General features: G+C 40.2%; 67 protein-coding genes and 5 tRNA genes (1 of these 72 cut by a window edge). 62 read left to right on the forward strand and 10 right to left on the reverse strand.

Features of this window, described 5'->3' with window-relative positions:
* Positions 1-145: 145 nt before the first annotated feature.
* The 52 genes from GX437_04995 to recG all read left to right on the forward strand — a co-directional run bounded on the left by GX437_04995 (position 146) and on the right by recG (position 34606).
* Positions 146-340: a 30S ribosomal protein S21 gene (locus GX437_04995; protein NLJ07010.1), complete on the forward strand. Its 195-nt coding sequence runs from the start codon at positions 146-148 to the stop codon at positions 338-340.
* A gap of 13 nt (positions 341-353) precedes the next feature.
* On the forward strand, positions 354-1232 hold the full coding sequence (locus GX437_05000) for a tyrosine recombinase (protein NLJ07011.1): 879 nt from the start codon (positions 354-356) through the stop codon (positions 1230-1232).
* Between the two features lie 11 nt (positions 1233-1243).
* Entirely contained in the window at positions 1244-1528 is a 285-nt protein-coding gene (gene raiA / locus GX437_05005; protein ID NLJ07012.1) for a ribosome-associated translation inhibitor RaiA, read from the forward strand.
* 112 nt (positions 1529-1640) lie between these two features.
* A tRNA-Thr gene (locus tag GX437_05010) sits at positions 1641-1713 on the forward strand.
* 10 nt (positions 1714-1723) lie between these two features.
* Positions 1724-1806 (forward strand) — tRNA-Tyr (locus GX437_05015).
* A gap of 90 nt (positions 1807-1896) precedes the next feature.
* Positions 1897-1969 (forward strand) — tRNA-Gly (locus tag GX437_05020).
* 34 nt (positions 1970-2003) lie between these two features.
* A tRNA-Thr gene (locus GX437_05025) sits at positions 2004-2076 on the forward strand.
* A gap of 40 nt (positions 2077-2116) precedes the next feature.
* Positions 2117-3304 (forward strand): elongation factor Tu, encoded by a 1188-nt coding sequence (gene tuf / locus GX437_05030; protein ID NLJ07013.1) that lies wholly within the window; start codon positions 2117-2119, stop codon positions 3302-3304.
* A gap of 19 nt (positions 3305-3323) precedes the next feature.
* Positions 3324-3396, forward strand: a tRNA-Trp gene (locus GX437_05035).
* A gap of 18 nt (positions 3397-3414) precedes the next feature.
* Entirely contained in the window at positions 3415-3609 is a 195-nt protein-coding gene (gene secE, locus GX437_05040) for a preprotein translocase subunit SecE (GenBank protein ID NLJ07014.1), read from the forward strand.
* Positions 3610-3616: 7 nt separating this feature from the next.
* On the forward strand, positions 3617-4159 hold the full coding sequence (gene nusG, locus GX437_05045; GenBank protein ID NLJ07015.1) for a transcription termination/antitermination factor NusG: 543 nt from the start codon (positions 3617-3619) through the stop codon (positions 4157-4159).
* Between the two features lie 5 nt (positions 4160-4164).
* Complete coding sequence (gene rplK, locus GX437_05050; protein ID NLJ07016.1) at positions 4165-4608, forward strand: 50S ribosomal protein L11; 444 nt, start codon at positions 4165-4167, stop codon at positions 4606-4608.
* Between the two features lie 12 nt (positions 4609-4620).
* Positions 4621-5319, forward strand: coding sequence for a 50S ribosomal protein L1 (locus GX437_05055; protein ID NLJ07017.1), 699 nt, complete (start codon positions 4621-4623; stop codon positions 5317-5319).
* A 10-nt stretch (positions 5320-5329) separates the two neighbouring features.
* Complete coding sequence (locus GX437_05060; GenBank protein ID NLJ07018.1) at positions 5330-5845, forward strand: 50S ribosomal protein L10; 516 nt, start codon at positions 5330-5332, stop codon at positions 5843-5845.
* A 41-nt stretch (positions 5846-5886) separates the two neighbouring features.
* Positions 5887-6270: a 50S ribosomal protein L7/L12 gene (rplL, locus tag GX437_05065; GenBank protein ID NLJ07019.1), complete on the forward strand. Its 384-nt coding sequence runs from the start codon at positions 5887-5889 to the stop codon at positions 6268-6270.
* A 123-nt stretch (positions 6271-6393) separates the two neighbouring features.
* Positions 6394-10200: a DNA-directed RNA polymerase subunit beta gene (gene rpoB, locus GX437_05070; GenBank protein NLJ07020.1), complete on the forward strand. Its 3807-nt coding sequence runs from the start codon at positions 6394-6396 to the stop codon at positions 10198-10200.
* Positions 10201-10221: 21 nt separating this feature from the next.
* Positions 10222-14499, forward strand: a complete 4278-nt coding sequence (gene rpoC, locus GX437_05075) for a DNA-directed RNA polymerase subunit beta' (GenBank protein ID NLJ07021.1) — start codon at positions 10222-10224, stop codon at positions 14497-14499.
* 9 nt (positions 14500-14508) lie between these two features.
* Positions 14509-14826, forward strand: coding sequence for a DUF3467 domain-containing protein (locus tag GX437_05080; protein ID NLJ07022.1), 318 nt, complete (start codon positions 14509-14511; stop codon positions 14824-14826).
* Positions 14827-14911: 85 nt separating this feature from the next.
* Positions 14912-15292: a 30S ribosomal protein S12 gene (locus GX437_05085; protein ID NLJ07023.1), complete on the forward strand. Its 381-nt coding sequence runs from the start codon at positions 14912-14914 to the stop codon at positions 15290-15292.
* A gap of 6 nt (positions 15293-15298) precedes the next feature.
* Complete coding sequence (rpsG, locus tag GX437_05090) at positions 15299-15769, forward strand: 30S ribosomal protein S7 (protein NLJ07024.1); 471 nt, start codon at positions 15299-15301, stop codon at positions 15767-15769.
* Between the two features lie 14 nt (positions 15770-15783).
* A complete protein-coding gene (fusA, locus tag GX437_05095) occupies positions 15784-17892 on the forward strand; it encodes an elongation factor G (protein NLJ07025.1) in 2109 nt (702 codons plus the stop codon).
* Between the two features lie 9 nt (positions 17893-17901).
* Positions 17902-18210, forward strand: a complete 309-nt coding sequence (rpsJ, locus tag GX437_05100; protein NLJ07026.1) for a 30S ribosomal protein S10 — start codon at positions 17902-17904, stop codon at positions 18208-18210.
* 2 nt (positions 18211-18212) lie between these two features.
* Positions 18213-18845 (forward strand): 50S ribosomal protein L3, encoded by a 633-nt coding sequence (gene rplC / locus GX437_05105; GenBank protein NLJ07027.1) that lies wholly within the window; start codon positions 18213-18215, stop codon positions 18843-18845.
* Positions 18846-18851: 6 nt separating this feature from the next.
* Positions 18852-19481 carry a 50S ribosomal protein L4 gene (rplD, locus tag GX437_05110; protein NLJ07028.1) on the forward strand — a complete coding sequence of 210 codons (630 nt, stop codon included), beginning with the start codon at positions 18852-18854 and terminating at the stop codon, positions 19479-19481.
* 5 nt (positions 19482-19486) lie between these two features.
* The gene (gene rplW, locus GX437_05115) at positions 19487-19777 is read left to right on the forward strand and encodes a 50S ribosomal protein L23 (protein NLJ07029.1); all 291 of its coding nucleotides are present in this window, start codon (positions 19487-19489) and stop codon (positions 19775-19777) included.
* Positions 19778-19782: 5 nt separating this feature from the next.
* Entirely contained in the window at positions 19783-20604 is an 822-nt protein-coding gene (rplB, locus tag GX437_05120; protein ID NLJ07030.1) for a 50S ribosomal protein L2, read from the forward strand.
* Positions 20605-20607: 3 nt separating this feature from the next.
* Positions 20608-20871 (forward strand): 30S ribosomal protein S19, encoded by a 264-nt coding sequence (gene rpsS / locus GX437_05125; protein NLJ07031.1) that lies wholly within the window; start codon positions 20608-20610, stop codon positions 20869-20871.
* 3 nt (positions 20872-20874) lie between these two features.
* Positions 20875-21291 (forward strand): 50S ribosomal protein L22, encoded by a 417-nt coding sequence (gene rplV, locus GX437_05130; protein ID NLJ07032.1) that lies wholly within the window; start codon positions 20875-20877, stop codon positions 21289-21291.
* A 3-nt stretch (positions 21292-21294) separates the two neighbouring features.
* Positions 21295-22005: a 30S ribosomal protein S3 gene (gene rpsC / locus GX437_05135; GenBank protein NLJ07033.1), complete on the forward strand. Its 711-nt coding sequence runs from the start codon at positions 21295-21297 to the stop codon at positions 22003-22005.
* Between the two features lie 22 nt (positions 22006-22027).
* Positions 22028-22456, forward strand: coding sequence for a 50S ribosomal protein L16 (gene rplP / locus GX437_05140; protein ID NLJ07034.1), 429 nt, complete (start codon positions 22028-22030; stop codon positions 22454-22456).
* Positions 22457-22469: 13 nt separating this feature from the next.
* Positions 22470-22670: a 50S ribosomal protein L29 gene (rpmC, locus tag GX437_05145; GenBank protein ID NLJ07035.1), complete on the forward strand. Its 201-nt coding sequence runs from the start codon at positions 22470-22472 to the stop codon at positions 22668-22670.
* A gap of 3 nt (positions 22671-22673) precedes the next feature.
* A complete protein-coding gene (gene rpsQ / locus GX437_05150; GenBank protein ID NLJ07036.1) occupies positions 22674-22943 on the forward strand; it encodes a 30S ribosomal protein S17 in 270 nt (89 codons plus the stop codon).
* Position 22944: 1 nt separating this feature from the next.
* Complete coding sequence (gene rplN, locus GX437_05155; protein NLJ07037.1) at positions 22945-23313, forward strand: 50S ribosomal protein L14; 369 nt, start codon at positions 22945-22947, stop codon at positions 23311-23313.
* A 3-nt stretch (positions 23314-23316) separates the two neighbouring features.
* A complete protein-coding gene (gene rplX, locus GX437_05160) occupies positions 23317-23658 on the forward strand; it encodes a 50S ribosomal protein L24 (GenBank protein ID NLJ07038.1) in 342 nt (113 codons plus the stop codon).
* A complete protein-coding gene (gene rplE, locus GX437_05165; GenBank protein NLJ07039.1) occupies positions 23655-24215 on the forward strand; it encodes a 50S ribosomal protein L5 in 561 nt (186 codons plus the stop codon). Before rplX ends, rplE begins: the two co-directional genes overlap by 4 nt.
* Positions 24216-24485, forward strand: a complete 270-nt coding sequence (gene rpsN / locus GX437_05170; GenBank protein ID NLJ07040.1) for a 30S ribosomal protein S14 — start codon at positions 24216-24218, stop codon at positions 24483-24485. It abuts the gene before it with no gap.
* Between the two features lie 13 nt (positions 24486-24498).
* Positions 24499-24894, forward strand: a complete 396-nt coding sequence (gene rpsH, locus GX437_05175; protein ID NLJ07041.1) for a 30S ribosomal protein S8 — start codon at positions 24499-24501, stop codon at positions 24892-24894.
* A 12-nt stretch (positions 24895-24906) separates the two neighbouring features.
* On the forward strand, positions 24907-25461 hold the full coding sequence (gene rplF / locus GX437_05180) for a 50S ribosomal protein L6 (GenBank protein ID NLJ07042.1): 555 nt from the start codon (positions 24907-24909) through the stop codon (positions 25459-25461).
* Between the two features lie 11 nt (positions 25462-25472).
* Positions 25473-25835, forward strand: coding sequence for a 50S ribosomal protein L18 (locus GX437_05185; GenBank protein ID NLJ07043.1), 363 nt, complete (start codon positions 25473-25475; stop codon positions 25833-25835).
* A 19-nt stretch (positions 25836-25854) separates the two neighbouring features.
* Positions 25855-26370 (forward strand): 30S ribosomal protein S5, encoded by a 516-nt coding sequence (rpsE, locus tag GX437_05190; GenBank protein ID NLJ07044.1) that lies wholly within the window; start codon positions 25855-25857, stop codon positions 26368-26370.
* 2 nt (positions 26371-26372) lie between these two features.
* Positions 26373-26552: a 50S ribosomal protein L30 gene (gene rpmD, locus GX437_05195; GenBank protein NLJ07045.1), complete on the forward strand. Its 180-nt coding sequence runs from the start codon at positions 26373-26375 to the stop codon at positions 26550-26552.
* A 5-nt stretch (positions 26553-26557) separates the two neighbouring features.
* Positions 26558-27010 (forward strand): 50S ribosomal protein L15, encoded by a 453-nt coding sequence (gene rplO / locus GX437_05200; GenBank protein ID NLJ07046.1) that lies wholly within the window; start codon positions 26558-26560, stop codon positions 27008-27010.
* The gene (gene secY / locus GX437_05205) at positions 27011-28372 is read left to right on the forward strand and encodes a preprotein translocase subunit SecY (protein ID NLJ07047.1); all 1362 of its coding nucleotides are present in this window, start codon (positions 27011-27013) and stop codon (positions 28370-28372) included.
* 6 nt (positions 28373-28378) lie between these two features.
* Positions 28379-28600: a translation initiation factor IF-1 gene (infA, locus tag GX437_05210; GenBank protein ID NLJ07048.1), complete on the forward strand. Its 222-nt coding sequence runs from the start codon at positions 28379-28381 to the stop codon at positions 28598-28600.
* Between the two features lie 5 nt (positions 28601-28605).
* Positions 28606-28722 carry a 50S ribosomal protein L36 gene (gene rpmJ, locus GX437_05215; protein NLJ07049.1) on the forward strand — a complete coding sequence of 39 codons (117 nt, stop codon included), beginning with the start codon at positions 28606-28608 and terminating at the stop codon, positions 28720-28722.
* A 3-nt stretch (positions 28723-28725) separates the two neighbouring features.
* Entirely contained in the window at positions 28726-29106 is a 381-nt protein-coding gene (rpsM, locus tag GX437_05220) for a 30S ribosomal protein S13 (protein NLJ07050.1), read from the forward strand.
* Positions 29107-29110: 4 nt separating this feature from the next.
* Positions 29111-29506 (forward strand): 30S ribosomal protein S11, encoded by a 396-nt coding sequence (gene rpsK / locus GX437_05225; GenBank protein ID NLJ07051.1) that lies wholly within the window; start codon positions 29111-29113, stop codon positions 29504-29506.
* Positions 29507-29531: 25 nt separating this feature from the next.
* Positions 29532-30125: a 30S ribosomal protein S4 gene (rpsD, locus tag GX437_05230; GenBank protein ID NLJ07052.1), complete on the forward strand. Its 594-nt coding sequence runs from the start codon at positions 29532-29534 to the stop codon at positions 30123-30125.
* A gap of 14 nt (positions 30126-30139) precedes the next feature.
* On the forward strand, positions 30140-31135 hold the full coding sequence (locus tag GX437_05235) for a DNA-directed RNA polymerase subunit alpha (GenBank protein NLJ07053.1): 996 nt from the start codon (positions 30140-30142) through the stop codon (positions 31133-31135).
* 4 nt (positions 31136-31139) lie between these two features.
* On the forward strand, positions 31140-31721 hold the full coding sequence (rplQ, locus tag GX437_05240; GenBank protein NLJ07054.1) for a 50S ribosomal protein L17: 582 nt from the start codon (positions 31140-31142) through the stop codon (positions 31719-31721).
* A gap of 169 nt (positions 31722-31890) precedes the next feature.
* Positions 31891-32490 carry a gliding motility lipoprotein GldD gene (locus GX437_05245; protein ID NLJ07055.1) on the forward strand — a complete coding sequence of 200 codons (600 nt, stop codon included), beginning with the start codon at positions 31891-31893 and terminating at the stop codon, positions 32488-32490.
* 10 nt (positions 32491-32500) lie between these two features.
* Positions 32501-34606, forward strand: a complete 2106-nt coding sequence (gene recG / locus GX437_05250) for an ATP-dependent DNA helicase RecG (GenBank protein ID NLJ07056.1) — start codon at positions 32501-32503, stop codon at positions 34604-34606.
* On the opposite strand, the gene GX437_05255 is transcribed toward recG, so the two are convergent.
* Complete coding sequence (locus tag GX437_05255) at positions 34607-35413, reverse strand: hypothetical protein (protein NLJ07057.1); 807 nt, start codon at positions 35411-35413, stop codon at positions 34607-34609.
* Positions 35414-35533: 120 nt separating this feature from the next.
* Positions 35534-37510, reverse strand: coding sequence for a T9SS type A sorting domain-containing protein (locus GX437_05260; protein NLJ07058.1), 1977 nt, complete (start codon positions 37508-37510; stop codon positions 35534-35536).
* A 178-nt stretch (positions 37511-37688) separates the two neighbouring features.
* Between GX437_05260 and GX437_05265 the strand changes: the two genes are divergently transcribed.
* The 4 genes from GX437_05265 to GX437_05280 all read left to right on the forward strand — a co-directional run bounded on the left by GX437_05265 (position 37689) and on the right by GX437_05280 (position 42190).
* Positions 37689-38966, forward strand: coding sequence for an imidazolonepropionase (locus tag GX437_05265; protein NLJ07059.1), 1278 nt, complete (start codon positions 37689-37691; stop codon positions 38964-38966).
* A gap of 8 nt (positions 38967-38974) precedes the next feature.
* Positions 38975-40645, forward strand: a complete 1671-nt coding sequence (gene ftcD / locus GX437_05270; GenBank protein ID NLJ07060.1) for a glutamate formimidoyltransferase — start codon at positions 38975-38977, stop codon at positions 40643-40645.
* A gap of 86 nt (positions 40646-40731) precedes the next feature.
* Positions 40732-41088 carry a hypothetical protein gene (locus GX437_05275; protein NLJ07061.1) on the forward strand — a complete coding sequence of 119 codons (357 nt, stop codon included), beginning with the start codon at positions 40732-40734 and terminating at the stop codon, positions 41086-41088.
* Positions 41089-41194: 106 nt separating this feature from the next.
* Complete coding sequence (locus GX437_05280) at positions 41195-42190, forward strand: glycosyltransferase family 9 protein (protein NLJ07062.1); 996 nt, start codon at positions 41195-41197, stop codon at positions 42188-42190.
* On the opposite strand, the gene floA is transcribed toward GX437_05280, so the two are convergent.
* Positions 42187-43206, reverse strand: a complete 1020-nt coding sequence (floA, locus tag GX437_05285) for a flotillin-like protein FloA (GenBank protein NLJ07063.1) — start codon at positions 43204-43206, stop codon at positions 42187-42189. The two genes, GX437_05280 and floA, sit on opposite strands and share 4 nt — an antisense overlap.
* Before the next feature lie 175 nt (positions 43207-43381).
* On the opposite strand from floA, the gene GX437_05290 reads away from it, so the two are divergent.
* Positions 43382-43843: a hypothetical protein gene (locus tag GX437_05290; GenBank protein NLJ07064.1), complete on the forward strand. Its 462-nt coding sequence runs from the start codon at positions 43382-43384 to the stop codon at positions 43841-43843.
* 37 nt (positions 43844-43880) lie between these two features.
* Here the strand turns inward: GX437_05290 and rmuC are convergent, their stop codons facing one another.
* The gene (rmuC, locus tag GX437_05295; protein NLJ07065.1) at positions 43881-45293 is read right to left on the reverse strand and encodes a DNA recombination protein RmuC; all 1413 of its coding nucleotides are present in this window, start codon (positions 45291-45293) and stop codon (positions 43881-43883) included.
* Between the two features lie 221 nt (positions 45294-45514).
* On the opposite strand from rmuC, the gene GX437_05300 reads away from it, so the two are divergent.
* The 3 genes from GX437_05300 to GX437_05310 all read left to right on the forward strand — a co-directional run bounded on the left by GX437_05300 (position 45515) and on the right by GX437_05310 (position 48933).
* A complete protein-coding gene (locus GX437_05300) occupies positions 45515-46831 on the forward strand; it encodes a GTPase (GenBank protein NLJ07066.1) in 1317 nt (438 codons plus the stop codon).
* An 88-nt stretch (positions 46832-46919) separates the two neighbouring features.
* A complete protein-coding gene (gene arcC / locus GX437_05305) occupies positions 46920-47864 on the forward strand; it encodes a carbamate kinase (GenBank protein ID NLJ07067.1) in 945 nt (314 codons plus the stop codon).
* A 70-nt stretch (positions 47865-47934) separates the two neighbouring features.
* A complete protein-coding gene (locus tag GX437_05310; protein NLJ07068.1) occupies positions 47935-48933 on the forward strand; it encodes an ornithine carbamoyltransferase in 999 nt (332 codons plus the stop codon).
* A gap of 108 nt (positions 48934-49041) precedes the next feature.
* Here GX437_05310 and GX437_05315 read toward each other — a convergent pair whose 3' ends face one another.
* From GX437_05315 to GX437_05335, 5 genes are all read right to left on the reverse strand, one after another.
* Positions 49042-49965 (reverse strand): molybdenum cofactor synthesis protein, encoded by a 924-nt coding sequence (locus GX437_05315; GenBank protein ID NLJ07069.1) that lies wholly within the window; start codon positions 49963-49965, stop codon positions 49042-49044.
* Positions 49966-49988: 23 nt separating this feature from the next.
* Complete coding sequence (locus GX437_05320) at positions 49989-50525, reverse strand: hypothetical protein (protein NLJ07070.1); 537 nt, start codon at positions 50523-50525, stop codon at positions 49989-49991.
* A 75-nt stretch (positions 50526-50600) separates the two neighbouring features.
* Positions 50601-51062, reverse strand: a complete 462-nt coding sequence (gene moaC, locus GX437_05325; protein ID NLJ07071.1) for a cyclic pyranopterin monophosphate synthase MoaC — start codon at positions 51060-51062, stop codon at positions 50601-50603.
* A 3-nt stretch (positions 51063-51065) separates the two neighbouring features.
* Positions 51066-51866, reverse strand: coding sequence for a GTP 3',8-cyclase MoaA (locus GX437_05330; protein ID NLJ07072.1), 801 nt, complete (start codon positions 51864-51866; stop codon positions 51066-51068).
* Positions 51850-53025: a molybdopterin molybdotransferase MoeA gene (locus tag GX437_05335; protein NLJ07073.1), complete on the reverse strand. Its 1176-nt coding sequence runs from the start codon at positions 53023-53025 to the stop codon at positions 51850-51852. Before GX437_05335 ends, GX437_05330 begins: the two co-directional genes overlap by 17 nt.
* A gap of 355 nt (positions 53026-53380) precedes the next feature.
* Here GX437_05335 and GX437_05340 point away from each other — a divergent pair, with 355 nt between their 5' ends.
* A complete protein-coding gene (locus GX437_05340; protein ID NLJ07074.1) occupies positions 53381-53839 on the forward strand; it encodes a helix-turn-helix domain containing protein in 459 nt (152 codons plus the stop codon).
* A gap of 48 nt (positions 53840-53887) precedes the next feature.
* On the opposite strand, the gene GX437_05345 is transcribed toward GX437_05340, so the two are convergent.
* Entirely contained in the window at positions 53888-54160 is a 273-nt protein-coding gene (locus tag GX437_05345; GenBank protein NLJ07075.1) for an HU family DNA-binding protein, read from the reverse strand.
* A gap of 209 nt (positions 54161-54369) precedes the next feature.
* Between GX437_05345 and GX437_05350 the strand changes: the two genes are divergently transcribed.
* On the forward strand, positions 54370-55939 hold the 5' portion of the coding sequence (locus tag GX437_05350; GenBank protein NLJ07076.1) for a S46 family peptidase. It continues 587 nt past the right edge of the window; 1570 of the gene's 2157 nt are visible here — the first part of the coding sequence; its start codon is at positions 54370-54372; its stop codon lies beyond the right edge, outside the window.

Here is a 55939-nt window from a genome sequence, read left to right on the forward strand (position 1 = left end):
AAAAAAACTCACCACGTAGCACACACAGCAATGTGGAGAAGAGAGTAAAAAACCTTATCGGGAAAAATAAAATTAATTTTGTTGATAATTTGAAAGTATATACTTTTGCAGTCCGTAAAAAAATCAAATAACACGTAAAAAAGAGATGATAACAGTACAGGTTAGTGACAATGAATCAATTGATAAGGCATTAAAACGTTTTAAAAAGAAACTTGAAAAAAGTGGGGTTTTAAAGGAATACAGAAACCGCAGGTTTTTTACAAAAAAGTCAATTGAAAGAAGAAACGAAATCGGCAGAGCTGCATTCCGTCAGCGTCTTGCCAGCATGGAAAACAAATAGTTAGTACCGGGTTATGATCCGGGAATTTCTACATTGGTTAAAGTATGAAAAACGCTTTTCTGAACATACAGTAAATTCATATAAGTCTGATTTAGAGCAATTTGAGGATTTTTTAAAAAACATTGACAAAGACCTGAAATTGGAAACTGCAACTACTCCGGCTATTAAATCATGGATTGTTAACTTAATGGAGAACGGCTATCATCCATCCTCAGCAGGCAGAAAACTGGTGGCTCTTAACACTTATTTCAAGTATCTCATACGGGAAAATATACGTGAAGACAATCCGGCCAGCGGAGTAAGAACTCCTAAAAAACCCACCAGGCTTGTCAAGTATCTGGAAGAAAATGAAATTTTAAAAGTCCTTGAAAGCTGTACGTATGAAGAAAGTTTTGAAGGTTTACGCGACAATTTAATACTTGAATTACTGTATGGGACAGGCATTCGCCTTTCGGAGCTTATCAATCTGAAAATGAATGATTTTGATAAGTCCAGCGGGACGATTAAGGTGTTGGGGAAAAGGAACAAGGAAAGGATCATTCCGGTCAATTCCACTTTGAGGAAAAAGATGGAGGAATATTTTCTGCTCAGAAAATCAGAGATTTCGACAGATCAGCCGTTTTTGTTATTGACAGCCAAAGGGAAAAAACTATATCCCATGATGGTTTACCGGACGGTAAAAAAATATGTTGAGCAGATAGTGGAACGAACGACAATCAGTCCGCATGTATTAAGGCACAGCTTTGCAACTCATCTGTTGAACAGAGGTGCCGATATCAATGCAATAAAGGAACTTTTAGGTCATGCCAACCTTGCTGCAACGCAGATTTACACGCATCAAAGCATAGAAAAATTAAAAAAAGTACATAAACAAAGTCATCCAAGAGGTTAAATTTTGAAGTTATGAAAATAGATATTCATGCTAAAAATGTCGAGTTGAATGATTCACTCAGGCAATTAATTAATAATAAGGTAAGTAAGCTCAATACCTTCCATAACCAAATTATCAATACGGATGTATATCTGAGAAATGAAGGAGAGAGTCTGCATTCCAACGAAATTCAGATAAAACTGAGCGTCAGGAATCAGACACTGGTGGCCAAGGAAACCAATGAAAGTTTTGAAAAAGCGCTGGATTTGGCGGTTGACAGCATGAAAAGGCAATTGAAAAAAATCAAGGAAAAATAATTAAAAATTAATTTTCAGTATTCAGAAAAAATATTTCTATCTTTGCACTCCGTTTTTTTTATCGAATAGAGAGCATTCGATTTTGTTCTTTAGCATTTTGAGGAAAAAAGATGCCGATGTAGCTCAGTTGGTAGAGCAGCTGATTTGTAATCAGCGGGTCGGGGGTTCAAGTCCCTTCATCGGCTCAAAAAAGTAGGGGAGGTTCCAGAGCGGTCAAATGGGGCAGACTGTAAATCTGTTGGCGCACGCCTTCGGTGGTTCGAATCCGCCCCTCCCCACTTAAAGACATTGATTTCAAAATCAGAGTTTTGGAAAAGGTAAAAAGTTATTGCCACCAATCCGGAACGAAAAGCTTTGGGATCAAAAATGCGGGAGTAGCTCAGTTGGCAGAGCGACAGCCTTCCAAGCTGTAGGTCGCGGGTTCGAACCTCGTCTCCCGCTCAAAATCAGGCATTTAAGCCGATGCTTAGTGCTTGCCGATGTAGCTCAGCTGGTAGAGCACGTCCTTGGTAAGGACGGGGTCACGGGTTCAAGTCCCGTCATTGGCTCGAATTTATTAATTTTGAACACAAATACAGGAATTTAATTATGGCAAAAGAAAAATTTGAACGTGGTAAACCTCACGTAAACATTGGAACAATTGGTCATATTGACCATGGTAAGACTACCTTGACTGCTGCTATCACCCTGATCCTTTCAAAATCAGGTTTGGCTGAGTTCAGGTCTTTTGATTCAATTGACAATGCTCCTGAAGAAAAGGAAAGAGGTATTACAATCAACACAGCTCATGTGGAGTACCAGACTGCAAACAGGCATTATGCACACGTTGACTGTCCCGGACATGCCGACTATATCAAAAATATGGTTACCGGTGCTGCTCAGATGGACGGTGCTATTCTGGTCGTTGCTGCAACTGACGGACCTATGCCTCAGACAAGGGAACATATCCTTTTGGCTTATCAGGTTGGCGTTCCAAGAATGGTTGTTTTCATGAACAAGGTTGATATGGTTGACGATCCTGAACTCCTCGATCTGGTAGAAATGGAAGTCAGAGACCTTTTGACTTTCTACGGCTATGACGGAGACAATGCTCCCGTAATCCGTGGTTCTGCCTTAGGTGCACTCAATGGAGAAGAAAAATGGGTGAATACCGTTATGGAACTGATGGAAGCTGTTGATGAATACATTCCGTTACCAGTGCGTGCTATCGACAAACCATTCCTGATGCCTATCGAAGACGTGTTTTCAATCACCGGTCGTGGTACAGTTGCCACAGGTAGAATTGAAAGAGGTGTGATTAAAGTCGGAGAAAAGGTACAGATTGTTGGTTTCATGGAAAAACCACTTGAAACAACCGTAACCGGAGTCGAAATGTTCCGTAAGCTTCTGGATCAGGGAGAAGCTGGCGACAATGCAGGTCTGCTGCTTCGCGGTATTGATAAAAACGAAATCAGAAGAGGAATGGTTATCGCAGCTCCTAACTCTATCACCCCTCATACCAAATTCAAAGGTCAGGTTTACGTTTTGAAAAAGGAAGAAGGTGGACGTCATACCCCATTCTTTACCAATTACCGTCCTCAGTTCTATCTCCGTACAACTGACGTAACAGGAATCTGTAACTTACCCGAAGGTGTTGAAATGGTGATGCCTGGCGATAATGTAACCATTACCGTTGAGCTGATTACCCCTGTTGCTATAGAAAAAGGTTTGCGTTTTGCAATCCGTGAAGGTGGAAGAACCATCGGAGCAGGTCAGGTTACCGAAATTATTGAATAAGATATTTTTAAATAGGAACACGGGTGTAGCTCAATTGGCAGAGCAGCGGTCTCCAAAACCGCAGGCTGGGAGTTCGACTCTCTCCACCCGTGCCTAAATTACTGATGAGCATGAAGAAAATTAAGGAATTGCTGAAAGTTACCTGGGATGAGCTGATTCATAAGGTAACATGGCCGACATGGGATGAGCTTCAATCGAGCGCTGTCATCACACTGGTTGCTTCACTCATCATTGCGGTACTGGTCTTCATTATGGATGCTGTATTTGAAAATGTGTTTAAATTATTTTATCAGATATTTTCATAGTTAATCAATGCAGGCTCCTGATTTTAAATGGTATGTTGTCCGTGTCATCAGTGGCAGGGAAGAAAAAATCAAAGAGCATATTCTTTTTGAGATTGAAAAAGCCAATCTGAAAGATTATGTTCGCCAGGCCATTGTTCCCGTTGAAAAAGTCATCCAGCTCCGCAATGGCAAAAAAATCACCAAGGATAAAAACTTTTATCCCGGCTATGTCATTATCGAGGCTTCCCTGACACCTGAGGTAAAGTTTACCATTAAAAACACAACAGGGGTATTTGATTTTTTAGGAACCAAAGATACCCCCATACCTTTACGTCAGGCAGAAATTAACCGGATACTTGGAAAAATAGAGCAGGCATCTGAAGTCGGTGAGCAGCTTGAAGTACCATTCCTGATCGGAGAGCCTGTGAAAATTACAGATGGCCCGTTTAACGGATTTAACGGTGTCATCGAAGAAATTAATGAAGAGAAGAAGAAACTTAAAGTCATTGTAAAGATATTCGGAAGGAGAACTCCTGTAGAACTGAATTACATGCAGGTAGAAAAAAGTTAATTGTTATGGCTAAAGAAATTGCAACATTTATTAAACTTCAGATAAAAGGTGGAGCTGCAAATCCATCACCGCCAATAGGCCCCGCTTTGGGTTCCAAAGGTGTGAACATCATGGAGTTTTGTAAACAGTTTAATGCAAGAACGCAGAATATGGCAGGCAAAACAGTGCCTGTTGTGATAACTGTTTACACCGACAAATCCTTTTCATTTGAAATAAAGACATCTCCGGCTGCTGTGCAGTTACTGGAAGCTGCCAAAATTCAGAAAGGTTCTGCTGAACCCAACAGAAATAAGTCAGGATCAGTAACATGGGCACAAATTGAAGAAATTGCCAAAGATAAAATGCCCGACCTGAATACGACCAAACTCGAATCAGCGATGAAAATGATAGCCGGTACGGCTCGTAGTATGGGTATTACAGTTACCGGAGTAGCTCCTTGGGAAAATTAAAAAAATTGAGAAGTGACAACTTTAACAAAAAATAGAAAAGCCGCCCTGTCGAAGATTGAAAAGGGTAAGTTGTATGAGCTGAAAGAAGCTGTCAGGCTGGTAAAAGATATTACTTATACCAAGTTCAACGCCTCTGTGGATATTGATGTCCGTTTGGGTGTCGATCCCAAAAAAGCCAATCAGATGGTCAGAGGGGTTTCCACCTTGCCTCATGGCACAGGAAAAGAACTTAAAGTGCTGGTATTGTGTAATCCGGATGTGGAAGAAGCAGCCAGGGAAGCCGGTGCCGATTATGTCGGACTCGATACCTATCTTGATAAAATTAAGGATGGCTGGACAGACGTTGATATCATTATCACCAGCCCCGACATTATGCCAAAACTTGGACGTTTTGGTAAAATTCTGGGGCCGAGAGGATTAATGCCCAATCCAAAATCAGGTACGGTTACCAATGATATTCCAAAGGCAGTCAGGGAAGTAAAAAGTGGTAAAATTGACTTCAAAGTTGATAAATACGGAATTATCCATACAACAGTAGGCCGTGTATCATTTACTCCCGAACAGCTTTTTGAAAACGTAACTGAGTTGGTGCAAACCATACAAAAATTACGTCCGGCTGCCGCCAAGGGAGCTTATTTCAAAGGAATTACTTTATCGAGCACCATGAGTCCGGGAATTGAAATTGATATTAAATCCATTCCAGGTATTTAAAGTTTAGATTATGAATAAGGAAAAGAAATACGAAATAGTCAACGAGCTTGCCGACATCATCAGCAAAAAGAATAATTTTATTATTGCCGATGTATCCGGGCTTAGTGTGAAAGACACCGTTGAATTAAGAAAGCTTTGCCATAAAAATGGAATCAGCCTGATAGTATCCAAAAATACGCTGATTGTCAAAGCACTTGAAAAACTTAACCTGAATAATGAAGAGCTGGTGAAGAGTCTGAAAGGTCCATCATCACTGATGTTTTGTGATAATCCGACAGCTCCTGCAAAAGTCATTAAGGAATTCAGGAAAAAAGCAACAAAACCCGACATTAAAGCCGCATATATCGAAGAATCGGTCTATGTAGGCGATAATCTTGTCGATTCGCTGATGAACATCAAATCGAAAAATGAACTTCTTGGCGAATTAGTCGGCTTGCTGAATTCACCGATCAGAAATCTGGTCTCGGCCCTGAACAGCAAGGGACAGGAAATTATGGGTGTTTTGGAAACATTATCAAAAAAGTAACTTATTAAAAAATTTATAAATCACTACTAAAATTTTAAAAAATGGCAGATATTAGAGCGATTGCTGAAGAGTTAGTGAATCTCACTGTTAAGGAAGTCAATGAACTTACCGCTTTATTGAAAAATGAATATGGAATTGAACCAGCAGCAGCAGCAGTAGCTGTGGCAGCCCCCGTTGCCGGAGCCACCGCAGAAGCTGAAGTTGTGGAAGAAAAAACATCATTTGATGTTATTCTGAAGAGTGCCGGAGGTGCTAAACTTCAGGTTGTTAAAGTTGTGAAAGATATCACCGGATTAGGTCTGAAAGAAGCAAAAGACCTCGTTGATGCTGCTCCCAAAGAAGTCAAAACAGGTATTTCAAAAGAAGAGGCTGAAAGTTTTAAAGCAAGATTAGAAGAAGTTGGTGCAGAGGTTGAACTAAAATAATTCTATCACTTCTGTGTCAATTTACATATCATCCTCGAGGTTATACCTTTTACCAATGCTTTTTGGTAAAAGGTATAATTTATCTTATAGTTTTTGAAAAGTCAATTTCTTATTTAACATAGTATGAATACAAGAAGGATTAATTTCGGGACTATTGAAAGCCCAATGGATTATCCTGATTTTCTCGATATTCAGCTGAAATCATTCCGGGAATTTTTTCAGATTGAATCCTTATCGGAAGAAAAACGAAACGAAACCCTTTACAAGGTGTTTCAGGAAAATTTCCCCATTACTGATTCAAGGGGCGTCTTTGTCCTTGAATTTCTTGATTATTTTATCGACCCTCCCAAGTTTACGGTTGAAGAATGTATCGACAGGGGGTTGACCTACAGCGTTGCATTAAAGGCAAGACTTAAGCTCTCCTGCACCGATGAAGAACATGAGGAATTTGAAACTACCGTTCAGGATGTTTTTCTCGGAACTGTCCCATACATGACCGACAGGGGTTCTTTTATCATTAATGGAGCAGAACGTGTCATCGTTTCACAGTTGCACCGTTCCCCTGGTGTTTTCTTCAGTCAAAGTTACCATACGAGTGGCGTCAGGCTCTATTCGGCACGTGTTATTCCTTTTAAAGGTTCATGGATGGAATTTGCTACTGATGTCAGCAACATCATGTATGCTTATATAGACAGAAAAAAGAAATTCCCAGTAACCACCCTCTTACGTGCTATCGGATATGAGACCGATAAAGACATTCTTGAGCTTTTCGACCTTTCCGAAGAATTTAAAGTTAAAAAAACTGAATTAAAGAAAATTGTCGGCAGACGCCTCGCTGCAAGAATTCTGAGAAAATGGGTCGAAGACTTTGTAGATGAAGATACCGGTGAAGTGGTTTCTATCGAAAGAAATGAAATCATTATCGAACGTGATACCGTTTTGACTGAAGATCATATCGACCTGATTCTGAATGCAAATGCAAAAACAGTTATTTTGCATAAAGAAGGTACCAACGCCAATGATTACGAAATTATCTACAATACCCTTCAGAAAGATCCTTCCAATTCAGCAAAAGAAGCACTGGAATATATTTACCGTCAGTTAAGAAATACAGATCCCCCCGATGAGGAAACTGCCAGAGGAATCATTGAAAAACTGTTTTTCTCTGATAAAAGGTATGACCTGGGGCAGGTTGGACGCTACAGACTAAACAGGAAATTAAATCAGAATATTGATGAATCGGTCAGGGTTCTGACTCAGGACGATATCATCAAGATTATCAAATATCTGGTTCAGTTGAGCAATTCGAAGACAGATGTGGACGACATCGACCATCTTAGCAACAGGAGGGTCAGGACGGTAGGAGAACAGCTTTACGGTCAGTTTAGTGTCGGGCTCTCAAGGATGGCACGTACCATACGTGAAAAGATGAATGTCAGGGACAATGAGGTTTTCAAACCTGTTGACCTGATCAATTCCCGCACGTTGACGTCAGTTCTAAATTCGTTTTTCGGCACCAATCAGTTGTCGCAGTTCATGGATCAGACCAATGTATTGGCAGAAATCACCCATAAGAGAAGATTGTCAGCACTTGGCCCCGGAGGTTTGAGCCGCGACAGGGCTGGTTTTGAAGTCCGTGACGTTCACTACACTCACTATGGAAGGTTATGTACCATCGAAACACCTGAAGGTCCGAACATCGGTCTTATTTCCACACTTGCTGTTTATGCAAGAATCAATGAAATGGGATTCATTGAAACCCCATACCGCAAGGTGCAGGATGGTATCGTATTGAACGGAATTGAAAACGTGCAGTATCTATCTGCTGAAGAAGAAGATGAATGTATCATTGCCCAGGCAAATGCTCCTTTAGATAAATCAACAGGTTCATTTATCAACAGGTTTGTCAAATGCCGTGAGGGAGGTGAGTTTTCAATTATTGACAACAAGCGGGTCAATTATATGGATATTTCACCTAACCAGATTGTTTCGGTGGCTGCTTCCCTGATTCCTTTCCTCGAACATGATGATGCAAACAGGGCTCTCATGGGTTCAAACATGCAACGCCAGGCCGTTCCTTTGATTCGTCCGGAAGCTCCTATCGTGGGAACCGGAATTGAAGAAAGGGTAGCCCGCGACTCAAGAATTTTCCCTGTTGCCGAATTTGACGGCACCATCGAATATGTAGATGCCAACAAGATTGTCATTCGGTATGAAAGGAATGAAGAAGAACAACTTATTGATTTCGAAGGAGATGTTGTTACTATCCCATTGACCAAATTCAGACGTACCAACCAAAATACCGCAATTTGTATCAATCCCATTGTCAGAAAAGGACAGAAAGTCAAGAAGGGTGAAATCCTTTGTGATGGATTTTCGACAGTAGAGGGTGAGCTTGCTTTGGGGAGAAACCTGATGGTTGCCTTCATGCCCTGGCAGGGATACAATTTTGAAGATGCTATCGTCATTTCGGAAAAAGCTGTAAAAGAAGACTGGTTTACTTCGCTGCATATCACCGAATATGAACTGGATGTCAGAGATACTAAACGTGGAATGGAAGAATTTACTTCCGATATTCCGAATGTCAGTGAAGATGCTACCAGAAATCTTGACGACATGGGCTTAATCCGTATTGGTGCTGAAGTCAGGGAAGGGGATATTCTGATTGGAAAAATTACCCCGAAAGGAGAAAGTGAACCTTCACCTGAAGAAAAGCTTTTGCGTGCTATTTTCGGTGACAAAGCCGGTGATGTAAAAGATGTATCGCTCCGCATGCCACCATCTTCCGTAGGTATTGTGATTGATAAAAAACTGTTTGAAAGGGTAAAAAGAGATAAAGAAGGCAAACAGAAAAGCAAGGATGATCTTGAAAAGATAGAAAGTACCTACAAGAAAAACTGCGAAATGTACAGGCAGGCACTCATTGACAAATTGCTGAAAATACTTGCCAATGAAACCAGCCGTGGTGTGGTTAATGAATATGGTGAAGTGGTCATTCCGCGAGGTAACAAGTTTAATCAGAAGGCACTGCTGAAGATTCAGGATTACAATCTGTTGAGACCTGAAAAATGGACAAACAACGAAACGGTAAATGAACTGGTTAAAAAGGTTCTTCAGAATTACAAACGTAAGTATAACGCAGAAAGCGGCTGGCTGAAACGTATGCAGTTTACCCTGACTGTTGGGGATGAGCTTCCTACCGGTGTGATAAAACTTGCCAAAGTATATGTGGCTGAGAAGAGAAAGCTGAAGGTAGGGGATAAGATGGCCGGTAGGCATGGGAATAAGGGCGTTGTTGCCAAAATAGTTCCTGAAGAAGATATGCCGTTCCTCGAAGACGGTACCCCGGTGGATATTGTTCTTAATCCTCTGGGTGTTCCTTCCCGTATGAACCTCGGACAGATTTACGAATCTATTCTTGGCTGGGCAGGGCGTGAATTAGGACTTAAGTTTGCCACCCCGATTTTTGACGGTGCCAGTGAAGAGCAGATTGAGGAATATATTCAGAAAGCGGGACTTCCTTCCTTTGGCAGGACTTACCTTTACAACGGGCTGACAGGCGAAAGATTCCACCAGATGGCTACTGTTGGGGTGATTTATATGATAAAACTGGTTCACATGGTGGACGATAAGATGCATGCCCGCTCCATCGGTCCTTATTCACTGATTACACAACAGCCTCTGGGTGGTAAATCACAGTTTGGTGGTCAGCGTTTTGGTGAAATGGAAGTCTGGGCACTCGAAGCCTTTGGGGCCTCCAATGTGCTGCGTGAAGTTCTGACCATTAAATCTGACGACATTGTCGGAAGGGCCAAAACGTATGAAGCCATCGTGAAAGGTGAACCCATTATTGAATATGGCATTCCGGAATCTATCAACGTGCTTATCAATGAGTTAAAAGCACTGGCTCTTGATGTTCAATTTGAGTAAAAATTAAAATTAAGTGATATTATGTCGCTTCGTAAAAGTAAAAAGAAAATAGACAGTAACTTCACTAAAATGAAGATAAGTCTGGCCTCTCCTGAAACCATTCTCGACTGGTCGTATGGTGAAGTTACAAAACCCGAAACCATTAATTACCGTACATTCAAGCCCGAAATGGGTGGATTGTTTTGTGAAAGAATTTTCGGCCCGACAAAGGATTATGAATGTCATTGCGGCAAATATAAGAGAATACGTTATAAAGGAATTGTTTGCGACCGTTGTGGCGTTGAAGTAACCGAAAAACGTGTCAGAAGGGAAAGGATGGGACATATTAATCTGGTTGTACCTGTAGCTCACATCTGGTATTTCAAATCATTGCCCAATAAAATCGGCTACCTGCTTGGAATTTCTTCCAAAAAGCTCGAAATGATAATTTATTATGAGCGCTATATTGTCATTCAACCGGGAATTAAAGAAAAAGATGGTGTAAATGCCCTCGATTTTCTGACAGAAGAGGAATACCTCGATATAATTGATTCCTTACCTGATGAAAATCAGTATCTTGATGAAAATGACCCCAATAAATTTGTGGCAAAAATGGGGGGTGAAGCACTGTATGACTTACTTTCACGAATCAATCTTGATGAATTATCCTATGAATTAAGACACAAGGCAAACACTGAAACATCGCAGCAAAGAAAAGCTGAAGCTTTAAAAAGGCTGAAAGTTATCGAAAGTTTTCGCGAAGCCAACCTTCATGGTGAAAACAGACCAGAATGGATGATGATCAAGGTTTTACCGGTCATGCCACCCGAACTTCGCCCGTTAGTCCCACTTGATGGAGGACGTTTTGCTTCATCCGACCTGAACGATTTGTACAGAAGGGTAGTTATCAGAAACAACAGGTTGAAGAGACTGCTCGAAATCAAAGCTCCTGAAGTGATTCTGAGAAATGAAAAAAGAATGCTTCAGGAAGCAGTGGATTCATTATTCGACAATTCCAGAAAAGCAAGTGCTGTTAAAACCGAAGGAAACCGTCCGCTGAAATCCTTGAGCGATATGCTGAAAGGAAAGCAGGGGCGTTTTCGTCAAAACTTACTTGGTAAACGTGTTGACTTTTCAGGCCGTTCAGTCATTGTGGTGGGGCCAACCCTGAAAATGCATGAATGTGGTTTACCTAAAGCCATGGCTGCCGAGCTTTTTAAACCTTTCATTATCCGCAAGCTGATTGAAAGAGGTATTGTCAAAACAGTCAAATCGGCAAAGAAAATCGTTGAAAGAAAAGACAATATCATTTGGGAAATCCTTGAAAACATACTAAAAGGACATCCTGTATTACTTAACCGTGCTCCTACACTTCACCGTCTTGGTATTCAGGCATTTCAGCCCAAACTCGTTGAAGGTAAAGCTATTCAGCTGCATCCTCTTGTTTGTACAGGTTTCAATGCCGACTTTGATGGTGACCAGATGGCTGTTCATGTTCCACTAAGTCAGGCTGCTATTCTCGAAGCACAGTTATTGATGCTTTCATCCCACAATATTTTGTCGCCTTCCAACGGCTCACCTATTGTGGTGCCTTCTCAGGATATGGTTCTTGGGCTTTATTACCTCACAAAAGGGAGAAAAAGCACACCTGAAAATCCTGTGAAAGGAGAAGGCCTGTACTTTTATTCACCCGAAGAAGCCATGATAGCATTCGACCATCAGGTGGTTGATCTTCATGCATTTGTCAATGTCAGGGTGCGTAAGGTTGACCATGATGGAAATTTCTATCATGAAATTGTTAATACAACGATTGGCCGGGTTATTCTTAACCAATATGTTCCTGAAGAAATTGGCTTTATTAACGATATTCTGACCAAAAAATCTTTAAGAGATTACATTAACGAAATCTACAGGTTAGCCGGATACGAAAAAACGGCTAAATTCCTTGATGACATCAAAGACCTTGGATTCCATTATGCTTTTATTGGCGGGCTTTCCTTTAATATTTCCAATATTCCTGTTCCTCCTGAAAAAGAAGAGCTGATAGCTCAGGCTCAGGCTGAAGTGGAAGAAATCACCGAAAGTTATCTGAATGGTTTTATTACCAACAATGAAAGATATAATCAGGTGATCGACATCTGGACAAGAATCACCAACTCTGTTACCAAGCATCTGCTGAAACATTTGTCGGAAGACCTTGATGGCTTTAATCCTATCTATATGATGCTTGATTCAGGTGCAAGGGGTTCCAAGGAACAGATTCGACAGCTTGGCGGGATGAGAGGACTGATGGCAAAACCTAAAAAACACGTTTCAGGTGGTAATACCGGTGAAATTATTGAGAACCCTATTATTTCAAACTTTAAAGAAGGTTTGTCGGTTCTTGAGTACTTTATTTCCTCACACGGTGCTCGTAAAGGTTTGGCTGACACCGCTCTTAAAACAGCAGATGCCGGTTATCTGACCAGAAGGCTTCATGATGTTGCACAAGACGTGGTGGTCAGGGAAGAAGACTGTGGAACATTGAGGGGACTTACCATTTCAGCACTGAAAGATAACGAAGAGATAGTCGAATCGCTTTATGACCGTATTCTTGGCAGGGTAGCTCTGCATGATGTTTACCATCCGCTGACGGGTGAACTTATTATTGAAGCCGGACAGGAAATTACTGAAGAGTTAGCACAGAAAATTGAAGACAGCCCTATCGAAAGCGTTGAAATCAGGTCGGTTCTGACCTGCGAATCACGTAATGGGGTTTGTGAAAAATGTTATGGACGTAATCTCGCCAACAATCAGATGGTGCAGAAAGGAGAAGCTGTGGGTGTCATTGCCGCACAATCCATCGGAGAGCCGGGTACCCAGCTGACACTCCGTACTTTCCACGTTGGTGGTGCTGCTTCCCAGATCGCTTCTGAAAGTTATATCAATGCAAAAATTGATGGTATCCTTGAATTCTCAGCAATGAGGACTGTCAGGTATGAGGAAAATGGAGAAGAAAAAGAAGTTGTGGTCAGCCGTACAGGAGAAATCAGAATTCTGGATAAAAAACTGAGAGCTGTCATTTATACCCACAACATACCTTATGGTGCTTTGCTGAATGTAAAAGACAATACAGAAATCAGAAAGGGCGACCGTATCTGTTCATGGGACCCATATAATGCCCTTATTATTTCCGAATATACCGGTACTATCAGATTCAAAAATGTTATCGAGGGTATTACCTATCGTGAAGAAGCTGATGAGCAAACCGGCCACCGTGAAAAAGTGATTACCGATACCAAGGATAAGACAAAAATACCTTCCATTTTTATTGAAGAAAATGGTGAGATTATTAAGGATTACAATGCCCCTGTTGGTGGTATCCTCAAAGTCGAAGACGGAGAAAGAATTCATGCAGGCCAGATATTGATCAAAATTCCTCGTTCTACCACAAGAACAAGGGATATTACCGGTGGTCTGCCACGTGTTACCGAACTCTTTGAAGCAAGAAATCCGTCAAATCCGGCTATCATCAGCGAAATTGACGGTATAATCAGCTTTGGTTCTGTTAAAAGAGGTAACCGTGAAATCATTGTTACTTCCAATCAGGGTGATGTTAAAAAGTACCTTGTGCCTCTGTCCAAGCATATTCTTGTTCAGGAAAACGACTTTGTGAAAGCCGGAAGTCCTTTATCTGACGGTGCCATTACCCCGGCAGATATTTTGAAAATCAAAGGACCTTATGCTGTTCAGCAATACATCCTGAACGGAATTCAGGAAGTTTACAGGCTTCAGGGTGTGAAAATCAATGACAAACACATTGAAGTCATTGTCAGGCAGATGATGCAGAAGGTTACTATTGAAAATCCTGGTGACACCAGATTCCTTGAAGGAGATGCAGTTGACAAGTTTGAAGTGATCAAAGAAAACAACTGGATTTACGATAAAAAGGTCGTTATTGACGAAGGAGATTCCCCAAGCCTTAAAAAAGGACAAATCATCAGTGCCAGAAGGTTAAGGGAAGAAAATTCAAACCTGAAACGTAAAGACAAGAGACTGGTCGAAGCCAGAGACGGTATTCCGGCCACAGTAAGTCCGTTGTTACAGGGGATTACCCGTGCAAGTCTGGGAACAAACAGCTGGTTGTCGGCTGCTTCATTCCAGGAAACCACAAAAGTATTGAACGAAGCAGCAGTAGCAGGAAAAGTTGACCTGATGTTCGGACTTAAGGAAAATGTCATTGTCGGGCATAAAATACCTGCAGGAACCGGTTTGCGTGAATTTGAAAATCTGGTGGTAGGTTCAATGGAAGAATATCAGGAATTGTTAGGAGAAGAATAATAGAAGAATATGGATGATCAAAAAAAACATGGAAATGAAATTAATGTAGAGCTTCCTGAGGAAATTGCAGATGGGATTTATTCCAATCTGGCTATCATTACACATTCACATTCAGAATTTATCATTGATTTCATTAAGATTATGCCGGGAGTGAATCGTGCGAAAGTGAAATCAAGGATAATATTGACTCCTCAGCATGCGAAAAGACTACTTCGTGCATTGCAGGACAATATCCAGAAATTCGAAAATCAGTTTGGCCAAATCCGTACTGATGACGGATATGAAGGTATTCCTTTGAATTTTGGCGGACCTACTCCTCAGGCCTGATGAAAAAAATATTTTTTTATAGTTAATTAATTTTGAAAAGAGTTTATACCTTTGCAGTCCAAAAAAATTGAAATAATTTTATTGTATGCCAACGATACAGCAATTAGTTAGAAAAGGGCGGGCGGAAGTTATTAAGAAAAGTAAGTCCCCTGCGCTCGATTCTTGTCCTCAGAAAAGAGGAGTATGTACCAGAGTATATACAACGACTCCCAAAAAGCCGAATTCTGCCATGCGAAAAGTTGCAAGAGTCAGATTATCAAATGGTAAGGAAGTTAACGTGTATATTCCGGGTGAAGGACATAACCTTCAGGAACACTCCATTGTTTTAATCAGGGGAGGTAGGGTGAAAGACTTGCCTGGTGTGAGGTATCATATTATCAGGGGAGCTCTCGATACCCTCGGTGTTGACGGTCGTAAACAGGGAAGATCAAAATATGGTGCAAAACGTCCAAAACAAAAAAAATAGCAGATCATGAGAAAAAGCAGACCAAAAAGGCGTGAAATTAAACCTGATCCAAAATATGGTGATGTTGTTTTACAGAAATTTGTCAATGCGCTGATGTGGGACGGAAAAAAGAGCGTTGCATACAACGTGGTTTATGGAGCTTTGGACATCATCAAAAATAAAAACAAAGAAAAACCGGAACTTGAAGTTTTTAAAACAGCATTATATAATGTCATGCCCGTTGTGGAAGTTAAAAGTAGAAGAATTGGTGGTGCCACTTTTCAGATTCCAACCGAAATCAATGAAAGCAGGCGCATGTCGCTGGGCATGAGATGGCTATACGGCTTCGCCCGTAAAAGAAGCGGACGCTCTATGGCTGAAAAACTTGCTTCCGAAATTCTTTCTGCCTACAACAATGAAGGTTCAGCAGTAAAGAAGAAAGAAGATACACATAAAATGGCTGAGGCCAATAAAGCATTTTCGCATTTTAAAGTTTAATACTCGTGGTTGTAATGGTTAAAACGGATTTGAGCAAACAACGGAATATTGGGATTATGGCTCATATTGATGCCGGAAAAACCACTACGACCGAACGTATTTTATATTACACAGGTATTAATTACAAAATCGGGGAAGTTCATGAGGGTGCTGCTACCATGGACTGGATGGTTCAGGAGCAGGAAAGAGGTATTACTATCACCGCTGCTACTACCCGTGTTTTTTGGAATTTTAATAATACCGAATATACCATTAATATTATAGATACTCCCGGACATGTTGACTTCACCGTTGAAGTTGAGCGTTCGCTGCGTGTGCTCGATGGTGCCATTGCTCTGTTCTGTGCTGTCGGAGGGGTGGAACCTCAATCGGAAACCGTCTGGAAACAGGCAAATAAATATCATGTCCCAAGGATTGCATTTATCAATAAACTCGATCGCCCGGGCGCTGACTATTTTGGCGTAATCGAACAGCTTAAAACCAAACTGGCTGCCAATCCTTTGCCACTGTTTATCCCTTTTGGTGAAGAACTTACATTTACCGGCAATATTGATGTCATCAACCAACGCGTTCTCATCTGGGATGAAAATGACTTTGGGATAACCTATTACCATGCCGATATTCCTGATGATATGGTTGATGAGGTGAAAAACCTTAGGAATCAGCTTATTGAAACCATCAGTGAATACGATGACCACATCCTTGAAAAGTACCTTACTTCTGCAGAAGATATTACGGCAGAAGAACTCGATTCAGCCATCCGTAAGGCAACGATTGAAATGAAAGTTACCCCTGTTTTTTGTGGAGCTTCCTTTAAAAATAAAGGTATTCAGCCATTGCTTGACGGGGTAGTTAAATATTTGCCTGCTCCCAACGACCTGCCTGCTATCGAAGGCGTAAATCCTTATACAGAAAAAGTTGAACATCGGCAGATTGATGCTGATGAGAAGTTCACTGCACTTGTCTTTAAAATTGTTACTGATCCTTATGTCGGAAAATTAGCTTATTTCAGGGTTTACTCCGGCACCATGGAAGCAGGTCAGGAAGTGCTGAACGTGAGAACGGGTAAAAAAGAAAGATTGTCTCGTCTGTTTCAGATGCATGCCAACAAGCAGAATCCCATCAAAGAAATACAGGCAGGTGATATAGCCGCAGGTGTTGGCTTCAAAGATATTAAAACCGGAGACACACTTACCGATGTCAAAGCTCCGCTTTTTCTGGAGTCAATAGATTTTCCTGAACCTGTTATTGGTATTGCTGTTGAGCCTAAAACTCAGGCCGACATGGATAAAATGGCTATCGCATTGAACAAACTGGCTGAAGAAGATCCTACTTTTAATGTCAAAGTCAATAACGAAACAGGGCAAACGGTCATCAGCGGAATGGGAGAGCTTCATCTCGAAATTATTTTAGACCGTCTCAGGAGAGAATTCAATATCAACTGCAATCAGGGTACACCCGAAGTAGCCTACAAAGAAGCATTGACCAAATCAACCCGGCATCGTGAAGTTTACAAAAAACAAACAGGAGGAAAAGGTAAATTTGCTGACATTGAGTTTGAATTGGGGCCTGCTGATCCTGGAGTAAAAGGCGTTCAGTTTATCAATGAAATAACAGGCGGAAATATCCCTAGGGAATTCATACCGGCCATTGAAAAAGGTTTTAAAATGGCCATCAACAATGGTGTTCTGGCCAGCTTTCCGGTTGAAGCAGTGAAAATCAGGCTGATAGATGGTAGCTATCACCCTGTTGACAGCGATTCCCTGTCGTTTGAATCAGCTGCCAGACTTGGTTTTCGTGAAGCCGCCAAAAAGTGTGGAGCAGTGTTGATGGAACCCATCATGAGTGTGGAAGTAGTAACACCCGAAGAATATCTGGGCGATGTGATTGGCGACCTGAACCGCAGACGCGGACAGATAGAAGGAGCTGATATCCGTGGAATTTCTCAGATTGTCAAGGCAAAAGTTCCTCTTTCTGAGCTGTTCGGGTATGTTACCGTTTTAAGGACACTTACTTCAGGACGTGGACTTTCGACAGTTACCTTTTCACACTATCAGATTGTACCAGAAGATATTCAGAAAAAAGTATTAGCAAAAATTAAAGGAGATTTCTTTTTTAACTAAGAAATAAATATGGGAACTCAAAAAATCAGAATCAAATTAAGGTCTTTTGACTATAGCCTGGTGGACAAATCGGCTGAAAAAATAGTCAAAACGGTGAAGATTACCGGAGCCATTGTGAACGGGCCAATACCTTTACCTTCAAAAAGAAAAATATTTACAGTACTTCGTTCACCACACGTCAACAAGACTTCCCGTGAACAGTTTGAACTTTGTTCTCATAAGAGATTAATAGACATTTACAGTACAAGCTCGAAAACAGTGGATGCATTGATGAAGCTCGAATTACCTGCAGGTGTTGATGTAGAAATAAAAGTATAATTATGGTAGGCATTATTGGAAAAAAATTAGGCATGACAAGGATTTTCACCGAAGCTGGTGAAAACATAGCCTGTACCGTTATTCAGGCAGGGCCCTGTGTGGTTACCCAATTGAAAAACATTGATAAGGAAGGTTATAATGCTGTTCAGCTGGCATTTGGCGAAAAGAAGGAAAAGAATACATCAAAAGCTTTAATGGGTCATTTCAAAAAAGCCGGTACCACACCTAAATCAAAATTGGTAGAATTCAGAAATCTGAGAAAATATCCGGGTGTTGAAAAAATCAAACTCGGAGATACCCTCGATATTAGCATTTTTAATGAAAATGAATGGGTTGACGTAACCGGTATTTCCAGAGGAAAAGGATTTCAGGGTGTTGTCAAACGTCATGGGTTCAGCGGGGTAGGAGGAGCCACCCACGGTCAGCACGACAGGCTCAGGGCTCCGGGTTCTGTTGGCGCTTCGTCATTCCCTTCCCGTGTTTTTAAAGGTTTGAGAATGGCTGGCAGAACAGGAAATAAAAAAGTTAAGATTATCAACCTGCAAGTGGCCAGAATCGACAGAGAACACAACCTCATGTATCTGAATGGCCCCGTACCGGGATATAAAGGTTCATACATTATTATTGAGAAATAAAAGACTATGAAAGTAGAAGTTTATACGATAAATGGTGAAAAAACTGACAGGCAGATTGACCTGCCGGATGAAATTTTTGCCGTAAAACCTAACGACCATGCTATTTATCTGGATGTCAAAAGGATTATGGCTTCATTTCGTCAGGGAACACACAAAGCTAAAGAAAGAGCAGAGGTTTCCGGTTCAACAAAAAAACTGAGAAGACAAAAAGGAACCGGAGCTGCCAGGGTGGGTAGTATTAAAAACCCATTGTTCAGAGGAGGCGGAAGAATATTCGGCCCGCGTCCCCGCGATTATGCCATCAAACTCAACAAGAAAGTCAGGGAGCTGGCACGTAAATCTGCTTTAAGCTACAAGGTGATTGAAAACAAAATCAAAGTCGTTGAAGATTTCGATTTTGAACAGCCAAAAACAAAAGAATTTGCAACAATTTTAAAGAATCTTCAGGCCAAAGACAGCAAGAATCTTTTTGTCGTAAATATTGAAAAAGAAAATATTTATTTATCAGGCAGAAATCTGTCAAATACCTATATTTGCCCCCCTGAAAATTTGAATACCTACGTGATTTTAGACAATGATTTGCTTGTTTTGACCGAGAGTTCTGTTGAAATTATTAAAAAAACTTTTTTGAATTAGGAAATATGAGCGTGATAAAAAGACCCGTGATTACCGAAAAGTATTCGTCAATGGGTGAAAAACTCAACAAATATGGGTTTATTGTCGATAAGAAGGCTTCAAAAGAATCAATTAAAAAAGAAGTTGAAAAGCTTTATGGAGTGGAGGTCATGCAGATAAACACCATTATTTACGGAGGAAAACCGAAGACCAGATATACCAAAAAGAATATCATCAAGGGAAGAACAAGAGGATTCAAAAAAGCAATAGTAACGCTAAAAGAAGGACAAGTTATTGATTTCTATAGTAATTTATAAGTAAGATGACTTTAAAAAGATTAAAACCAATAACCTCAGCACAGCGTTTTGCAGTAGTAAACGCTTATGAAGAGTTAACAACCAACCAACCTGAGAAAAGTCTGCTTGTCCCGGTCAGGAAATCTGGCGGAAGAAACAATCAGGGTAGAAGGACGATGCGTTATATCGGTGGAGGACATAAACAAAAATACCGTCTGATTGATTTCAAACGCGATAAATTTAATATTCCGGGCACTATCCAATCGGTGGAATATGATCCAAACAGAACTTCGTTTATTTCGCTGGTCAAATATGCAGACGGAGAAAAACGCTATATCATTGCACCCAATGGCGTAAAAGTAGGTCAGAAGGTTGAAAGCGGAGAAGTAGCTCCTGAAATTGGCAATGCCATGAAGCTGAGCAATATTCCGTTAGGTTCTTTTGTTCATAACATCGAACTGCATCCCGGAAAAGGAGGAGAGCTTGCCCGTAGTGCCGGTACTTATGCCCAGCTGATGGCTAAGGAAGGCAAATATGCCGTTTTAAGAATGCCCTCAGGCGAAGTTCGCAGGGTACTCGTTAATTGTATGGCCACCATAGGAGTAGTTTCCAATCCTGATCACAACCTGGTTAAAAAGGGGAAAGCAGGGAGAAATCGCTGGCTGGGAATTCGCCCGCGCAACCGTGGTGTTGCCATGAACCCGGTTGATCATCCCATGGGTGGTGGTGAAGGTAAAGCTTCCGGAGGTCATCCCCGTTCACGTAAAGGACTCTATGCCAAGGGAAAGAAAACAAGAAGCAAAACAAGATATAGCAATAAAATGATTATTGAAAGGAGGAAAAAGTAGTTTATGGCAAGATCAATTAAAAAAGGCCCTTATGTTTCATTTAAACTGGAAAAGAAAGTCCAGGAACTGAATGAAAAAAACAAAAAGGCCGTTATTAAAACATGGTCAAGAAGGTCGATGATTATCCCCGACTTTGTAGGCCATACCTTTGCTGTACATAATGGAAACAAGTTTATCCCTGTATATGTTACGGAAAATATGGTCGGACATAAACTTGGTGAATTTGCACCTACCCGTAACTTCCGTGGTCACCCTGTTAAAAAATAAAGCATGAAAACAACAGCTCATCTTAAAAACGTTCCATATTCACCTCAGAAAATGAGGTTAGTGGCTGATTTAATCCGTGGAAAAAGTGTAGAAGATGCTTTGAATATTCTTAAATATCAAAGCAGGAAAGCCTATGCAACGGTGCTGGAAAAACTGCTGATTTCAGCTATTCATAACTACAGAAATATTAATGAAGACAGCAGGATTGAAGAAAGCGAACTTTTCATTTCCAAACTGATGATTGACAATGGAAGCATGCTGAAACGTTTACGTCCTGCTCCTCAGGGAAGGGGCTACCGTGTCAGGAAACGCTCTCATCATATCACACTCGAAATTCAGTCTTATAATGAAAATGATTATACGATTGAAGAACAAAATGAAAATATTGACGAAAACATTCAGGAAAATATAGCAGAATAATTTATGGGACAAAAAGTAAATCCGATAGCATTACGACTTGGTTTTATCAGGGGATGGGAATCAAACTGGTATGGCGAAAAAGATTTTGCCGCAAAACTTATGGAAGACCATCAGATCAGACAATATGTCAATGCACGTTTGTCGAAGGGTGGTATTGCCAGAATAGTAATTGAAAGAACATTAAAAAGAATTACTGTAACCATTCATACCTCCCGTCCGGGACTGGTCATCGGAAAGGGTGGCAACGAAGTTGATAAACTCAAGGAAGAATTAAAAAAGCTTACAAATAAAGACGTACAGATCAATATTTACGAAATAAGAAGACCGGAGCTTGAAGCCCAGCTGGTAGCAGAAAATATTGCTTCACAAATCAGGGCAAGGATGAGCTACAGAAGAGCCATGAAAATGGCAGTGGCTTCAACCATGAGAGTCGGAGCGCAGGGAATAAAAATTAAATGTTCGGGAAGATTGGGGGGCGCTGAAATGGCAAGGACTGAAGAATATAAAGAAGGACGTATTCCTCTTCATACTTTCAGATCCGACATTGACTATGCCCATGTCGATTCGCAGACCATCTACGGAACAATAGGTGTAAAAGTATGGATATGCAAAGGAGAGGTTTTCGGAAGAAGAGACCTTTCAATGAACTTTGGCGTTTCGACAGATAAGACGAGAAAAGCTCCCAAAAGATTAGGACAGAGAAAAAGAAAGTAAGTGAACTGAAAAATTAACAGAAATGTTACAGCCAAAAAAATCAAAATTCAGAAAGGTACAGAAAGGCAGGATAAAAGGCGTTGCCATCAAAGGTGCTGAAATAGCATACGGCAGCTTTGGATTAAAAGGACTTGAGCCGGCACGTATCACTTCAAATCAGATTGAAGCAGCCCGTATTGCCATCAACCGTTATCTGAAAAGAGAAGGGAAAATGTGGATACGCCTGTTCCCCGACAAGCCAATTACCAAAAAACCTGCTGAAGTCAGGATGGGAAAAGGAAAAGGAAATCCTGAGTATTGGGTAGCTGTATGCAAGCCTGGGAAAATAATTTTTGAGATAGAAGGCGTTTCTTACCAACTGGCTAAAAGAGCGCTCGAACTGGGTGCACAAAAACTGCCCCTTGCTACTAAAGTAGTAGTCAGAAAAGATTATGTAGAAGAAAACGTATAAAAGAGCCGGAGTTATGAAATACAAGGAAATACAGGATCTGACCAATAAGGAATTAAAAGACCTGATAGAAGAAGAACAGATTCGCTATGTAAAAATGAAGCTGACACATAAAATTTCTCCTCTTGACAATCCGATGAAAATCAGGGAAACAAGAAGAAAAATAGCCAGACTGAAGACAGAATTGAGAATCCGGCAATTAAATGAAAATAAATAAAGCATGGAACAAGCATTAGTTGAAAGGAACAGCAGAAAGGTTGTAACAGGAAAGGTTGTTAGCAACAAAGCCGACAAAACCGTTATCGTTGCAGTTGAAAGACGCGTAATACATCCGAAATATAAAAAGACCATCAGGAAAACATCCCGCTACATGGCACACGATGAAGACAATGAATGCGGAATTGGAGACTTTGTCATGCTGATGGAAACCCGGCCTTTAAGCAAGAGAAAAAGATGGCGTTTGGTAAAAATAGTAGAAAAAGCCAAGTAAAATGATACAGAAAGAAACCAGATTAAATGTCGCTGACAATAGTGGTGCAAAAGAAGTTCTTTGCATCAATGTGTTAGGAGGAACACGCAGAAGATATGCAAGAGTGGGCGATTTAATTACCGTTACTGTTAAATCAGCAATTCCCACCAGCAACATTAAAAAAGGTACGGTATCTTTAGCTGTTGTGGTCAGAACAAGAAAAGAACACAGGAGAAAAGACGGAAGCTACATCAGGTTTGACGACAATGCCTGTGTGTTGCTCAACAATGCTAAAGAGCCGGTTGCTACCAGGATTTTTGGCCCGGTTGCCAGAGAGTTGCGTGACAAACAATTCATGAAAATAGTTTCATTAGCCCCTGAAGTTGTATAAGTTATGAAAAAGGATAGAATAGATTACAAGCCGAAGATTAAAAAAGGTGATACCGTAATGGTCATCTCAGGCAACTACAAAGGTAAAACAGGCAGAGTACTTGAAGTAATTTACAAGGAAGAAAGAGCCATTGTTGAGGGGATCAACATTATTTCCAAACATACAAAACCAAATCAGAAAAATACTGAAGGTGGCATTATCAAAAAGGAAGCCCCGATACATTTATCAAAACTCATGGTGGTCGATCCGAAAACCAATCAACCAACACGGGTTGGCAGAAAGTTGAACGAAAAAAATATTTTGGTCAGGTATTCAAAAAAATCAGGGGAGGTAATTGACAAATGAACTACATACCTAACTATAAAAAGAAGTATTTAGAGGAAGTTATTCCGGTATTAAAGGAAAAGCTGGGCTATAAAAACACTATTCAGGTGCCTAAGCTGGAAAAAATTTCCATTAATCAGGGTGTAAATGGTGCTGTGGCAGATAAAAAACTGGTTGACAAGGCAGTGGAAGAGTTGACTCTGATTGCCGGTCAAAAAGCAGTTCCAACTTATGCCAGAAAATCTATCTCAAACTTCAAACTTCGTCAGGGAATGCCTATAGGTGTTAAAGTTACGCTCAGGGGCGACCGCATGTGGGAATTTCTTGAACGTCTGATTTGCATTGCCTTACCTCGTGTACGCGACTTCAGGGGAATAAACGATGCAGGCTTCGATGGAAGAGGAAATTATACGTTTGGCATTACTGAACAAATCATTTTCCCCGAAATTGACCTCGACAAAGTGTCAAAAATCAACGGACTCGACATCACCTTTGTTACCTCTGCAAAAACAGACAAAGAAGCTTATGTATTACTGTCAGAATTAGGATTACCTTTTAAAAATAAAAATCAGGAATAAATGGCAAAATTATCAATCATAGTCAGGAACCAAAAGAGAAAAAAGCTGGTCGATAAATACGCAGAAAAGCGTAAAGCATTAAAGGAAATAGGAGACTGGAAAGCATTAGACCTGCTGCCCAGAAATTCTTCACCTGTGCGTCTGAGAAACAGATGTCAGATAACAGGAAGGCCGAGAGGAAACATGAACCATTTTGGCGTGTGCCGTAATGTTTTCAGAGAAATGGCTCATAAAGGTATTATTCCAGGTATTAGAAAAGCAAGTTGGTAAAAACAGATATATTATGGATAGCATTGGAGATTTTTTGACCATCATCAGAAATGCCTCAAAGGCCAGAAAAAGAATTATTGAGGTTGAGGGTTCTTTTGTGAAAAATGAAATAACAAGAATTTTATTTGAACAAGGCTATATTTTGAATTACAAAATTGAAAATACATCACCATCAAGAACAAAAATAAAAATAGCCCTGAAGTATGACCCGATTACTGGTATATCTGCAATTAAAAAAATCGGAAGAATTTCGACACCCGGTCTGAGACAATATCGTGGAAAAGATGAACTTCCCCGGATTATTAATGGGTTGGGTATTGCCATTGTTTCAACTTCCAAAGGAATAATGACCGACAAGGAAGCACGAAAAAACAATGTTGGTGGAGAACTTATTTGTTATGTTTATTAAAATGTTGAGCAAATGTCAAGAATAGGTAAAAAACCGGTTACCATACCTGCAGGCGTTCAGGTGAATATCTCAAAAGGGAATTTTATTACCGTAAAAGGCCCGAAAGGAGAACTTTCGCGACAATTCAGCCCTGAAATGATTTTTAAAATAGAAGGTAATATTTTAACTGTCGAAAGGCCAAGCGAACAAAAACGTCACCGTTCACTTCACGGATTGTCAAGGACGCTGATTGCCAATATGATTCATGGAGTATCAGAAGGATTCACTTATCAGCAGGAAGTCGTAGGTGTAGGATATAAAGTTAATTCAAACGGACAAAATCTTGAAATGTCCCTGGGCTTTTCACATGACGTTGTTTTTATTTTACCCGATGAAGTAAAAGTAACAACTGAAACCCTTAAAGGTAAAAACCCGGTCATTACGCTTCAGAGCCACGATAAAGAGCTGCTCGGACTGGTTGCATCAAAAATCAGAGCTTTACGTAAACCTGAACCATATAAAGGTAAAGGTATTAAATTCGTTAATGAAACTATTAGAAGGAAAGCTGGTAAAACAGCCGCTGGATAAAAAATACAGATATGGATAGCATAAAGAAGAAAAGACAGAGAAGATTAAGAATCAAAATGGGGATCAGGAAGAAGATAAAAGGCACTCCTGATATTCCGAGGTTAAGTGTTTTCAGAAGCAACTCACACATTTACGGACAAATCATTGACGATATTCATGGAATAACACTGACTTCAGTAGGTTCCTTAAAACCTGATTTTGATGTCAAAGGAAAAACCAAATCAGAAATAGCCAGACTTGCCGGAAAAAGACTTGCTGAAAAAGCTGTTGAAAAGAACATCAGTAAAGTAGTATTCGACAGGAATGGTTTTCTATATCATGGACGTGTGAAAGCATTTGCGGAAGGTGCAAGGGAAGGCGGATTGCAATTTTAACTAAAAAAGTGCTGAAAAAATGGATCATAACATAAAAAGAATTAAAACGAGCGAAATAGAACTCTCAGAAAGAGTAGTTGCCATCAACAGGGTTACCAAGGTTACCAAAGGTGGACGTACCTTTAGCTTTGCAGCTATTGTCGTGGTTGGAAATAATGACGGTGTCATCGGATTTGGATTGGGAAAAGCAAGAGAGGTTACAGAAGCCATTGCCAAGGGTGTCAATGATGCCAAAAAAAATCTGCTTCAGGTACCGGTAGTCAAAGGAACCATTCCTCATGCCCAGACCGCAAAGTTTGGAGGAGCAAAGGTGTATTTGCAGCCGGCAGGACCTGGTACAGGAGTAGTGGCTGGGGGTGCTATGCGTGCTGTACTCGAAAGTGCCGGAATTACTGATATTCTTGCCAAATCAAAAGGATCTTCCAATCCTCATAATGTAGTTAAAGCTACCGTACGCGCACTGACTGAAATGAGAGATGCCTATACCGTTGCAAAAGTAAGAAATATTGAATTAGATAAAGTTTTTAACGGCTGAATATGAGAGAACTTGAAATAACACTGGTGAAAAGCCTTATCGACAGGCCTGTCAAACAACGTAAAACAGTCGAAGCACTGGGCTTGTCGAGAGTAAACAGTAAGGTCTGTCATACTGAAACCCCGCAGATTCTGGGAATGATAGAGAAAGTTAAACATTTGGTGAAAGTAGAATATAAGTAAAAAATATGGATTTAAGCAATCTAAAACCAGCAGAAGGATCGGTTCATAAAGCAGGAAAAAGGCTTGGACGCGGAGAAGGTTCAAAAAAAGGTGGTACCAGCGGCAGAGGTAGCAAAGGTGCCAAATCAAGATCGGGTTATTCCCGGAAAATAGGACATGAAGGAGGACAGATGCCTCTCCAAAGAAGGGTACCCAAATTCGGATTTAAAAATCCAACAAGAGTGGAATATATTCCTGTTAACCTCAGCAAGCTTCAGGAGTTACACGATAAGTATCAGATTGAAAAATTCGATCTGGAAACCTATCAGAAGTATGGACTGGTATCAAAAAACAAACTGGTGAAAATACTTGGAAAAGGTGAACTGACGACAAAACTGGAAATCGAAGCACATGCTTTTTCTCAAAGTGCATTGAACAATATTGAAAAAAATGGTGGCATAGCAACAAAAATCAAATAAATGCGGAAGCTGATACAAACCATACAAAACATCTGGAAAATTGAAGACCTGAGAGTCAGGGTGTTATTTACCCTTGGCTTTGTAGCCATTTACAGATTAGGTTCTTACGTGGTTTTACCAGGAATTGATCCCAACGCCTTGACTGCTTATCAGAAACAGGCCAGCGAAGGTATTCTCGGACTGATCAACTTATTTGCAGGGGGTGCTTTTTCCAGAGCTTCCATTTTTGCGCTTGGCATTATGCCTTATATTTCAGCTTCTATCGTTATTCAGTTACTTACAATTGCTGTCCCTTACTTCCAGCGTCTTCAGAAAGAAGGTGAATCCGGCAGAAAAAAGATGAATCAGATTACAAGGGTTCTGACCATTGCCGTGACTGCTTCTCAATCGGTTGCTTTTCTGGTAAACCTTCGAAATCAGGCAAGCGGGGCAATTGTTTCCGTTACTCATCCTGAGGTGATGTCTCCGGCATTTTTCATGATGACCAATATCATCTTACTTACCTGCGGAACCTTGTTCGTCATGTGGCTGGGTGAAAAAATTACCGACCGCGGCATCGGAAATGGTATTTCTCTCATCATTATGATTGGTATCGTAGCACGTCTTCCGTTGGCTCTCTTTGCCGAATTCGACATGCGGCTGAGCGAAACCGGTGGCGGGCTGGTCGTGTTTTTCATTGAAATTGTTGCCCTTCTCTTTGTCATCCTGGGAACAATACTGTTGGTTCAGGGGACTCGAAGAATACCTGTTCAATATGCTAAAAGAATCGTTGGTAACAAACAATATGGAGGTGTCCGCCAGTATTTGCCACTAAAGGTTAATGCTGCCGGTGTGATGCCTATCATCTTTGCTCAGGCAATTATGTTTATACCTGCCACCATTGCCCAGTTTTTCCCCAACAGCAGTGCATGGAGAGGTCTGGTCGGGGCACTGAATGATTATACCTCTTTTGGCTATAATTTTATTTACGCTCTGATGATAATATTATTTACCTACTTTTACACAGCAGTTACCATCAACCCGACCCAGATAGCAGACGATCTGAAACGTAACGGTGGTTTCATCCCGGGCATTAAACCCGGCAAAAAAACAGCCTCCTACATCGACTCCATTATGAGCCGTATTACTTTTCCGGGGTCAATTTTCCTTGCCTTTGTAGCCATTATGCCTTCTTTTGCAAAAATGTTTAATGTCAATACACAGTTTGCTCAGTTTTTTGGCGGAACATCCCTGCTGATTATGGTGGGGGTTATTCTGGATACTCTGCAACAAATTGAAAGTCATTTGCTGATGAGACATTACGATGGTTTAATGAAATCAGGAAGAATAAAAGGAAGAACAGGAACAACAGGAACATATTGATAAACTATGGGAAAACAAGACGCAATAATAGTCCAGGATGGAATAGTAACTGAAGCATTGCCAAATGCCATGTTCAGGGTCCGTCTGCAAAACGGACATGTGATTCTTGCCCATATTTCAGGTAAAATGCGTATGAACTATATCCGCATTTTGCCCGATGATAAGGTTAAGGTCGAAATGTCGCCTTACGACCTCTCAAAAGGAAGAATAATTTTCAGATATAAGTAAAGATTATGAAAGTAAGAGTATCTATTAAAAAAAGAAGCCCGGAGGACAAAATTGTCAGAAGAAAGGGGAAATTATTTGTGATTAACAAAAAAAATCCAAGAAATAAACAAAGACAAGGATAAACTATGGCACGTATTCGAGGAATTGAATTACCCAATAAGCGTGGCGATATTAGCCTGACTTATATTTATGGAATAGGAAAATCATCAGCCCGTAAAATACTTGAAAAGGCAGGCGTTGATTTTTCCTTAAAGGTAGATAAGTGGACAGACGAACAGTTGGTAGCTATCCGTAATATTATTAACGAAGAGTACAAAACTGAAGGTGAATTAAGGTCGGAAGTTCAGATGAACATAAAGAGGCTGATAGATATCGGATGTTATCGTGGAATACGTCACCGTAAAGGATTGCCTGTCAGAGGACAACGGACGCATACCAATGCACGCACTCGTAAGGGAAAGAAAAAAGGAGCAATTGCAAATAAAAAACAAGTCGGTAAAAAATAATTAAATGGCAAAGAAACAAAGAGTCAGAACGGTTAAGAAAAGAAAGGTCGTTGTTGACCCAATAGGAATTATTTTCGTCAAAGCAACATTCAACAATATCATTGTAACCATTACCAACAGTAGTGGACAGGTGATATCATGGTCATCAGCCGGAAAAATGGGATTCAGAGGCTCAAAGAAAAACACACCTTATGCCGCACAGAAAGCAGCAGAAGACTGTGCCAAGGTAGCTTTTGAGCTGGGTGTCAGACGTGCCGATGCTTATGTGAAAGGACCGGGTGCAGGACGTGATGCAGCTATCAGAACCATCAATAATACAGGGATTGAAATAACCTCTATTCACGACACTACGCCCATCCCCCATAACGGATGCCGCCCCCCGAAAAGAAGAAGAGTTTAATTGTTGAATAAAATTAAGAAAGAAAATGGCAAGATACATAGGTGCAAAATCAAAAATAGCCAGAAGATTTAAAGATCCTATTTTTGGCCCGGATAAAACTTTAAGCAAAAAATCATCACCGGCTGCCAGAAGAAAGGGTAAAATGACTGAATATGCCATTCAGTTACAGGAAAAACAAAAAGCAAAATATACTTATGGTTTGCTCGAACGTCAGTTCAGGAACCTCTTTGAAAAAGCCGCCAGAAAACAAGGTAAAACCGGTGATAACCTGCTTAAATTTCTTGAGGCACGTCTCGATAATTCCGTTTACCGCCTTGGTCTGACACGCACAAGGGCAGCCGCACGCCAACTTGTGATTCACAAACATGTCATGGTCAATCAGCGGGTAGTAAACATTCCTTCTTTCCAGCTAAAACCGGGGGACATCATTTCGTTAAGGGAAAAATCAAAATCTCTTGAACTGGTTCAGAATGCCCTGAGCTCGAAAAGAAATCATTATCCGTGGATTGAATGGGATAATGAAACCAAAACAGGAAAATTTGTCAATTATCCGGAAAGAGAAGAAATCCCTGAAAACATCAGGGAAAACCTCATTGTTGAATTCTATTCCAAGCAATAAAAATAATAATAATTATGGGAGTTATTCCTTTTCAAAAACCAGAACGTGTAATTATGCAAAAATCCTCTGATTCAAAGGGGGTTTTTGAATTCTATCCTCTCGAAAAAGGATATGGTGTTACTATTGGCAATGCTATCAGACGTGTTCTTCTTTCTTCTTTAGAGGGCTTTGCTATTACTAACATTAAAATTGATGGCATTGAGCAGGAGTTTTCAACTATCGAAGGTGTCAGGGAAGATGTCGTGAATATTGTTTTAAACCTGAAACAGGTCAGATTTAAACAAATAGCTGAAGAAAACGAAGAAAAAGTGTTCGTTTCTATTTCAGGTAAAGATGAATTTCTTGCTGCTGAAATCGGAAAAGCTTCAAACTGTTTTGAAGTATTAAATCCCGAATTGGTTATCTGCAGCATGGAACCATCCGTACATCTTGATATGGAAATCATTATCAAAAGAGGCAGAGGTTATAAAACCATTGAAGACAACAAAATTCCGGATGCCCCGATCGGAATGATTACCCTTGATTCGGTGTTTTCACCTATTAAGCATGTCAAATATAGTGTTGAAAATTTCAGGGTAGGGCAGGATACTGATTTTGAAAAACTTATTCTCGAAATCACCAGTGATGGGTCCATTCATCCTGAAGATGCCTTAAAAGAAGCAGCCAAAGTTTTGATGCAGCATTTTGTTCTTTTCTCTGATGAAAAACTGACTCTTGACGAAGAACTGAAGAAGGAAGAGAAAAAAGTGGATGAAAAATTCCTGCAGATGCGCAAACTGCTGAAAACCTCCCTTACCGACCTCGATTTATCGGTCAGAGCCTACAACTGTCTGGCTTCTGCCGGAATTCAGACTTTGGGAGAACTCGTACAGTATGACGTTGCTGACTTGTTAAAATTCAGAAATTTTGGTAAAAAATCATTGATAGAAATAGAAGAACTGGTGAAAGAAAAAGGACTGACCTTTGGAATGGATATTTCACCATATAAAATAGAAACAGAACAGGAGTAAGACGATGAGACACGGGAAAAAAATCAATCATTTAAGCAGAAAATCAGCTCACCGTAAAGCCTTAATGGCGAATTTGGCTTCATCATTAATTTTACACAAAAGAATTACAACAACAGTAGCCAAAGCCAAAGCATTGCGTAAATATGTTGAGCCGCTGATTACCAAGGCAAAAAACGATACCACTCATTCAAGACGTATTGTTTTTAGCTATCTGAAACATAAAGATCCTGTCAAGGAATTGTTTGATCAGGTGGCTGTGAAAGTTGCCGAAAGGCCGGGTGGATATACCAGAATTATCAAAACTGGTTATCGTCTGGGCGATAATGCCGAAACCTGTATTATCGAGCTGGTGGATTACAATGAATTGTATGTGAAAGAAGACAAGAAAAAAGCCACCCGCAGAAGAACCCGCAGAGGACCTGCTAAAACTGCTGCAACTGAGACAACCCCTGTTGAAAAAGCACCGGTTGAAACCAAATCCGAAGAGCTACCTCAGGAGCCTCAGGTTGAACCAGTAGCCGGAGAATCTTCTGAAGAACCCGCTGCTGAAAGTGAAACAACCGGACAGGAAGAAACAAAAGAATAATTTAATTAAGGAGAGGAGTAGTTTTTTCATACATGTTTTTTTAGTGCCTTTGAGCCTCCCCGGCCAAAGGCACTTTTTTTAGCTTAATGTTATTCTCTTATTTCTTTTTCACATCCTCTGAAATGATTTTCAGCTGACTGTTTCCTGTCAGCATTTATCTTTGCTGCTTATGAAGAGATACCTTGTAAAGCTTAATAATCCGTTTATTTTAGGCTTGATGATTTTTGTTCTGGCGGCTTGCCACGAAAACTATGTCCCTAAGCCAAGGGTTTATCAACGTATTTACTACCCCAGACATGACTATCAGCTTGCCAGTACTGATTGCGGATTTTCGTCTGAAATACCGGTTTATTCGGTTTTAAACCACGACAGCAGTCACAATGCTGAACCATGCTGGTTCAATCTGGTGTTTCTTCCTTTCAAAGCTAAATTACATTTGAGCTATAAGCCTGTCAATCAGTATAATACACTTGATGCGCTGAAAGAAGATGCCCGAAACCTGGTGTACAAGCATACCGTTAAAGCAGATGAAATAGAAGAAAAACTTTTTTTTACACCCCAGGGAAATTCCGGGATATTTTATGAATTGAGTGGAAGTACGGCTACGGCAATTTCATTTTATCTTACCGACAGCACTACGAACTTTATCAGAGGAGCACTTTATTTCTCATCAAGAATCAACAGAGATTCACTCGATCCGGTGATAAATTTCCTGAAAGCAGATATTCAGCATTTTATCGAGACCTTGAAATGGCAAAATCATAAATAGTCTTTCCTGAATGGAAAATATTTTAGACACACCCATTGAATACCTGAAAGGTGTGGGACCTGTCAGGGCTGCTGTGTTAAATAAATATGCCGGAATATCTAATTTCAATGATCTGTTAAATTATTTCCCTTTTCGCTATCTCGACAAAAGCAATGTTTACAAAATAAAGGATATTGTCTCTGATTCCGTTAATATTCAGCTTCTTGGTGTGATTACGAATATTTATGAGGCTGGTGAAGGGCCTTCAAAACGTTTAATAGCTGAATTACAGGATGATACCGGAACTATTGAACTTGTTTGGTTTAAAGGTTTGAAATGGCTAAAAAGCTCGCTGAAAACAGGATATGAATATTTTGTTTTTGGAAAACCTGTTATCTTCAGAGGCAAATTCAACATACCTCATCCCGAAATGGAACTGAGTACTTCAAGGGAAGAAAAACAAATAAAACTGAAATTTCAGCCTGTTTACAGCACCACCGAAGGGCTTACCCGTAAGGGACTCGACAGCAAAGGCATCATGAAACTTCAGTATGAACTGTTGACAAGGGTTTTACCTGAAATTCACGAGATATTACCTCTCAGCATGCTGAAGATACTTCAGTTCCCTGAAAGGGCAGAAGCTTATCGTCAGATTCACTTTCCGACTGATATCGGAATACTCGAAAAAGCAAGGGAGCGTTTCAAATTTGAAGAATTCTTTTTTCAGCAGTTTGAACTGTTAAGTTACCGCAGAAACAGAGAGCTTAAGGTAAAGGGCTATGTTTTTTCTGAGGTGGGGAACTTGTTTAAAACATTTTTCCATGAGGTGCTTCCTTTTCAACTGACTGAGGCCCAGAAAAGGGTGATACGCGAAATCAGAAATGACATGAAAAGCGGTAAGCAAATGAACCGCCTGCTTCAGGGGGATGTTGGCAGTGGAAAAACAATTGTGGCATTGCTCTGTATGTTAATTGCTGCTGATAATGGATTTCAATCGGCTTTGATGGCCCCGACTGAAATTCTTGCTCAACAGCATTTTAAAACCGTTTCAAAATTATTGTCAGGTTTGCCGGTTCAGGTGGCATTAATTACCGGCTCAACCTCCCGAAAAGAAAAAACTATGATCATCAAAGGAGTGGAGGCCGGAGAAATCACTATTCTGATAGGCACCCATGCCTTGATTGAAGATGATGTCAGGTTTAGAAATCTCGGCTTTGCTGTGATTGATGAACAACATAAATTCGGAGTGGCACAGCGGGCAAAAATGTGGCTCAAAAGTGAAATTCCGCCTCATGTTTTAATCATGACTGCAACGCCAATTCCCCGGACACTGGCCATGACATTTTACGGGGATCTGGATACATCGGTGATTGATGAACTGCCTCCGGGACGAAAAAACATTATAACCCGTCATGTCTATGACAATTCCCGGGAACAGGTTTACGATTTTATCAGAAAAAAAATTCTGGAAGGGAGGCAGGTTTACATTGTTTTTCCACTGATTGAAGAATCAGAAAAGCTGGATTTGAAAAATCTGATGGATGGATACGAACAATTAAAAAGCTATTTTCCCGAACCACACTACAGACTTGGTATTGTTCATGGCAGGATGAAAACGGAAGTCAAAGACAGGGAAATGGAAAAATTTGTGAATGGCACTACCCATATCCTTGTTTCCACAACTGTTATTGAGGTTGGGGTAGATGTCCCGAATGCCACAGTAATGGTCATTGAAAGTGCAGAAAAGTTTGGACTGAGCCAGCTTCACCAGTTAAGGGGCAGGGTGGGTCGCGGAGGCGAACAATCCTTCTGTATCCTGATGTCATCTGTTAAACTCACCCATGAAGCCCGTAAAAGGCTTGAAACCATGACAGCTACGACAGATGGTTTTAAGATTGCAGAAGTTGACCTTGAACTTCGTGGGCCGGGCGAATTGACCGGAACACAGCAAAGTGGTGTTTTAAACTTCAGAATTGCCAGTCTGGCAACCGATCAGGCTATTTTGCAGACGGCCAGAAAACTCGCAAAACATCTGATTGATGCAGATCCACTTCTGACCTTGCCTGAACACATTCCCCTGAAAAAATACCTCTCCCTTTTGTGGAAAAACAAATTCTACTGGGGGAAAATTTCCTGATTACTGATGATTGCTGATAAGTTCCCTGAGTTTTGCGGCAGCTTGTTCAGCCCCGTTCTTATCTGTAAATGTCAATGAAGTAAGTCCGTTCATTTCACTGAAAGAAGTGCATTTGACATCAAAACATTTTTCTTCATTTTTACTCTTGAACTGTAAGGAAAAACTTCCTCCTGAAAGTTCTTTTACTGCTACTTCTCCGATTTTCCGGAAAGGCAGTTTGACCACACATGATTCACTGGTAAAAACCAGCATGTCAGTTTTGTTTTCAACGGTGAAAACACGATGATACTTATCGTATTTTGCACACAAATCGTTGATTTCTTTCAGCAGTTTATCTGAACCTTTTGAACCTTTTGAGGCTGTGCTGCCCTTGCCACCTGATGTTATTTTCAATAGCTTGTTCAGGTTTGCACTCACTTTCTGGGCATATTTTTTATCGCTCATGGTAATAGCGGTTACGCTATCCATTTCATCAAAGCTTGTGCACTGAACGTCAATGACTTCCTCATGTCCTTTCGTTGAAAAAACTACCTGATAGTTTTCTTCGCTGGGTCTGGTATAGATGCTGGCTATTTTATCTGCAGGTATTTCAACTGTGCAATACTCACTTACCATGGTAAGTATTTGTGTCGATTCATTGTAGGAAAATACACGCTTGTAAAGGTCGTATTTTTCGCACCATTCATTGATATCATCAAGGAGGTCTTTGACTTTTTTGCTTTGGGCATTAACATTTAGCATTGGTATTAAAATCATCAAGCTAATGATTAACAATACATTGATTCTGAGTTTTTTGTAATTGTTCATTTTCGTAATTTTAAAAGTTTAGAAAATTATATACCTGTTGTCAGGCATTGGTAAATAAAAAAATCAGCAGATTTCATTGCTGAAACCTGCTGATTTTTAAAAGTTATGAAAATTACCAAGTTATTGAATAAAAATGGTAGATGTCAATGTTTCCTTATTAGATACGGATAGTTTAACCAGATAAATACCCTGGGGCAAATTTTCAGTTGTCAGACGGATAATAGATTGTTCTGAAGTGAGGTTGATAATTTGTTTGCCTGTAATGTCAGTCAGAATGCACGAAGTGGTTGTTCCGCCAAAAGGATTGACGATATTAATTACTCCATTCGATGGGTTTGGATAAATAAGTAGTTGTGACTTTCTTTGTTCGTTGATTGCGTTTGGCTGGTGAAGAATGAAATCGCTGATGAATCTTGGATTGATCTGATAACCATCGAGATAAGGAGGAGTTGAGGTGCTGTTGTACTGACCTCCAAAACCTATCAGGTTAAAGGAAGTATCAACAAAATTGCTGTCGAATGCTTCGCAAAGGTCATCAATGCGGATGACAAATGTATCGGTGCCGTTGGTAGCTCTGATATTATAGCCGGAGCTGGCTTTTGAAGTTGTATCTACTATAGTCAGATTCATAATCTTAACGAGAATATTTTCAGTTGATTCATCCAGTTTGGTAACGACTACCGGAGTTGGCTGTGCCTCATTTGTAGAAAGTAAAACGATGGAATCGGGCATAATTTCCAATAACCCTCTGTATTGGGCTATTTTCCCGATAACTCTGATTTTATCACCCGGTTTTGCCTGATAAGTAAGACCAGCGCTTGCATATTGGAAAACATTAATTCCTCCTGTTGCATCGGCCATCCAGAATTGCTGGTTGGTGGCATGGAAATTCTGGGAAAAAACAACTCCTTCCAGTTTGCAATAAACATTCAATGAATCAGCTACTCCCTGATTATCAACTTTATTGATTTGGGAGATGGTGTACATTGGAATGGGTTTGGGGAACAATTCATTGACTGCTCCCGGGGTAGGTTTGGTAAAGGTGAAATTCCCTGTTCCGTTTGGATAGCGGCCAAAAGTAGTATCATCTTTTTGTTTATTAAAAACAATTATATCTGAAACAACCACATTTGGATTGGTCAACAGCAACATGCCTCCGTCTTCTTCAACTTCAAAATTGGCTTTAAGCGGATAATTGTTGCCGGAATTGTTGCCATAAACAATCAGATAGCCATTGGAAACAATACTGGTATCGGGAAACTGCCACATGGTTTTATTGGTGGAGTCATTGCTTAAATACCAGTCTTTGAGAGATACATTATTGGCGTTTGGATTGTAGATTTCAATCCAGTCGTCAGAATTTGACCCGTTAGCCAGAAATTCATTAATAACCAGCTTGTCATAACTTTGAGGAGGGGTAAAGGTGTGTTTTCCGATGTCAGTCCATGTATTTTGAGGATAAACAATCCACTCCGAACTTGCAGCATCGGTGCCTGCAGCAGCATCCCAGTCTTTATTCGGGCCTAAAACCTTTGGTTTTCTGACCATTGTATGGTCTGCAGTGGCATTGGCTACGCCTGCTACTGCCCAACCTGTTCCGGGATTGACCAGGTCATACCTGCCGATGTAATCGATGACCTCAACATATAACGTATCAGTGCCCGAAATGACTGTATCGGTCTCGGTTGTTCCTTTCTGAACCAGTTTGCCTAAACCTCTCGCATCATTCCCATTAAATGATACCACCAGGGTAGTCGAACTGTAAGAGATTTTTTCATCTGCATAAGGGAGAATGGATGTAGCATCTGCCTGTGAATTGGCTATTACCCAAACATCATTATTGTGGAGATATTTACCTGCCGGAAATTTATGCGTGCTTGCCCCGTTCCATGCAGATCCATTGGAGGAAATTAAGATGACATAATCCGACAACAATACAGAATCTCCGGTTCCATTGAAAATTTCAATGTACTTGTGATTACTTGAGCCTTCTGCATATTCTGAAAAGAATAATTCAAGCGCTCCCTGACCCATCAGGTTTGAACCCAAAATCATTGACACTGCGGTCAATGCTAAAAAGCGTATTTTTTTCCTCATAGCTTGTTATTTTTATTGTTATTACTGAAAAAGATTTATGCAAAATTACTCTTGACCATTAAATCTGCAATATTTTGTGGATAAATTCTTTGACTTTATTGCTTTTTGCAGATGAAGATAAATTATTGATTCAAAACTTTATTTTTGCCGCACGTTTTAATCTGATAAATAAGCCTTAATGAGTTTATTAATAAAGAATATCAAGGGGTTGGTTCAGTTTTCCGATGTCGCTCCTTCTTTCCGGAAGGGGGAGGAGATGAAACATTTACCTGTTCTGGAAGAAGCCTGGATAGCAATTAAAAACGGACTTATTGAGGATTATGGTTTAATGACGGAAGATCAGAGACTTTCACATTATTCTGATGCTGAAGTATATGATGCTTCAGGACGGTTTGTTTTCCCTTCATGGATTGATGCTCATACACACCTCGTATTTGCTGAAACACGTGAAGCTGAGTTTGTTATGAAGATTGCCGGCTATTCTTATGAACAAATTGCCAGAGAAGGTGGGGGAATATTAAATTCTGTTGAAAAACTCAGAAAAATTTCAGAAGATGAATTATTTATCCGTTCATACCATCGTTTGCTTGGCTTGGTTTCACTTGCTACGGGGGCTATCGAAATTAAAAGCGGTTATGGTCTGAATACGGAAGCTGAATTGAAAATGCTTCGGGTCGTCAAAAGACTCAGGGAGCTGAATATCATTCCGGTAAAATCTACCTTTCTGGGGGCTCATGCCATTCCGAAGGAGTTTAAACATGATAAAAAGGCCTATATCCGGTTGCTGACAAATGAAATGATTCCGGAAATTTCAAAAGCAGGTCTGGCTGATTACATTGATATTTTTATTGAAGAAGGATTTTTCAGCGTGGAAGATGCAGAAGAAATTCTGGAAATTGCCCGAAAATATCATTTAAAACCTCGCTTACATGTTGACCAGATGACAGCATCAGGTGGACTGGACCTGGCCATCAGATATGGAGCCATCAGTGCCGATCATCTGGAACAAACAGGTGAAAGTGGAATTAACATGCTGAAAAACAGTCAGGTAATACCTGTTCTCCTGCCTTCCTGTTCATTTTATCTCAGGATGAAATATCCTGATGCCCGTAAAATGATTGACAGTGGATTAGGGGTTGTCATTGCTTCTGATTTCAATCCGGGAAGCTCCCCCTCAGGTAACCTGAATTTCAGCCTTTCTCTTGCCTGTATTCAGATGCGTATGTTTCCGGAAGAAGCTGTCAATGCCCTTACTGTTAATGCTGCTCATGCCCTTGAACTTAACAGGGAATGTGGTTTTATCGGCAGAGGTGCCAGGGCAAATCTTTTTATTACTGCTCCCGTACCTTCCATTGCTTTTCTCCCTTATTATTTTGGAAGAAATTTGATTGAAAAAGTAATTGTCAATGGAAAATTTTTCGATGAATATGACTTTCAGTCTAACCATAAATTTTAACTGTTGATATGAAACAATTGATTGAATGTGTGCCTAATTTCAGTGAGGGCAGAGATATGAATATTATCAGGCAGATTACCGATGAGATAGAGAAAGTGGAAGGGGTAAAATTGCTTGATGTCGATCCCGGACAGGCGACCAACCGAACGGTTGTTACTTTTGTCGGAGAACCTGAAAAGGTTGTGAAAGCTGCATTTCAGGCTGTGAAAAAAGCGAAGGAGCTGATTGATATGAGTAAACACAAAGGAGCACATCCCCGCTTTGGGGCCACAGATGTTTGTCCGCTTGTGCCTGTTTCCGGAATTTCCATGGAAGAAACTGTCAGATTTGCCAGAATGTTAGCTGAAAAAATCGGTAATGAACTTGATATTCCGGTTTATTGCTATGAAAATGCCGCATTTACCGAAGAAAGACGCAATCTGGCTAATGTCAGGTCGGGAGAATATGAAGGATTGCCTGAAAAACTCAGGAATCCCGAATGGAAACCTGATTTTGGTCCTTCCGAATTCAGGCCTAAGACAGGGGCCATTGCAGTGGGAGCACGCGACTTTCTGATTGCCGTTAATTTTAACCTGAATACGACCAGCACAAGAAGGGCAAATGCCATTGCTTTTGATGTCAGGGAAAAAGGAAGGCAGAAAATGAAAGATGGAAAACCCCTTCTGGATGAAAACGGGCAGGAAATATGGGAACCCGGTACACTCAAGGCCACTAAAGCTATCGGCTGGTTTATCGATGAATACGGCATTGCTCAGGTTTCCATGAATATTACCAATATCAGCATTACTCCTTTACATGTTGCTTTTGATGAAGTGGACGAAAAAGCCAGAAAGAGAGGGGTGAGGGTAACCGGAACCGAAATCGTTGGTCTTGTGCCGTTGAAAGCCATTATCGAAGCCGGTAAACATTATCTGAAAAAACAACAGCGCTCAGTGGGTGTTTCTGAGGCTGAACTGATTAAGATAGCCATAAAATCAATGGGGCTGGATGATTTATATCCTTTTAAGCCTGAGGAAAAAATCATTGAATATGTCATTGCCGATAAGTCAAAGAAGAAACTTATTGACATGAATCTTACAGCTTTTGCTCATGAGACGGCAAGTGAATCGCCAGCTCCGGGCGGAGGAAGTATATCTGCATATGCAGGCGCACTCGGGGCAGCTCTTGCTACCATGGTAGCCAATCTTTCTTCCCACAAAAGAGGATGGGACGACAGGTGGGAAGAGTTTTCTGACTGGGCAGAAAAAGGCCACCGCTTTGTGGATGAGCTTATTGAACTCGTTGATGAAGATACTAATGCTTTCAACAAGGTAATGGATGCCTTTCAGTTGCCCAAAACAACTGATGAAGAAAGGCAAATTCGTACTCAGGCCATACAGGATGCAACCAAATATGCTATGCTGGTACCTTATAGGGTAATGGAAAAATCACTTGCCTCAATGGAAGTCATCAGGGCTATGGCTCAGTATGGTAATCCCAATTCTGCCTCCGATGCTGGAGTAGGTGCACTTTGTGCTCTAACAGCCGTAAAAGGGGCATTCCTCAATGTCAGAATTAATTCTGCCGGCCTGAAAGACAAGACATTTGTTGAAGAAATGCTGGCAAAAGGTAAATCTATGGTCGAAGCTGCTGAAAGTCTTCAAAATGAAATTCTTCAATTGGTTGAGACTCATCTCTAATCTGGAATCATTCCAGATTATTGTGCTACAATTATTTTGGCTTAATTTGGCAATCATTTTGCAAAACTTAAATAAAAATTAATCCGATGAAAAAGTCATTTATTCTTCTTGGTTTGTTGAGCTTTATGTGTTACTTTAGTTATGCACAGCATATTACCGATGAAACGTCAAAATCCTACTACGATGAAGCCAAAACAAAGCTAAAGGAAGTCTATTCCTTCATTGAAGTAAATACCTTCAGTGAAAAAGGCGATAATCAGATTGTCGGTAAAACCATGAAAAAACATGGTCCTTATTTCTATTACTATGAAAATGGTAAATTAAAAATTCAGGGCAATTACAAATATGATAAGAAGCATGGGACATGGCTCTACTATGACGACAAAGGCAACCTGCTTAAAACCGAAGAATACAAAGACGGAGAATTGATACTTTCGAAATAAAACTGTCTTCAATAACCACAAAAGGGAATCTGCTGGTGCGGGTTCCCTTTTTTTATTCGGTTGCTTTAATTTTCAGATATTTGAACCAAATTTTAAATGCCCTCATTTGAAGATACTGGTCATTCGTTTTAGCTCTATTGGCGACATCGTTCTGACTACTCCGGTTATCAGGTGCCTGAAAAGAAAATTTCCGGATGCGAGGATTGATTTTTTAGTCAAGCCGCAGTACCGTCAGCTTATTTCCTCCAATCCGAATATTGATCATATTATTGAATTTCAGGGAAATATAAGTAGTCTAATCCGGCTTCTCAGAAAAGAAAACTATCATTTTATCATCGACCTGCACAAAAATATCAGAAGTACACTGATACGGTTTTTATTATTAAAACCATGGGTAACATTTTCCAAGCTGAATTTCAGAAAATGGCTGATGGTCAGTTTTAAAATTAACCTTTTACCTCAAAAACATCTGGTACAGCGCTATTTTGAAGCTGTAAAACAAATAGGGGTTGAAAATGACTTTTTAGCCTGTGATTTCTATTTTGATCAGGATCCGGAAATGATTGTCAATCAACTTCTTTCTGATAAAATAACCGGTGAATATTATGTTATCGTTTTAAGCGGAACTTACTTTACCAAGCGCCTTCCGGTGGAAAAAATCTCCGGAATCGTCAGTTTACTGGAATTACCGGTGATTCTTTTGGGAGGGAAAAATGAAGAAGAAATGGCTTCACAGCTTAAATCTGCTCATGAAAATAAGGTGATTGATTTTTGTGGTAAAACAGATATTCAGCAGTCGGCAGCCATCATCAGGAAGGCAAAGGCAGTTTTGTCCGGAGACACCGGTATGATGCACATTGCCGCAGCACTTGGGAAAAAAGTAATTTCTGTCTGGGGAAATACCATTCCTGAATTTGGTATGTTTCCTTATTACGGAGGCGAAAACCCATGGGAGCTCAGGCAAAATATTTTTGAAGTAAAAGGCCTGTCGTGTCGCCCTTGCTCAAAACTTGGGAAAAATACCTGTCCGAAAAAACATTTCCGTTGTATGAATGATCTCGATACAACGGAAATGGCTATTACTATGAAAAATTTGAATTAAGATTTTGGTGAATCAGGCATGTTGCCATGTCCGGGTTTTTCGGGGCCGGATGGCTTTACCGATTTGGAAATAGAATCTCTCATTTCTGTATCAGCCTGGATATTTTTAAACTTATAATAATCCATGATTCCAAGATTACCACTTCGGAAGGCTTCGGCCATTGCCAGTGGTATCTGAGCCTCAGCTTCGATGACTTTGACACGGGCTTCCTGAGCCTTTGCTTTTTGCATCTGCTCTTCTGCAACTGCCATAGCTCTTTTCTGCTCTGCTCGTGCCTGAGCAATTTTTTTGTCTGCTTCTGCCTGATCAGCCTGCAATACTGCGCCAATGTTTTTTCCAACATCAATATCGGCAATGTCAATAGATAATATTTCAAAAGCAGTTCCGGAGTCAAGCCCTTTCTCAAGCACCAGTTTTGAAATGCTGTCTGGATTTTCCAATACAGCTTTGTGATCCGTAGATGAACCTATGGAGGAAACTATGCCTTCGCCAACCCTTGCCAGTACAGTATCTTCACCTGCACCACCTACCAGTTGGTTAATATTGGCTCTGACGGTTACCCTTGCTTTTGCAATCAGCTGAATGCCATCTTTTGCCATGGCAGCAATCGGCTTGGTATCAATTACTCTTGGATTAACTGACATCTGCACGGCATCAAATACATCACGACCGGCCAGGTCGATAGCTGTGGCAAGCTGGAAGGACAGGGGAATATTTGCTTTATCAGCACTGATTAAAGCTTTAATGACATTGTTGACATGTCCTCCTGCCAGATAATGCGTCTCTATTTCATTGGCTGTTACTTTCAGTCCGGCTTTGGTTGCTGTAATCAAAGCGTTGACAATGACAGCAGGCGGAACTTTTCTGATTCTCATCAGTATTAATTGTAAAATACTGATTTTTACTCCGCTGAAAACGGCTGTAATCCAGAGATTTAGCGGTACAAAATAAAGAAAGATCAGTATAAAAATAAATACCGCTATAACGGCAATAATAATTCCTGTAATCGGGTTCATATCTTTAGTTTTAATTTCTGGCAAAGGTAATCTTTTTCACTGAAATTTTTTGGAAGTACCCATAATATAATTTCTTTCTTACTTTTTAATTACTCATGATTTATATCAGTTTTTATTGGCTACTGAGTTTTGTATCTTTACACATAAATTTTGGAGGGAAAATAAAAATCTTTTTATGGACATATTCGATAAATCAGGAAGGTTAAATGTTGAAAAACTGGAATATTCACCTGTTTCAGTACCGGCTCCGGTAGTAGTAAAGCATTTATATTGCCACAATGGCCATGATCTGATATCCCCGCGGGCCAGTTTTAAAGGCGAAAATGGTATTTTGCTGAAGTCGGTAATCGATAAGTCAGAAGGTATGGTCGCTTTAAGTCCGGTTTTTGGTGTTAATTCAAGGATGACAATTGATATTGATTTGATTGATAATGGGATATATAAGTTTTTTTGTCCTGAGTGTCAGGAACAGTTAAAGGTGTTTTCAAATTGCGTTTGTGGAGCACCCCGCATTATACTTTTTGCTGATAAGTCTTTGAATATCAATAAATGTGTATGCATTTGCACTCGCTTAGGCTGCGATGAATCATGCATTATTTCTTCAGAAGATATTATCAGCACTTTCAATCTTTTATAAAAGGAACATAATCAGGTAATTTACTATCATTTTTTTCTCATTCCCCCTCTGCTTCACTTTCCGGTGATGCATTGAGCTCAATTAATAGGTTTGATTTCTCAGCCGGAAGTTCCTGTACATCTTTAAGTTTTCTGGAAATAATATTGGTTCGTTTATTGGCGGCTTCAATCGAATTACTGGCTTCCTGAAGTTTTTTATGCGTTTTCTCAAGTAAATCCCCGAAATATCCAAATTCTTTTTTCACTGCTGACAGTAAATCCCAAACCTCACTGGATCTTTTTTCAATGGCGAGGGTACGGAATCCCATCTGCAGGCTGTTTAACAATGCAGAAAGGGTAGTGGGCCCAGTTATAACTACCTTGTATTCCCGCTGTATCTGCTCGAAGACACCCGTCATTCTTAGTACTTCAGCATATAATCCTTCGAAGGGAAGAAACATAATGGCAAAGTCTGTCGTTCGGGGTGGATCAATATATTTTTCACTGATATCTTTTGCAAACTGCCTGATCTTCATAGCCAGATTTTTTTTGTGCTCTTCAATCTTCTGCAGATCGGAATTGTCGTAAGCATCCATCAGCGATTGATAGTCTTCTGTCGGGAATTTGGCATCCATTGGCAGGTAAACGGTTTTGTTTTTATCTTCTCTTCCGGGCAGTTTAACAGCAAATTCAACCCGGTTGTTGCTGTTCAACTTGGTGGCTACATTTCGTTCATATTGAGAAGGCGAAAGCATTTGCTCCAGTAGATTCTCGAGCTGGTATTCCCCTAAAACACCTTTTGTCTTGACATTTGAGAGAACTTTTTTCAGGTCGCCCACCCCTGCTGCAAGGCTCTGCATATCACCAAGCCCTTTGTGAACGGCCTCCAGACGCTCACTCACCAGTTTAAACGATTCTCCAAGTCTCTTTTCAAGTGTGGATTGCAGCTTCTCATCTACTGTTTTCCTCATTTCTTCAAGCTTTTCATCCACTGTTTTTCTCATTTCAGCTACCTTGGCAGCATTATCTTCCTGCAGGTGACGTATTCTTGTTTCAATGGTTTCTCTCATTTTTTCCAGCCGCTCTTCATTCGATTTGGTTAAAGTGTTTAAAAGATTAGTAAAGCTTTCAAACTGAAGCTTTTGCTGATTGGCAAAACTATCCAGCTGTCCTTTTTGCTGGTTGGCAGTTGTGTCCAACTGGTTTTTCTGCATGTCTGAAATTCCTTTCATCCCGTTGAGCAGGCTATTTTGAAGCTCTTCCCGCATTTCACGCATCAGTTTTGACGATTCTTCCCTGTTTCTTGAAAACTCATCTTTTAATGATTTGTCTAATAAATTCAGCTGTTGCTCAATTTTTTCCAGCTGGCCGTTGATGTCCTGCTCTTTTCCAGTTGGTTTAAAAATTTTAACAATGATGACAATCAGTAAAACAATTGTGATACTCAATAATGTTAAAGTCAGTGTTTCCATTGAAAAAAAAATTTCGTGCAAGATAAACATTTCAAAAATACCTGAAGAAAATCTGTTTTTAAATTCAATAGGCAGCAAAAACGCTTATTTTTAAAAAATTTCGGGGAAAAATTTGGAATTTATTGGAAACCATGTCTTAGTTTTGCATTGAAACCTTAAAAGAGTTTAAACAATTTAAACCATTTTTTAGCAAACATCAAAATAAATTAATTATGGCAAGTATGGTCAGAAGAACATTAATTATGGGAGCTGCCGGAAGAGATTTTCACAATTTCAATGTGTTTTTCAGAGGCAATTCCAATTATAAGGTAGTAGCCTTTACAGCAACACAGATCCCCGGCATTGACGACAAAAAATATCCTGCTGAGCTGGCAGGCAAAGACCTTTATCCTGACGGGATTCCAATTCGCCCTGAAGCTGAGTTAAAAGACATCATTATTAAGGAAAAAATAGATCTGGTAGTTTTTGCCTATAGCGATGTACCGCATGAAAGAGTCATGCATGCCGCATCTATTGCCAATGCAGCCGGTGCTGACTTCATGTTGATGGGCGCCAACCAGACAACCCTTGAAACCTCAAAACCTGTCATTTCTATCTGTGCTTCACGTACAGGTTGTGGTAAATCACAGACAACCAGAAGAGTGATGGAAATCCTGAACAGTCGTGGGTTAAAAGCCGTTGCTATTCGTCATCCCATGCCTTATGGTGATCTGGTAGCTCAGAAAATTCAGCGCTTTGCCGATATTTCCGATCTGGCAAAACACAAATGTACCATTGAAGAAATGGAAGAATATGAACCGCATATTACACGAGGCAACATTATCTATGCCGGTGTTGATTATGAAGCTATTCTCCGCGAGGCAGAAAAAGAAGCCGATGTTATCGTTTGGGATGGGGGTAACAACGACATCCCGTTTTATCGCTCAACCACCAAAACCATCAGAATTGTGGTGGTAGATCCTTTAAGGGTAGGACACGAAATGACCTATCACCCGGGTGAAACCAACGTAAGAATGGCCGATATCGTAGTTATTAACAAAATTGACAGTGCCAATCTCGATGACATTACTGAACTGAGAGACAATGTCAAGGCTTTGAATCCGTCAGCAATCATTGTTGAAGGAGCTTCACCCCTGACCGTTGACAAACCGGAAATAATTCAGGGGAAACGTGTGTTGTGTATAGAAGACGGTCCGACCTTAACTCATGGTGAAATGACTTTTGGTGCAGGTATTGTTGCCGCCATGAAACTTGGCGCTGCCGAACTGGTTGATCCACGTCCTTGGGCAGTAGGTGAAATTGCCCAGACATTTGAAAAATATCCGGACATCGGCACCTTGCTACCGGCCATGGGTTATGGTGAACAACAGATTAAAGACCTTGAAGCCACCATCAATGCAACTGATTGCGATGTGGTCGTTATCGGTACACCCATTGATCTGAGAAGGCTTTGTAAAATAAATAAACCGGCTGTCGTGGTTGGGTATAACCTTCAGGAAATCGGCTATCCGACTCTTGAACAACTGATACAATTATAAGTATGTAGATAACGTCAGAATCCGGAAGCGTTTTATTATTCGACATTCCGGGTTCTGGCTTTAATTTTTTAATAATAAATAACACCTTATGAAAAAACTGGCAGTAGTAGCTTTTGGAGGTAATGCACTTTTAAGAGGCGATCAGAAAGGAACAATCGGAGAACAGGAAAGAAATGCATACGAAACCTGTGAAAAGTTGCTGGTACTGATCAAGCGGGGCTATGATCTGGTCATAACCCACGGAAATGGGCCTCAGGTAGGTAATATCATGCTTCAAAACGATGCAGGACGCAAACTATACGGCATACCTGAAATGCCCATGGATGTATGCGGAGCATTTTCACAGGGATTTATCGGCTATGTCATTGAGCAACAATTACGTAACGTATTATCAGCCAATGATATTGACAAAGATATCATCACAATTGTTACTCAGGTTCTTGTCCATAAAGATGACCCGGCATTCAAAAATCCGACAAAACCTGTCGGTCCGTTTTATACAAAGGAAGAAGCAGACACGATAGCAAAAGAAACAGGTGCGATTTTCAGGGAAGATCCGAGGGGAAGGGGCTGGCGCAAGGTGGTTGCATCCCCTAAGCCGATGATGATTACCAATGTCAAGTCTATTGAAAAGCTTTCACGGGACGGGCAAATCGTTATTGCAGTTGGCGGGGGAGGCATTCCGGTTCACTATGTCAAGCCAAATACCCTTGAAGGGATTGATGCTGTTATTGATAAAGATTTGGCTTCCTCATTGCTCGCTACTCAGATTCATGCCGATAAATTTTTCATCCTGACCGATGTCCCAAAGGTGTGCATTAATTTTAATACGCCACAGCAGAAGGAAATTGACAGGATGACCATTACCGAAGCTCAGAAATATCTCGAAGAGGGTCATTTCGCTGAAGGGAGCATGGCTCCGAAAATCAGGGCTGCTATTCGTTTTGTAACCTCAACAGGTAAAGATGCTATCATTACCGAAACTACAAAACTTGGCATAGATGATGGAGGGACAAGAGTCGTAATTGTTTGATGACTTGATGATGTTAAACAAAACTTTGTATAACTTATTCATTTGCTTAACCTTATAAAAAATAATCATTATGGCATTTAATCTAAAGAACAGGCATTTTTTAAAGGAACTTGATTTTACCCCCCGGGAAATTAAATTTCTGCTTGATTTATCATTTGACCTGAAGAAAGCCAAATATACCGGGACTGAACAACCAAGACTGAAAGGAAAAAACATAGCATTGATTTTTGAAAAAACTTCAACCCGTACCCGTTGTGCTTTTGAAGTAGCCGCTTTTGATCAGGGTGCTCAGGTAACCTATATCGGCCCGACCGGAAGTCAGATCGGTCATAAGGAAAGCATGAAAGATACGGCACGTGTGCTGGGCAGAATGTATGACGGTATTGAATATCGTGGCTATGGGCAGGAAATTGTCGAAGAACTGGCAGCTTATGCCGGTGTTCCTGTCTGGAACGGTCTCACCACTGAATGGCATCCTACCCAATCATTAGCCGATGTGATGACCATGCTCGAACATACCGACAAAAAACTGCATGAAATAGCTTTCTGCTTCATGGGCGATGCCAAAAACAATGTCGCTAATTCGCTGCTTGTGATGGCTGCCAAGCTGGGAATGGATTACCGTGCCATTGCACCTGCTTCCTGCCAGCCTTCAAAGCAATTGGTTCAGACATGCCTGGAAATAGCCAAAGAGACAGGTGCCCGCATTACCGTTACTGATAAGGTGGAAGAAGGACTTAAAGGTTGTGATTTTGTTTACACTGACGTATGGGTTAGTATGGGAGAACCCGATTCTGTCTGGGAAGAACGTATCAGATTGTTAAAGCCATATCAGGTTAATCAGCAAGCCATGAAAATGACGGGTAATCCTAAAGTCAAATTTTTACATTGCCTGCCGGCTTTCCACAACAGGGAAACAAAAGTTGGGGAGGAAATTTATCAGAAATTCGGACTCGATGGAATGGAAGTTACGGAAGATGTGTTTGAAAGCGAAGCTTCCATTGTCTGGGATCAGGCCGAAAACCGCATGCATACCATTAAAGCTGTGATGGTTGCTACGCTCGGATAAGATAAAAGAACATCATACTCTGTGAATACAGGGGGTAAACCCGCTTGTAAGATATTTTGAGTGTCAGACAGCAAACAGGCAATCAACCTGACCTTTTATCTGCACTTTTTAATGAAGGTCGAGGCTGTGAAGCATATATATCAGGTGCTCAAGGGATTTTAGAATTTCGTCCATATATTCACTGACACCCCTGACACTTCCCGGAAGGGTAAAGACAAGGGTCTGACCCATCACTCCGGCTACTGCCCTGCTGACAAGTGCCTGTGGCTTTTCCTGTCCATATTTAAACCGAATGAGTTCCATGATGCCCGGTATTTCTTTAGTCAGCCTTGGTTTGACTACATCTACAGTTATGTCTGCCGGCCCGATACCGGTTCCACCTGTGGTAATCAGTAAATCAATGTTTTCTTTTTTTGCAGTATCAAGTAAAATCTCCAGCGATTTTGCATGATCCGGAATTATTATGGTATCGATATGGTATTTCCTTTCTTTTTCCTCAAAATACTGACGGAGATACTCCACTACTTTTGGTCCGCTTTTATCCTCATATTCTCCCTTAGCAGCGCGGTCGCTCAGGGTAATTACCAGTATTTTAAATTCTTTGGGATGATATTCCAGAAAATCACCGGCTTTAATTTTTCCACCTTTAATTATTCTGGTAAAAATTCCTTCAACCGGCATAACGCAATTGCCAACTTCCCTGAAAATCGCACACCGGTCGCCATGACATTTTTTCCCGATCTGGGTTACCTCAAGTTCTACCGAATCGTTACTGAAGCGATCGAGCGGATGCGTTTTAAATAATTCCATTCCTTCAGTGGTGAGGTTTTCGGCAAACTCTCCAAAGGCAACTTTTCTTCCTGCTGACTGTTCAAACTTTCTGAAACTTTCAATCCCCAACAGACTGATTTCCCTGTTTTTAAAGCCGGCATGGGCATCGCCCACTACTCCCTGATCATTGATTTCAATAATACTGACAGGCTTTTTGATAGTCCCTTTTTTCTCAGAAATATTTACTGACAAAATTTTGATTCCATTCATCCTTTGAGTTTTTATTATCTTCCTGGTTCCGGAAAAATATCATGCGGCTCATTTTTCCATACGATATTGGCTATCCACCACCGGCCTTCCTTGTAAATCAGCTGGAAACTGTTTACCCCTCTCTGGTTGGTGGTCGTACCATCTTTATTGAACAATGTAGATTCAAACGTGCTGAAAACATTGGCAATATTATCGGCTGTCTGAACATTTCTTTCAATTTCGTTTTCATAGTAATCATGTTGTTTCAGGACGGGGTCTATCATTTTGATAAAGTCGTCAAGTGATCCCTGAAAAAACTCTCTTTCTCCGCTTTTCTTTTCTTTAAGTGAAATAAAAGTGGCGCCTGGCAGGCAGAAAAACCGAAGTTTAGTCCAGTTCCGTTCTCCGGCTGGACCGCTTAAAATATCATAAACTGCTGTAATCATGGTATTTATGGATAAAACTTCCATGGAGTCTGATAAGGTAATGGTTTTCGTTGATTTTTTCTGTGTAAAACCATTTAAATGAACTCCAATCAGCAGGATGGCCAAAAGAAAACAATGTTTTTTCATTTTCTACCCTCTTATTTTAGGTTTAACTGCATTTTTTATGACTTCACAAGATATGAAATTCTCTTTGATTAACGCTCAGAAATCCTGAATATTTTCCTTTTTCTTGCTGATTAATCTGATGTTGCCGATGACCATACTCTTATCAACAGCCTTACACATATCGTAAATGGTCAGAAGTGCAATGCTGACAGCTGTCAGGGCTTCCATTTCGACACCTGTTTTTCCTGTACATGAAACCATGCTTTTTACCCTGATCCCTCCATCTTCTGTTTTGCAGGTAACTGAAATCTTGTTGATAATCAAAGGATGGCAAAGCGGTATAAGCCTGAAACATTCTTTTGCAGCCTGAATGCCTGCAATTTCGGCTACAGTCATGACGTCTCCCTTTTTGATCGAGTTTTCATGAATAAGTTGAAGCGTTTCATCCTGCAAACTGATGAATCCTTCAGCTTCAGCCGTTCTGAGCTGATCAGTTTTCTGGCCTACATCCACCATAACTGCTTTGCCTTTTTCATCCGTATGGGTCAGTTTTTTCATACTTTATCCTCCTATATTGCTAAAATAATTTGTCGTATTTATTCCCCCACACCGGGGTTTGTTATTAACTGCCTGACGTATGGCTTCTTCAGCTCCCAATTCCCTGATGTCGTATTCAAGATTATCAAAAAGGCAGGGTTTTAATTTTCCGTTGGCAGTCAGCCGCAGACGGTTGCATATTTTACAGTTCCCGCCCTCTCCATGTTCAACAATGGAAAAGATGCCTTTTTTTAATGACATTAACTTGATATATCGAATGATAAGCCCATGTTTCCGGCAAAATTCTGTTACTTCAAGTGCATCTTTCTCCGAACTGGAATTTTTAACGACACAATTAATTTTAACAGGGGTCAGGCCGACTTCTTTGGCTGCTAATATTCCGTTTATTACATCTTCCAGATTCCCAAATCTTGTAATTTCCCTGAATTTTTCCGGATTTATGGTATCAAGGCTGACGTTGATACGGTGTAATCCGGCTTCCTTAAGTGCTTTGGCATATTTTGCCAGATGAATGCCGTTTGTGGTCATGCCAAAATCAGTAATTCCGGGAACATTGGCTATCATTTCCACAAGTTTCAGAATATCTTTCCTTACAAGTGGCTCTCCTCCGGTTATTCTGATTTTATTTATCCCGAATCTGACTGCTGTTTTAACAAAAACGGCAATTTCTTCATAGGTAAGGATATCACAATGAGGTAATAATTTAACTCCTTCTTCAGGCATGCAATAAAAACACCTGAGGTTGCAACGATCGGTAACAGAAATACGCAGGTAGTTGATTGGCCGATTAAATGAGTCTAACATGAACCAGCTCTCCTTTTTCAATTTTTGATTTGCCGATTTCAATAGAGGCTATCCCAAATGCATCGGCTAAACTGTTGATATGGGCAGAACCATGATATTCGCTGGGAATTATTTCGCCTTTTTCATTTAATACAACAGGGAACCAGGCCATTCGTTCCGTTTGCTTTCTGGTATATTCGATACCAAAAGGGAGATATAGTGGAGCGGGATGGTAGTTTAACCCCATCATGCGGTAAACAGCCGGTTTGACAACTAACTCATATTGAATAAACGAAGAAACAGGGTTGCCCGGCAATCCAAAAATCAGTTTTTGTCCTTTTACCCCAAAAGTGGTTGGTTTACCCGGTTGCACGGCCATCTTCTGAAATTTAATCTCAATTCCCAATTGATTCATGATTTCCGGGACGTAATCAAATTCTCCCATCGAAACACCTCCTGTCACTAAAAGAATATCTGACTTTTCAAGTGCATTTTTAATAGCATTGTACAGCACATCCGCTTTATCTTCTGCTATGCCGAAGTAAAGGGGAATTGCCCGGTTTTTTATAACCTGCCCATATAGCTGATAGGCATTTGAATTCCTGATTTGTGATTTGACAGGTATCTGATCAGGTTCCACCAACTCATCTCCGGTAGAAATTATTCCGACAACGGGTCTCTGATAAACAGTTACTTTTGCCTTTCCGACCGTTGCCAGCAAGGCCAGGTGGGCAGGTTCCAAACATGTTCCGGCTTTTATTACTATTTGACCTTTTTTCAAATCCTCTCCCTGGTACCGGATATTTTCCTTGGTTTTCTCCTTTTTATACCGGATGGTGTTTTCGCCAGTTTTTTCTATATCTTCCACCATTAAAACACAATCTGCACCTTCAGGAATGGGTGCTCCTGTCATGATTTGTGAGCATTCCCCATCATGAATCACTTTTTGAGGAAACTGACCCGCTGCAATAACTTCAATCACCTTTAATTCCCTATGAATATCTTTCATCTTACAGGCATAGCCATCCATGGCAGAGCGGTCGAAAGCTGGCATATCAAGGTCAGAGAATACGTCTTCTGCAATTATCCGGTGAAGAGCTTCCATAAGGTTTATTTCTTCCGGGTCTTTAACTGAAATTGATTCCAGAACAATTTTTATTGCTTTTTCCAGTAGTATCATTCTTTTTATTTTGAAGCAAAGTTAGATATAAGATTAATTCAATAAGAATCCATGTAATTAAGAATTTTCTGAAAGAATATCATTTCAAAAAATTTTTTTTCAGGACATTTAAACAGCAATGGTTTTAAAAGAAAATGAAACGTAAAATAACCTTAAAACAAGAAATTTTTTGAGTGAGAAATAAAGGAAAAAGTATTGCCTCAATTATTTGACAGTCTCAACAGCAAACAATTTTTCGAATAACAGATTTATAAATATAAGAAAATCAATAATGTAAAGGAAGGGAAAAAAATATTTAGAAATTGTTAGTTTTATGAAATAAATATATTATCTTTGCTCTATAAAAAAAGCAACTATGAGAAGGAAACAGTTTATTACAAATTACACGATTGAAGACATGGAGAAACTACTCCACAGCAGGGAGGAGTTTCGGATAGCCATGCGACTGATGACGTGTATTTTGGTTGCAAAGGGTTTTTCTGTCACTGAATTGCAGAAAATCTTTTATTACAAATCCGCTGCAAGATACTTCTACTGGGCTCGTAGATTTAACGAGGAAGGACTTGCCGGACTTGAAGACAGGGAAGGGCGTGGTCGTAAAGCAAAATTAACTGAAGCCGATTATGAAAAACTGAAGAACATCTTATTGAACAGGGCACCTTCAGATTATGGATTGTCCGGAAAAAACTGGAACGGACAAAACATCAATGAATTGATACGCAAGGAATTCGGTGTGGAGTATCAAAAGGCTAATGTTTATATTATGCTGAAAAACAAATTAGGCCTGACCAATAAAAAGTTGTGGCGTATTTAACAAAAAACCCCGCTGAAAAGCGGGGTTTAGATTGCACTCATTTAAGCATCACTTCACTTTGTTAACCAGCTCTTTCCCAGGTTTGAATTTTACAACTTTCTTTTTGGGAATTTTGATTTCTGCTCCGGTTTTTGGGTTACGCCCTTTTCTTGCAGCTCTTTCATTAATGGAGAATGTACCAAAACCTACCAGTGTAATCTTGTCACCAGCTTTCAGTGCATCCTGCGAACTTTTAATGAAGGCATTTAATGCGCCCTGTGCCTGAGCTTTGGTAATGCCAGCACTTTCTGCAATCTTTGTAATTAAATCTCCTTTGTTCATACTAACCTTTTTTAAAAATTAACAAATAATATTCGGAACTTTTCTTCAACAAATATAGTATTAATTACATTATTAGCGCATTTTGTTGAAAAAATTTTTTTTTGAGGATATTTTACCTTTATTTTGCCCCCTTTCTGAATTTACTTATTTTCAATTACTCATTGATTGTTTTGTAACTTTCTAATTATCAATTGTTAAAAGAATAATGTATGCGTAGATGTTTTCTATTACAGTATTTCAGGCTTAAATCTTTTATGCTTATTGCCCTGTGGATAACTTTGGCATTCAATAGTTATGCTGATGGCGGAATGTATCCTGTCAACCAGCTTGACTCTGCTAAACTTAAATCGGCAGGCCTTAAAATTTCTGTAAAAGATATTTATAACCCCAATGGCGTCAGCCTGATGCAGGCAATCGTCAGCCTTGGGGGATGTACCGGAAGTTTTGTTTCTCCGGATGGGCTCATTCTGACCAATCATCATTGTGTTTTTAGTGCCGTGGCGGCTTTATCAACTACTCAAAATAATATTCTTCAAAATGGCTTTTCTGCTGTTGATCGGGAATCTGAAATTCCTTTAAAAGGTATGTCGGTAAAAATCATGATTAATTACGAGGATGTCAGCACAAAAGTGCTGAAAGATGTTGAGAAAATCTCTGATCCTATCAAAAGGAAAGATTTGATTGAGGCTAACATTCAGATGGTTTTGAGAGAAGAGAAAAATAAAAACCCTGATATGATGGTGGAATTATCCGAAATGATGACCGGAAAAAGTTATATCATTATAAGGTACCAGTTTTTTAAGGATGTCAGGCTGGTATATGTGCCACCAAAAGCTATCGGAGAATTTGGCGGAGAAACTGACAACTGGATGTGGCCACGCCATAGCGGTGATTTTTCATTTATTCGTGTTTACACGGCTCCTAATGGCAGCCCTTCGGCTTACTCAGGGGATAATATTCCGCTGAAGCCTTCGAAATATATTCAGATTAATACCAATGGAGTGAAAGAGAATGATTTTATTTTCATTCTTGGTTATCCCGGCCGTACCTTCCGTAACCGCCCGAGTGCTTTTGTCAATTATTCGGAAAAAGTTCAGATGCCTTTTATTGCCGACTATTTTGAATACAGAATCAATGAAATGCTAAAACTATCAGCACAAAATGAAGAAAAGAAACTGAAATATGAATCTCAGATTAAAGCCCTGGCCAATACCTCGAAAAACTACAGGGGAAAACTGAAATCTATGGCTGCTATTAAACTTTACCAGCAGAAACAGGCCGAAGAGCTTCAAATCATTAAGTTATTAAGTCAATCCCCTGAAAAAGCAAGAGAATTTGAGTTGCTACTGTCAAAATTTGACAGCCTGTATGCCGTTTATGCTACAGTCGGTAAAAAAAACCTCTGGTATTCACAGTTTTTCAATGTCTCTCCCAATTTTGAAATTGCCCGGTTGCTGGTTTCCTATTACAAGGCATCTACTGATCCTCAGGTGAATAAAAGTGATTTAGAAAAAATTTATGGAATTACCCGTGCTAAAATTAATGAACTGATTGATAATCAAAATCTTGAGACAGACAGCCTGTTTGTCAGAAGATTGCTTGAAATGGCAATTCAGGAGCCGAATCTATTTTCATGGGTTCATCAATATTTTGGTCAGGAAAATACAGCAGTAAAGCTGACAATGTTTATTAAAAACGCTTACCATTCTTATTTTTCGAATAAGGTACTTATCCTAGGTCTTTTGGATAAACCTGCCAGTATCAGGAAAAGTAAAAACT

The organism is Sphingobacteriales bacterium (assembly GCA_012517435.1).
Classification (GTDB): domain Bacteria; phylum Bacteroidota; class Bacteroidia; order CAILMK01; family JAAYUY01; genus JAAYUY01.

What these genes read in the sequence shown, in the direction of transcription:
- rplC (NLJ07027.1), top strand. Translation starts at nt 18,213, where the DNA reads ATGGTAGGCATTATTGGAAAAAAATTAGGCATGACAAGGATTTTCACC.
- rplW (NLJ07029.1), top strand. Translation starts at nt 19,487, where the DNA reads ATGAGCGTGATAAAAAGACCCGTGATTACCGAAAAGTATTCGTCAATG.
- rplN (NLJ07037.1), top strand. Translation starts at nt 22,945, where the DNA reads ATGATACAGAAAGAAACCAGATTAAATGTCGCTGACAATAGTGGTGCA.
- arcC (NLJ07067.1), top strand. Translation starts at nt 46,920, where the DNA reads ATGAAAAAACTGGCAGTAGTAGCTTTTGGAGGTAATGCACTTTTAAGA.
- GX437_05345 (NLJ07075.1), bottom strand. Translation starts at nt 54,160, where the DNA reads ATGAACAAAGGAGATTTAATTACAAAGATTGCAGAAAGTGCTGGCATT.
- rplO (NLJ07046.1), top strand. Translation starts at nt 26,558, where the DNA reads ATGGATTTAAGCAATCTAAAACCAGCAGAAGGATCGGTTCATAAAGCA.
- rplE (NLJ07039.1), top strand. Translation starts at nt 23,655, where the DNA reads ATGAACTACATACCTAACTATAAAAAGAAGTATTTAGAGGAAGTTATT.
- GX437_05320 (NLJ07070.1), bottom strand. Translation starts at nt 50,525, where the DNA reads ATGAAAAAACATTGTTTTCTTTTGGCCATCCTGCTGATTGGAGTTCAT.
- rplL (NLJ07019.1), top strand. Translation starts at nt 5,887, where the DNA reads ATGGCAGATATTAGAGCGATTGCTGAAGAGTTAGTGAATCTCACTGTT.
- rplQ (NLJ07054.1), top strand. Translation starts at nt 31,140, where the DNA reads ATGAGACACGGGAAAAAAATCAATCATTTAAGCAGAAAATCAGCTCAC.
- rplV (NLJ07032.1), top strand. Translation starts at nt 20,875, where the DNA reads ATGAAAACAACAGCTCATCTTAAAAACGTTCCATATTCACCTCAGAAA.
- rpsS (NLJ07031.1), top strand. Translation starts at nt 20,608, where the DNA reads ATGGCAAGATCAATTAAAAAAGGCCCTTATGTTTCATTTAAACTGGAA.
- rplD (NLJ07028.1), top strand. Translation starts at nt 18,852, where the DNA reads ATGAAAGTAGAAGTTTATACGATAAATGGTGAAAAAACTGACAGGCAG.
- rpsC (NLJ07033.1), top strand. Translation starts at nt 21,295, where the DNA reads ATGGGACAAAAAGTAAATCCGATAGCATTACGACTTGGTTTTATCAGG.
- GX437_05235 (NLJ07053.1), top strand. Translation starts at nt 30,140, where the DNA reads ATGGGAGTTATTCCTTTTCAAAAACCAGAACGTGTAATTATGCAAAAA.
- rplF (NLJ07042.1), top strand. Translation starts at nt 24,907, where the DNA reads ATGTCAAGAATAGGTAAAAAACCGGTTACCATACCTGCAGGCGTTCAG.
- GX437_05335 (NLJ07073.1), bottom strand. Translation starts at nt 53,025, where the DNA reads ATGATACTACTGGAAAAAGCAATAAAAATTGTTCTGGAATCAATTTCA.
- rpsQ (NLJ07036.1), top strand. Translation starts at nt 22,674, where the DNA reads ATGGAACAAGCATTAGTTGAAAGGAACAGCAGAAAGGTTGTAACAGGA.
- recG (NLJ07056.1), top strand. Translation starts at nt 32,501, where the DNA reads ATGGAAAATATTTTAGACACACCCATTGAATACCTGAAAGGTGTGGGA.
- rpsE (NLJ07044.1), top strand. Translation starts at nt 25,855, where the DNA reads ATGGATCATAACATAAAAAGAATTAAAACGAGCGAAATAGAACTCTCA.
- rpsM (NLJ07050.1), top strand. Translation starts at nt 28,726, where the DNA reads ATGGCACGTATTCGAGGAATTGAATTACCCAATAAGCGTGGCGATATT.
- rmuC (NLJ07065.1), bottom strand. Translation starts at nt 45,293, where the DNA reads ATGGAAACACTGACTTTAACATTATTGAGTATCACAATTGTTTTACTG.
- rpsG (NLJ07024.1), top strand. Translation starts at nt 15,299, where the DNA reads ATGAGAAAAAGCAGACCAAAAAGGCGTGAAATTAAACCTGATCCAAAA.
- nusG (NLJ07015.1), top strand. Translation starts at nt 3,617, where the DNA reads ATGCAGGCTCCTGATTTTAAATGGTATGTTGTCCGTGTCATCAGTGGC.
- GX437_05255 (NLJ07057.1), bottom strand. Translation starts at nt 35,413, where the DNA reads ATGAACAATTACAAAAAACTCAGAATCAATGTATTGTTAATCATTAGC.
- GX437_05290 (NLJ07064.1), top strand. Translation starts at nt 43,382, where the DNA reads ATGGACATATTCGATAAATCAGGAAGGTTAAATGTTGAAAAACTGGAA.
- GX437_05265 (NLJ07059.1), top strand. Translation starts at nt 37,689, where the DNA reads ATGAGTTTATTAATAAAGAATATCAAGGGGTTGGTTCAGTTTTCCGAT.
- rpoB (NLJ07020.1), top strand. Translation starts at nt 6,394, where the DNA reads ATGAATACAAGAAGGATTAATTTCGGGACTATTGAAAGCCCAATGGAT.
- GX437_05085 (NLJ07023.1), top strand. Translation starts at nt 14,912, where the DNA reads ATGCCAACGATACAGCAATTAGTTAGAAAAGGGCGGGCGGAAGTTATT.
- rplX (NLJ07038.1), top strand. Translation starts at nt 23,317, where the DNA reads ATGAAAAAGGATAGAATAGATTACAAGCCGAAGATTAAAAAAGGTGAT.
- GX437_05330 (NLJ07072.1), bottom strand. Translation starts at nt 51,866, where the DNA reads ATGTTAGACTCATTTAATCGGCCAATCAACTACCTGCGTATTTCTGTT.
- infA (NLJ07048.1), top strand. Translation starts at nt 28,379, where the DNA reads ATGGGAAAACAAGACGCAATAATAGTCCAGGATGGAATAGTAACTGAA.
- GX437_05340 (NLJ07074.1), top strand. Translation starts at nt 53,381, where the DNA reads ATGAGAAGGAAACAGTTTATTACAAATTACACGATTGAAGACATGGAG.
- raiA (NLJ07012.1), top strand. Translation starts at nt 1,244, where the DNA reads ATGAAAATAGATATTCATGCTAAAAATGTCGAGTTGAATGATTCACTC.
- rpsJ (NLJ07026.1), top strand. Translation starts at nt 17,902, where the DNA reads ATGGGAACTCAAAAAATCAGAATCAAATTAAGGTCTTTTGACTATAGC.
- rpoC (NLJ07021.1), top strand. Translation starts at nt 10,222, where the DNA reads ATGTCGCTTCGTAAAAGTAAAAAGAAAATAGACAGTAACTTCACTAAA.
- GX437_05000 (NLJ07011.1), top strand. Translation starts at nt 354, where the DNA reads ATGATCCGGGAATTTCTACATTGGTTAAAGTATGAAAAACGCTTTTCT.
- rpsD (NLJ07052.1), top strand. Translation starts at nt 29,532, where the DNA reads ATGGCAAGATACATAGGTGCAAAATCAAAAATAGCCAGAAGATTTAAA.
- moaC (NLJ07071.1), bottom strand. Translation starts at nt 51,062, where the DNA reads ATGAAAAAACTGACCCATACGGATGAAAAAGGCAAAGCAGTTATGGTG.
- GX437_05310 (NLJ07068.1), top strand. Translation starts at nt 47,935, where the DNA reads ATGGCATTTAATCTAAAGAACAGGCATTTTTTAAAGGAACTTGATTTT.
- GX437_05275 (NLJ07061.1), top strand. Translation starts at nt 40,732, where the DNA reads ATGAAAAAGTCATTTATTCTTCTTGGTTTGTTGAGCTTTATGTGTTAC.
- GX437_04995 (NLJ07010.1), top strand. Translation starts at nt 146, where the DNA reads ATGATAACAGTACAGGTTAGTGACAATGAATCAATTGATAAGGCATTA.
- rplK (NLJ07016.1), top strand. Translation starts at nt 4,165, where the DNA reads ATGGCTAAAGAAATTGCAACATTTATTAAACTTCAGATAAAAGGTGGA.
- rplP (NLJ07034.1), top strand. Translation starts at nt 22,028, where the DNA reads ATGTTACAGCCAAAAAAATCAAAATTCAGAAAGGTACAGAAAGGCAGG.
- secE (NLJ07014.1), top strand. Translation starts at nt 3,415, where the DNA reads ATGAAGAAAATTAAGGAATTGCTGAAAGTTACCTGGGATGAGCTGATT.
- rplB (NLJ07030.1), top strand. Translation starts at nt 19,783, where the DNA reads ATGACTTTAAAAAGATTAAAACCAATAACCTCAGCACAGCGTTTTGCA.
- rpsH (NLJ07041.1), top strand. Translation starts at nt 24,499, where the DNA reads ATGGATAGCATTGGAGATTTTTTGACCATCATCAGAAATGCCTCAAAG.
- rpmC (NLJ07035.1), top strand. Translation starts at nt 22,470, where the DNA reads ATGAAATACAAGGAAATACAGGATCTGACCAATAAGGAATTAAAAGAC.
- tuf (NLJ07013.1), top strand. Translation starts at nt 2,117, where the DNA reads ATGGCAAAAGAAAAATTTGAACGTGGTAAACCTCACGTAAACATTGGA.
- rpsN (NLJ07040.1), top strand. Translation starts at nt 24,216, where the DNA reads ATGGCAAAATTATCAATCATAGTCAGGAACCAAAAGAGAAAAAAGCTG.
- GX437_05245 (NLJ07055.1), top strand. Translation starts at nt 31,891, where the DNA reads ATGAAGAGATACCTTGTAAAGCTTAATAATCCGTTTATTTTAGGCTTG.
- secY (NLJ07047.1), top strand. Translation starts at nt 27,011, where the DNA reads ATGCGGAAGCTGATACAAACCATACAAAACATCTGGAAAATTGAAGAC.
- GX437_05300 (NLJ07066.1), top strand. Translation starts at nt 45,515, where the DNA reads ATGGTCAGAAGAACATTAATTATGGGAGCTGCCGGAAGAGATTTTCAC.
- rpmD (NLJ07045.1), top strand. Translation starts at nt 26,373, where the DNA reads ATGAGAGAACTTGAAATAACACTGGTGAAAAGCCTTATCGACAGGCCT.
- GX437_05260 (NLJ07058.1), bottom strand. Translation starts at nt 37,510, where the DNA reads ATGAGGAAAAAAATACGCTTTTTAGCATTGACCGCAGTGTCAATGATT.
- floA (NLJ07063.1), bottom strand. Translation starts at nt 43,206, where the DNA reads ATGAACCCGATTACAGGAATTATTATTGCCGTTATAGCGGTATTTATT.
- rpmJ (NLJ07049.1), top strand. Translation starts at nt 28,606, where the DNA reads ATGAAAGTAAGAGTATCTATTAAAAAAAGAAGCCCGGAGGACAAAATT.
- GX437_05185 (NLJ07043.1), top strand. Translation starts at nt 25,473, where the DNA reads ATGGATAGCATAAAGAAGAAAAGACAGAGAAGATTAAGAATCAAAATG.
- rpsK (NLJ07051.1), top strand. Translation starts at nt 29,111, where the DNA reads ATGGCAAAGAAACAAAGAGTCAGAACGGTTAAGAAAAGAAAGGTCGTT.
- GX437_05060 (NLJ07018.1), top strand. Translation starts at nt 5,330, where the DNA reads ATGAATAAGGAAAAGAAATACGAAATAGTCAACGAGCTTGCCGACATC.
- GX437_05080 (NLJ07022.1), top strand. Translation starts at nt 14,509, where the DNA reads ATGGATGATCAAAAAAAACATGGAAATGAAATTAATGTAGAGCTTCCT.
- ftcD (NLJ07060.1), top strand. Translation starts at nt 38,975, where the DNA reads ATGAAACAATTGATTGAATGTGTGCCTAATTTCAGTGAGGGCAGAGAT.
- fusA (NLJ07025.1), top strand. Translation starts at nt 15,784, where the DNA reads ATGGTTAAAACGGATTTGAGCAAACAACGGAATATTGGGATTATGGCT.